Origin of the sequence: Streptomyces sp. NPDC020747 (genome assembly GCF_044334695.1) — a bacterium.
GTDB lineage: Bacteria > Actinomycetota > Actinomycetes > Streptomycetales > Streptomycetaceae > Streptomyces.
The window spans coordinates 228,884-285,391 of record NZ_JBIRTJ010000004.1 but is presented as its reverse complement, the minus strand read 5'-3'; the positions used below and the strand labels follow the sequence as shown (position 1 = coordinate 285,391).

Below are 56,508 nucleotides of genomic sequence, written 5' to 3'. Positions count from 1 at the left end.
GAGGCGTCGTCCGTGGCCTCGCCCCGCACGATCTCCAGGAGCGGCAGGATCGCGACCGGGTTGAAGAAGTGGAAGCCGACGACCCGCTCGGGGTTCTTCAGCTTCGACGCCATCTCCGTCACGGAGAGGGACGAGGTGTTGGTGGCGAGGATCGCGTGCGCCGGGGCGACCGCCTCGACCTCCGCGAACACCTGCTGCTTGACGCCGATCTCCTCGAACACGGCCTCGATGATGAAGTCGGCGTCCGCGAAGCCCTCGGCCTTGTCCAGCACACCGGTGACCAGGGCCTTCAGGCGGTTGGCCTTGTCCTGGTTGATACGGGACTTCAGCAGCAGCTTGTCGATCTCGGCGTGGACGTAGCCCACACCCTTGTCGACGCGCTCCTGGTCGATGTCGGTCAGCACGACCGGCACCTCAAGGCGGCGCAGGAAGAGCAGTGCGAGCTGGGAGGCCATCAGACCGGCGCCAACGACACCGACCTTGGTGACCGGGCGGGCCAGGTTCCTGTCCGGGGCACCCGCGGGACGCTTGCCGCGCTTCTGCACCAGGTTGAACGCGTAGATGCCGGCGCGCAGTTCGCCACCCATGATCAGGTCGGCGAGGGCCACGTCCTCGGCGTCGTAACCCTGCTGCAGGTCACCGTTCTTCGCCGCGGCGATGATGTCCAGCGCGCGGTACGCGGCCGGGGCCGCCCCGTGCACCTTGCTGTCCGCGATGAAACGGCCCTTGGCGACGGCCTGGTCCCAGGCCTCGCCGCGGTCGATCACCGGGCGGTCGATGACGATCTCGCCCTTGAGGACGGACGCCGTCCAGATCAGCGACTGCTCCAGGAAGTCCGCCCCCTCGAACAGGGCGTCGGCGATGCCCAGTTCGTGGACCTGGGCGCCCTTGAGCTGCTTGTTCTGGTTGAGCGAGTTCTCGATGATCACGCTCACCGCACGCTCGGCGCCGATGAGGTTCGGGAGCAGCGTGCAGCCGCCCCAGCCCGGGACCAGGCCCAGGAACACCTCGGGCAGCGAGAAGGCGGGCAGGGCCGCGGACACCGTGCGGTAGGTGCAGTGCAGACCGACCTCGACGCCACCGCCCATGGCCGCGCCGTTGTAGTACGCGAAGGTCGGGACCGCGAGGGCCGCGAGACGCTTGAAGACCTCGTGGCCGCCCTTGCCGATGGCCAGCGCGTCCTTGTGGTCCTTCAGGAGCTCGACGCCCTTGAGGTCCGCGCCGACCGCGAAGATGAACGGCTTGCCGGTGACACCGACGCCGATGATCTCGCCGGCCGCGGCCTCCTTCTCGACCTGGTCGATCGCGGCGTCGAGGTTCGCCAGCGAGGCCGGGCCGAAGGTGGTCGGCTTGGTGTGGTCGAGGCCGTTGTCGAGCGTGATGAGCGCGAAGCGCCCGGCGCCGAACGGGAGGTCGAGGTGGCGTACGTGCGCCGACGTCACGACCTCGTCGGGGAACAGCTCTGCCGCGCCCTTCAGGAGTTCAGTGGTGCTCACTTGTCGCCTCCGGCGTCCTTGTGGTGCGGGTTCTCCCAGATCACCGTGGCGCCCATGCCGAAGCCGACGCACATGGTGGTGAGGCCGTAACGGACCTCCGGCTGCTCCTCGAACTGGCGGGCCAGCTGTGTCATCAGCCGGACGCCGGAGGAGGCCAGCGGGTGGCCGTACGCGATGGCGCCGCCGTACTGGTTGACGCGCGCGTCGTCGTCGGCGATGCCGTAGTGGTCGAGGAACGCGAGGACCTGGATGGCGAAGGCCTCGTTGATCTCGAAGAGGTTGATGTCCTCGATGGAGAGACCGGCCTTCGCCAGGGCCTTCTCCGTGGCCGGGATCGGGCCGTAGCCCATCACCTCGGGCTCGACGCCCACGAAGGCGTACGAGACCAGGCGCATCTTGACCGGCAGGTCGTGCTCGCGCGCGAAGTCCTCGGACGCGATGATCGACGCGGTCGCGCCGTCGTTCAGACCGGCCGCGTTACCGGCGGTGACCCGCCCGTGCACACGGAACGGCGTCTTCAGACCGGCGAGGTTCTCCAGGGTGGTCCCCGGACGCATCGGCTCGTCGGCGGTGACCAGGCCCCAGCCCGTCTCGCCCGCCTCGGCGTTCGTACGGCGTACGGAGATCGGGACCAGGTCGGCCTGGATCTTGCCGTTCGCGTAGGCCTTGGCCGCCTTCTCCTGCGAGCGCACGGCGTACTCGTCGGTGCGCTGCTTGGTGATGTGCGGGTAGCGGTCGTGCAGGTTCTCGGCGGTCATGCCCATGAACAGGGCGGACTCGTCGACCAGCTTCTCGCTGACGAACCGCGGGTTCGGGTCCACGCCCTCGCCCATGGGGTGGCGGCCCATGTGCTCGACACCACCGGCGATGACGGCGTCGTACGCGCCGAACGCGATGGAGCCGGCGGTCGAGGTGACGGCCGTCAGCGCACCGGCGCACATGCGGTCGATCGAGTAACCCGGCACGGACTGCGGCAGCCCGGCCAGGATTCCGGCCGTGCGGCCCAGCGTCAGGCCCTGGTCGCCGATCTGCGTGGTCGCGGCGATGGCGACCTCGTCGATCTTCTTCGGGTCGAGACCGGGGTTGCGGCGCAGCAGCTCCCGGATCGCCTTCACGACGAGGTCGTCGGCACGGGTCTCGTGGTAGATGCCCTTCGGGCCCGCCTTGCCGAACGGGGTGCGGACGCCGTCGACGAAGACGACGTCCCTGACGGTACGAGGCACGATGGCTCTCCTCCAGATGCGGGATGGCACTGCTGCGCGACACACACGCCCTGAGCGCGCGCTCACCTCCCATGCTACTTACGGGTAACCCACCTGCCCAGTCCCACAGCGGGGAGCGGCGAAGGTCACACGGCTTTCAGCCCCACCACGCACCCGCACCCCCGCACGGACCGCCTCGCACGGACCGCCCCGTACGGACCTCTACCGCGGCGGCGCCGTAGACCCCCGGGGCGTCAGCACGGGTGTGGGCACCGGATGCGACCCCCCGCCTTCCGCCCCCGTGACGACGTCGAACAACGTTCGGGCGACCTCCGCGCCGAACCCGTGCACGTCATGGCTCATCGCGGACAGCGTCGGATGCGTCAGCCGGCACAGCTGGGAGTCGTCCCAGGCGAGCAGCGACACATCCCCGGGCACGCTGAGCCCCATCTCCGCGGCCACCGACAACCCGGCCACCGCCATGATGTCGTTGTCGTACACGATCGCCGTGGGCCGGTCGCCGACCGAGGAGGTCAGCAGCGACCGCGTGGCCCTCGCCCCCGCGTCCCCCGAGAAGTCCGTGGCCACCTGCTGGGCCCCGGCCAGCCCAAGGACCCGCGCCGCCTCGTCGAACGCCGCCGTACGGATCGCCGTGTGGCCGAGCGCGGCGGCGCCGCCGACCCGGGCGACCCGCCGATGCCCGAGCGCCGCGAGATACCGCACGGCCTCGGTGACGGCGGTGGCGTCGTCGGTCCACACGGAGGTGAGCCCGCCGGTGAGCGACGGGTGGCCGACGGCCACGACGGGCATGCCGAGCCGCTCGACGGCGGGCACCCGCGGATCGTCGGCCCTGAAGTCGACCAGGATCGACCCGCTGACCTGCTTGCCCCGCCACCAGGAGTCCTGGAGCCCGACCTCCTCCTCCACCGTGCGCACGAGCCGCAGCAGCAGGGAGCACGAGTGCTCGGTCAGCACGCTCTCCACGCCCGAGATGAACTCCATGTAGAACGGTTCGAGCCCGAGCAGCTTCGCCGGCCGGCAGATGGCGAGGCCGATCACGTCCACGCGGCGATTGGACAGCGACCGGGCGGCGAGGTTCGGAGCCCAGCCCAGTTCGCGCGCTGCCTCGAAGATCCGGTCCCGGGTCGCGTCGGCGAGCCCCGGCTTGTGGTTGAAAGCCAGCGAGACGGCCCCCTTGGACACCCCGGCGCGGGCCGCGACGTCCTTGATCGTGACGCGGGGCGGTGTCGTCATCGGGCGGGCTCCACGCAGTACAGGGCGGATCGTGCGGTCTCCGCTTCCGGATGGTCCAGAGTCTCCCAGCCGCGCACACCGATGGTCACCCGTTCCCCGGGGAGCAGGGTCACCAGACCCCGGTCGGCCGATGCTCGCGGGTCCAGCCGGTCGGCCTGCAGCAGCAGATCCCGTACGAGCGTATGGGCCGTGACGGTCACCCGGTCGCCGCCCGGAGAGACCGAGACGTCGAACCGGGGCCGGGGGTACGGGACTTCACGGTCGGGCACGGGGAAGTGCAGCGCCCGTAGCACGTCCCCGTCCCTGCCTCCGTCTCTGTCCCCATCCTCGTCCGCGTCCGCCACCAGGAACTCCTTGGGTCCAACGGGCTCCAGTTCCCTCGGCACACGCACATCGGCGACGGCCCGCGCCCCGGCGTCGAACCCCACACTCGCCTCGGCCACGACACCACCCTCCACCGACATCCGACGCAGCGTCAGGCGGCCCCTCCAGGGCCCGGCGGCCTGGTTGATCACCGCCAACACCAGCCCCTCACCCCGCGGTTGAAGCGTGAGCAGCCGGTCCGCGTACAGCCTCTTCAGCTCGTGGTGGAGCGGCTTCTCGCGGCCGTCGCCGTCGATCGCCGCCCAGGAGGTCACCGGCCAGCAGTCGTTGAGCTGCCAGACGATCGTGCCCGCGCACACCGGCCAGTGGGAGCGCCAGTGTTCGATCCCGGCGGCGACGGCCCGCGCCTGGTTGACCTGGGTGAGGTAGTGCCACCGGTCGAAGTCGCCCTCGGAGAAGCCCTGTTCGGGCATGGGGAAGTGACGGGCGAGCCCGCGCGCAAGCTTCCCGTTCCCGTCGTCGGCCTTCTGGTGGTGCAGCATGCCGGGGGAGTCCGGCGAGAGTTCCTCGTCGGGCAGAGCGCGCCGCAGCGTGGCGTACGCGGGCGGTGCCTGCCAGCCGAACTCGGCCACGAACCGCGGGACATGGAGCCGGTAGTCGGCGTAGTCCTCCCGGTTCCACACCTCCCACGAGTGATGGGTGCCGTGTGCCGGGTCGTTGGGGTGGTGGTCCCAGGAGCCGGACCAGGGGCTGCCCGGCGTGTACGGCCGGGTCGGGTCCAACTCGGCGACGACACGCGGCAGTAGACCCAGGTAGTAGCCCTCCCCCCACGAGTCGCCGGCCAGCCGCTGCTCCCAGCCCCAGTCCTTGAAGCCCCACAGGTTCTCGTTGTTGCCGTTCCACAGCACGAGCGAGGGGTGCGGCATCAGCCGTACGACGTTCTCGCGCGCCTCGGCCTCCACCTCGCCCCGCAGCGGCTGTTCCTCGGGGTAGGCGGCGCAGGCGAAGGGGAAGTCCTGCCAGACCAGCAGGCCCAACTCGTCGCAGGCGTCGTAGAAGTCCTCGCTCTCGTAGATACCGCCGCCCCAGACGCGTACGAGATCCACGCCCGCGTCGGCCGCCTGGGTCAGGCGGGTGCGGTACCGCTCGCGGGTGATCCGCGACGGGAAGACGTCGTCCGGGATCCAGTTGACGCCCCGGGCGAAGAGCCGCTCGCCGTTCACGACGAAGGTGAAGCCCGACCCGTGCTCGTCGGACCCGCGGTCCAACTCGACACTCCTGAAGCCGATCCGGCGCCGCCAGCTGTCCAGCAGCCCCTCGTGGCTGAGCCACAACTCGACCTCGTACAGAGGCTGTTCGCCGTAGCCGCGCGGCCACCACAGTTCGACGTCCGGCACTTCGAGGCGTACGACCCCGCTGGTGCCGTCGACCGTGGCCTCCGCCCGGACGCCGCCGATCCGCGCGCCCAGGGTGAGCCCCGCCTCGACCCTGGTCCGTTCGACCTCGACGTGCAACTCCACCCGGCCCACGCCCTGTTCGACCGTCACGACCGGACGCACCCGGGCGATCCGTGCCGTCGACCAGTGCTCCAGACGCACCCGCTTCCAGATGCCGGCCGTGACCAGCGTCGGCCCCCAGTCCCAGCCGAAGGAGCAGGCCATCTTGCGGAGGTACTGGAAGGGCTCGGGATAGGCGTTCGGCCGCTCGCCGAGCCGCCCGCGCACCGCCTCCGCCTCACCGTAGGCCGAGCGGAAGTTCACCGAGAGCCGGCCGCCGAGCCCCGTGATGTCGAAGCGGTGCGAGCGGTGCATGTTCCGTACGGAGCCCAGGAGCCGACCGTCGAGCCGGATCTCCGCCGCGGTGTCGAGACCGTCGAACACGAGGTCCGTCTGCTCGTGCCCGCCCGGTATCGGGGTGAGCGTCGTCTCGTACGTCCAGTCGCGCCGCCCCACCCACGCCACCTCGGTCTCGTTCCGCCCCAGGAACGGGTCCGGGATGATCCCCGCCGCCAGCAGATCCGTGTGCACACAGCCCGGCACCGCGGCGGGGAGCGCGGCCCCGTCGTGCCGCAGGATCCATCCCTCGTCGATCGGTGTGACGTCCAGCATGCGCACTCCTAAACCGGTATAGGCCATTGCTGACCAGGGCTGGTACACACTCTTGAATCGTTGGCCGAAATAAGGACTTTACCGGTTTAGTGACGACTGCCAGAGTGCGGAACCAGCCATCCCACTCGTGCTCATCCGTCCCTGAACGGAGCTGGTGCAAATGAACCGCCGCACGAAACTCACCGGAAGTCTCCTCGCCGCCGCACTGCTGGCCGCGGGCTGTACCGGAAGCGGAGGCACGTCGAAGGGCGCGGACGCCAAGGCACCCGTCGACCCGGACAAGGTGACCGGCACGATCACGGTCCTCACGCACCGGACCGACCTGGTGCAGGACGGCACGATGAAGAAGTACGCCGCCGAGTTCAACAAGACCTATCCGAAGGTCAAGGTCGAGTTCGACGCCCTCACGGACTACGAGGGCGAGGTCAAGATCCGGATGAACACCGAGAACTACGGCGATGTGCTGATGATCCCCGCCGTGATCAAGAAGAGCGACTACCCCAAGTTCTTCGCCTCCCTCGGCACCGGGACCGAGCGCGCGAAGAAGTACCTGTTCACCGACTTCACCACGGTCGACGGCAAGGTCTACGGGCAGAGCCCGATGGGAGCGCTCCCCGGCTTCCTCTACAACAAGAAGGTCTGGAAGCAGGCCGGGATCACCGAGTGGCCCACCACACCGGCCCGGTTCATCGACGGTCTCAAGGCCATCAAGGCCAAGACCGACGCGGTCCCGTACTACACGAACTTCAAGGACATGTGGCCGCTGACGAGCTGGACGTACGTCGACGGCGCGGTCAGCTGCGACCCGCAGGCGACGACCAGGCTCGCCGCGGGCGACCCGTGGGCCGAGGGCGAGGACCTGCGCGTCGGCGACACCATGCTGTACGACATCGTGCGCGGCGGACTGATCGAGAAGGACCCGACGACCACCAACTGGGAAGCGTCCAAGCCCAAGTTGGCCAAGGGCGACATCGCCACGATGTGGCTCGGCTCCTGGGCGATCACCCAGTTCCAGGCGGCGGCGGAGCAGGCCGGCGCGAACCCGGACGACATCGGCTTCATGCCCTTCCCCGCCCAGAAGGACGGGAAGTACTGCGCGACCATGTCGCCCGACTACAACCAGGCCGTCAACGTCAACTCGGACCACAAGGAGGCGGCCCGCGCCTGGATCGACTGGTTCACCGACAAGTCCGGCTACGCGGCCGACAACCTGACCCTCTCGCCGGTCAAGGGCGCCCCGCTGCCCGAGGTGCTGCAGCCGTACGAGGACGCGGGTGTGCAGCTCATCGAGCTCGACGACGCCAAGGGCGCGGCGGTCAAGGAGATCGACAACCAGTCCGAGGTCGGCATCTACAAGCCCGACTACCGCCAGGACCTCGTCGACCTCGCCCGCGGCGCCAGGAAGGGCAGCCTCGACGACTTCCTGGGCGACCTGGGCAGGCGCTGGGAAGAGGCGCGGAAGTCCTCGGGGTCCTGATGACGGACACGACCGAGACGAGTACGACGGGGAAGGCGGCGCGGCCGAAGGAGGCCGCGCCCGCCGCCCGCACGGCACACGCCCGGGCCCCGCGCCGTCTGCGCCTGAGGAGGGGCCTCACCCCGTGGCTCTTTCTCGCGGCCCCGCTGGTCCTGCTGATCACGTTCACGTACGCGCCGGTCGCCAACATGGTCGCGTACGGCTTCACCGACTGGGACGGCGTCAGCCCCGAGCTCAGCTACACGGGCGCCGAGAACTACGTCGAACTCTTCACGCGCCCCGAGCTGTTCGAGGTCTTCTTCGTCAGCGGCTACTACCTGGCCGCCTCCGTGATCCAGATAGTGGCCGCGCTCTACTTCGCGACGGTCCTCAGCTTCAACGTGCGCTTCCGGAACTTCTTCAAGGGCATCCTCTTCTTCCCGTACCTGATCAACGGGGTCGCGATCGGCTTCGTCTTCCTCTACTTCTTCCAGGACGGCGGCACGCTCGACTCGGTGCTGAGCCTCTTCGGCGTCCACTCCGACCGCGCCTGGCTGGGCACCCCGGTCTCCGCGAACGTCTCACTGGCCGGCGTCTCCGTCTGGCGCTACCTGGGCCTGAACTTCGTCCTGTTCCTCGGCGCCATCCAGTCCATCCCGGGGGAGCTGTACGAGGCCGCAGAGCTGGACGGGGCGAACCGCTGGCACCAGTTCCGGTACATCATCGCGCCCGGCATCAGGCCCGTACTCAGCCTGACCGTCATCCTCTCCATCTCCGGCTCGCTGTCGGCCTTCGAGGTGCCGTTCATCATGACCGGCGGTGCGACCGGCACCGAGACCTTCGTGATCCAGACGGTGAAGCTGGCCTTCCAGTTCAACAAGACGGGGCTCGCCTCGGCTGCCGCGGTCGTGCTCCTGCTGATCATCCTGGCGGTGACCTGGGTGCAGCGGCGCCTCGTCCCGGACGACAAGGTGGATCTCGTATGAGCCGCATGTCCCGCAGGGGGATCGCCCGGACCCTCACCTACCTGTCGCTGGTCGTCGCGAGCGTGGTCGTCCTGCTCCCGCTCCTCGTCGTCCTGCTGGCCTCCCTCAAGTCCGAGAAGGAGATGGCGAACGACAGCGGGGCGCTCCAACTCCCCGACGACCTGCTGAACTTCGACAACTACGTGACGGCGTTCCAGGACGGCCGGATGCTCTCCGCGTTCGGGAACACCGCGTTCATCCTGCTGTTCTCCGTCACCGGCACGGTGATCATCGGGTCGATGGCGGCGTACGCGATCGACCGCTACACCTTCCGCTTCAGAAAGCTGGTCGTCGCGCTGTTCCTCGTCGCCACGCTCGTACCCGGTGTGACCACCCAGGTGGCGACCTTCCAGATCGTCGACAGTTTCGGCATGTTCGACAGCCGCTGGGCACCGATCGTGCTCTACATGGGCACGGACATCGTCTCGATCTACATCTTCCTGCAGTTCGTCCGGTCGATCCCGGTCTCCCTGGACGAGTCCGCCCGGCTCGACGGCGCGAACGCCTTCACGATCTACCGGAAGATCATTTTTCCGTTGCTGAAGCCCGCGATCGCGACGGTCGTCATCGTCAAGGGGATCACCGTCTACAACGACTTCTACATCCCGTTCCTCTACATGCCGTCCGAGGATCTTGGCGTGATCTCAACGTCCCTGTTCCGCTTCAAGGGCCCCTTCGGAGCGCACTGGGAGACGATCGCGGCAGGAGCGATCCTCGTGATCCTGCCGACGTTGATCGTCTTCCTGTTCCTGCAGCGCTACATCTACAACGGCTTCACGAGGGGCGCGACCAAGTAGGGACGGCCCGCGGCCGCCATGAGCCCGAACGACTCACGGCGACCGGGCGACCCTCGTTCATTCCTGGGTCTTGGCCTTGGCGGCCAACGCCACCACCAGCACCGGCGTGACCTGCTCCACCTGCCAGGGCCGGGCCCCGTACCCGGCGAGCGCGGCCGCCACGGACTCGGCGTCCGCGGAAGCCGGCGGCTCCCAGCACACGCGCCGGACCGTGTCCGGCGTGATCAGGTTCTCCTGAGGCATGTTCAGCGTCTCCGCCAGCGCGGAGACAGCGGCGCGTGCCGCGGACAGCCGAGCCGCGGCCACCGGGTCCTTCTCCGCCCAGGCCCGCGGCGGCGGAGGGCCGGTCACCGGCTGCCCGGGCTGCGGCAGCTCGGCGTCCGGCAGTTCCTTCGCGTGGTCGACGGCGGCCTGCCACTGCTCCAGCTGACGCCGTCCCATCCGGTGCCCGAATCCGTTCAGCGCGGAGAGCGCGTGCACGTTGGCCGGAAGTGAGAGGGCGGCTTCCACGATGGCCGCGTCCCCGAGCACCTTGCCGGGTGAGATGTCCCGGCGCTGCGCGACCCGGTCCCGGGTCTCCCACAGCTCCCGTACGACCGCCATCTGCCGGCGGCGGCGCACCTTGTGCATCCCGGACGTACGGCGCCACGGGTCCTTGCGGGGCTCCGGCGGGGGCGCCGAGGCGATCGCGTCGAACTCCTGGCGGGCCCACTCCAGCTTGCCCTGCCGGTCGAGCTCCTTCTCCAGGGCGTCCCGCAGATCGACGAGCAGCTCCACGTCGAGCGCGGCATAGCGCAGCCACGGCTCGGGCAGCGGACGGGTCGACCAGTCGACCGCGGAGTGCCCCTTCTCCAGTACGAAGCCCAGGACGCCCTCGACCATCGCGCCGAGGCCGACCCGCGGGAACCCGGCGAGCCGTCCGGCCAGCTCGGTGTCGAACAGGAGGCTGGGGACCATGCCTATCTCGCGCAGACACGGCAGATCCTGGGTGGCCGCGTGCAGCACCCACTCCACACCGGAGAGCGCCTCACCGAGGCCCGACAGATCGGGGCAGGCGACGGGATCGATCAGTGCGGTGCCCGCGCCCTCGCGGCGCAGCTGCACCAGATACGCGCGCTGGCCGTAGCGATAGCCGGACGCCCGCTCGGCGTCCACGGCCACGGGGCCGCTGCCGGCCTCGAACGCGGCGATCACCTCGGCGAGCGAGGCCTCGTCCGCGATGACGGGCGGAATTCCGTCGCGGGGCTCCAGCAAGGGGATCGGCGCCGGTTCGACGTCGTCCGGAGGAGCGCCTCCGGTGGTTCGCAGTGAACTGTCTGCTGCGGTCTCTTGGGCGTCGGTCACCTGTCAAGGGTATCTGTGTATGGACGACGCCCGTCGACGGAACGTTCCGTCGACGGGCGTCTGAGGGTCGTAAACCAGTCAGGTCAGTGAATCCTGAATCATCAGTGGATCCGGAATCAGTGGATGATCCCCGTCCGCAGGGCCACCGCGACCATTCCGGCGCGGTCGCCCGTGCCGAGCTTGCGGGCGATACGGGCGAGGTGGCTCTTCACGGTCAGCGCGGACAGGCCCATCGAGACGCCGATGGCCTTGTTCGACTGGCCCTCCGCCACCAGCCGGAGCACCTCGACCTCACGGCCGGACAGCTCGCGGTAGCCGCCCGGGTGGCTCGGGGAGCCCGGGGGGCGGCGGTGCATACGGGCGGCGGCCGAGCCGATCGGGGCGGCGCCCGGCCGGTTGGGAAGCCCGAGGTTCGTACGGGTGCCGGTGACCACATAGCCCTTGACGCCGCCCGCGAGGGCGTTGCGTACGGCGCCGATGTCGTCGGCGGCGGACAGGGCCAGGCCGTTCGGCCAGCCGGCGGCCCGAGTTTCGGACAGGAGGGTGAGGCCGGAGCCGTCGGGGAGATGGACGTCTGCGACACAGATGTCGCGGGGGTTGCCGATGCGGGGACGAGCCTCCGCGACGGACGAGGCCTCGATCACGTCGCGAACACCGAGCGCCCACAGGTGGCGGGTGACGGTGGAGCGCACACGGGGATCGGCCACGACCACCATCGCGGTCGGCTTGTTCGGGCGGTAGGCGACCAGGCTTGCGGGCTGCTCGAGGAGAACGGACACCAGGCCTCCTGGGGTGGGGGACGGGGCACCGGCTGTGGGGATGAAGCCGGGACGAACCGTGCTTTCAAGGTCACAGAGGTCTTCGGCACCAAACCCGTCCGCCTTTAGAGAATGATCACGATTTGGTGAGTAACAATGCGTGCAATTCGGACGGACGATCGATCATCCGAAGATCGAAACGAGTTCGCTCCGCTTCGTTACGCGGCCGAAAGTGGTCGTATCGACAAAAGGTCAGAAGCGTTCGCGCACCGGCTCGGAGGCTCCGGAGACGGCCCGAGCCCGCAAAACCCCAAGAACCCGAGCCCCAAACCCCAAGAAAAAGTGCGGTGTTCGCGCGATGTGATCCGGACAGTGGTCCCACGCACGGGTGTCTCTCCCTGCGCGAAGGCTCTGTTCCCCTTAATCTTCCCCGCATGGCTGCGGCTCAGGGACGACTGTCGGACGGCACTGGCGGAATGGACGACCCGAAGGAGGGGGAGCGGGATGCGATGGAGGCGGCTCCGCTGCCTTTCCGGGCCGCTGTCGACGCGTTGAGGGCCGCGCGGCCGCGGCCGCAGATCGAGATCGACCCGACGAAACCGCCGCAGCGGCTCGCCCCCTTCACCTACGCGCTGGAGGCCACGGTCGTCGACGGCGACGAGGATCTGGCGGACGGCCGGCTCGTCCTGCTCCACGACCCGGCGGGACACGACGCCTGGCAGGGCTCGTTCCGCCTGGTGACCCTGGTCCGCGCGGAGCTGGAGGCCGAGATGGCCGCCGACCCGCTGCTCCCCGAGGTCTGCTGGTCCTGGCTGACCGGCGCGCTCCAGGCCCGCGGCCTCTCCTACGGCGAACCCAGCGGCACGGTCACCCGGGCCGGCTCCCACTACTTCGGCGGCCTCGCGGACCGGCCGGCCAACTCCCAGATCGAGATCCGCGCCTCCTGGACACCCCGCGAAGGCCTGGGCGGCGTGCCCGACACGGCCTCCCATCTGGCGTCCTGGTGCGACCTCCTGGCCCAGATCGCCGGCCTGCCCCCGGCCGCCCCGGGCGACGCCTCCGTCGTCAGCCTCCCGCAACGCCGGGGCCCCCAGTCCCGCTGACCCGGGACCGGGGGCCGCGCCGACCGTGGGAGACTTTTCGGCGTGAGCGCCATTGACCGCCCCAAGGGCCAGCAGCCGACAGCGACGTACGACTCCACCTTCCTCAAGGCGTGCCGACGCGAGCCCGTGCCGCACACGCCCGTGTGGTTCATGCGGCAGGCGGGGCGGTCACTGCCCGAGTACCTGAAGGTGCGCGAGGGCATCCCCATGCTGGAGTCCTGCACACGGCCCGAGCTGGTCACCGAGATCACGCTCCAGCCGGTGCGGCGGCACAACGTGGACGCGGCGATCTACTTCAGCGACATCGTCGTACCCCTGAAGGCCATCGGTGTCGACCTCGACATCAAGCCCGGGGTCGGTCCGGTCGTCGAGAAGCCGATCCGCTCCCGCGCCGACCTCGCCCAGCTGCGCGACCTGACGCCCGACGACGTCTCGTACGTCACCGAGGCCATCGGAATGCTCACGCGTGAACTCGGCCCGACGCCCCTCATCGGGTTCGCCGGTGCGCCCTTCACGCTCGCCAGCTACCTCGTGGAGGGCGGGCCGTCCCGCAACCACGAGCACACCAAGGCGCTCATGTACGGCGACCCGCAGCTCTGGGCCGACCTGCTCGACCGGCTCGCGGACATCACTGCGGCCTTCCTCCGGGTGCAGATCGAGGCGGGGGCCAGCGCCGTCCAGCTCTTCGACTCCTGGGTCGGCGCGCTCGCGCCCGCCGACTACCGGCGCTCCGTGATGCCCGCCTCGACGAAGGTGTTCAAGGCCGTCGAGGAGTACGGCGTCCCGCGCATCCACTTCGGTGTCGGCACCGGTGAACTGCTCGGGCTCATGGGCGAGGCCGGTGCGGACGTCGTCGGCGTCGACTGGCGGGTGCCGCTCGACGAGGCCGCCCGGCGCGTCGGCCCCGGCAAGGCGCTGCAGGGCAACCTCGACCCCTCGGTCCTCTTCGCCCCGACCGAGGCGGTCGAGGAGAAGACCCAGGAGGTCCTCGACGCCGCGGCCGGTCTGGAGGGGCACGTCTTCAACCTCGGTCACGGCGTCCTGCCGACGATGGACCCCGACGCCCTGACCCGCCTCGTCGAGTACGTCCACACGCGTACGGCCGGCTAGTCCACGCTCACCAGCGCGGGTGTGCTCTTCTGCCCCACAGGAGGCCTCGGGGCTCGGGTGGGGGCGGGGTGCCGGGGCGCAGGGGCCAGGCGAGGAGCATGCCCGCGAGGAAGCCGACGACGTGGGCCACGTACGCCACGGTGCCGGCGCCCGAGACGCCGGTGCCGGACGAGTACACCGCCTGGAGGACGAACCAGGAGCCCAGCACGATCCACGCGGGCAGGCGCAGCGGCAGGAAGATCAGGAACGGGACGAGGACCCAGACCCTGGCCTTCGGGTAGAGCACCAGATACGCGCCCAGGACGCCGGCGATCGCACCCGACGCGCCGATCAGCGGGTCGCCGGAGTCGGCGTTGACGACGGCGAAGCCGTACGCCGCCGCGTAGCCGCAGGTCACGTAGAACAGCACGTAGCGGACGTGGCCGAGGCGGTCCTCGATGTTGTTGCCGAAGATCATCAGGAACAGCATGTTGCCGAGCAGGTGCAGCCAGCTGCTGTGCAGGAACATCGCCGTGAGGACCGACACCGGGGGCGACTTGTCGTAGCCGGGCGGGCCGACGAGGCAGCCCGCGCCCTGCGGCCCCACGCCCACGGCACCGGTGGGGACGGTCGTCGGCGTCCGGCCGTGGATCAGCTCCCGGGGCACCGCCGCCCAGTGGTCCAGGAACGCCTGGAGGTGGCACAGCTGGGCCGGGCCGCTCTCGCCGGTGATCGAGCTCGCCACCCCCGGAGTGGCCAGGAAAACCACGAAGTTGGCGGCGATCAGCGCGTACGTCACATACGGCGTGCGACGGACCGGGTTCACGTCATGGACGGGGATGACCACGGGGAAATCCTGCCCGGGTTCGGGCGATTCTGAACGGGACCGCGGGCGTGTGCGTATGTCTCGGCAACCGCCGTGATCCAAGCAACACGTGAGGAACAGGTCAATGAACGACCGAGTCACTCAGTCCCTGATCGCCACGCCGGACGGAGAGGCGGAGCTTGCCCTCGTGGTCAGGCTGTCGTGGGAGGACGTGGCCGCGCTCGGCCAGGAGGCCGGTCGGCTGTCCGCCAGCATGCAGCGGCCCGTGACGTTGGACGAGGCGGTGAGCCACCGGCTGCGGAGCCGGCAGGCGGGGTCGCACGCGCGGCCTCAGCAGGCGCCGCCGATGCCGCCTTCGGCGGTGTCCGCGCCCGCGGTGTCCACGGTCTCGTCGTTGACGCGGTCGCCGGGTGAGCAGGCTCGGCAGGCCATAGAGAAGATCAACGGGAACGGGTCGGCTCAAGGGGCCTGAGCGGGGGTTGCCGGCCGCGGGTTCGCTGTGGCTCGTCGCGCCCACGCGGCGGAGCCGCAAAATGTCACAGCCCCGCGCCCCTTACCGGGCGCTCCCTGCCCGTACCGCCGTCACCGCCTTGCGGGCCGCTACCAGGATCGGGTCCCAGACCGGGGAGAACGGTGGGGCGTAGCCGAGGTCCAGGGCTGTCATCTGTTCGACCGTCATGTGGGCGGTGAGCGCCACCGCGGCGATGTCGACGCGTTTGGCGGCGCCTTCCCGGCCGACGATCTGGACGCCGAGGAGGCGGCCGGTGCGGCGTTCGGCCAGCATCTTGACCGTCATGGGGTCGGCGCCCGGGTAGTAGCCCGCGCGGCTGGTCGACTCGATGGTGACCGTCTCGAACCGTAGGCCCGCCCGGCGGGCGTCCTTCTCGCGCAGGCCGGTACGGGCGATCTCCAGATCGCAGACCTTGCTGACCGCCGTGCCGACGACGCCCGGGAACGTGGCGTAGCCGCCGCCGACGTTCGCGCCGATCACCTGGCCGTGCTTGTTGGCGTGGGTGCCGAGCGCGATGTGCCGTTCGCGGCCCGAGACCAGGTCGAGTACCTCGACGCAGTCGCCGCCCGCCCAGACGTTCTCGTGCCCGCGCACCCGCATCGCCAGATCGGTCAGCAGCCCCTTGTGGTCGCCGAGCGGCAGCCCCGCGGCCTCGGCGAGCGCGGTCTCGGGACGTACGCCGATGCCGAGGACCACCACGTCCGCCGGATACTCGGCGTCCTCCGTGGCCACCGCCCGGACCCGGCCGTCCTCACCGGTGAGGATCTTGGTGACCTCGGCGTCGTTCACCATCGTGATGCCCAGGCCCTCCATGGCCTCGTGCACCAGCCGGCCCATGTCCGGGTCGAGCGTCGACATGGGCTCCTGGCCACGGTTGACGACCGTCACCTCGTACCCGCGGTTGATCAGCGCCTCGGCCATCTCCACGCCGATGTAGCCCGCGCCGATCACCACCGCGCGGCGGCCCGCCGTACGGGCCAGCGTGTCGAGGAGAGCCTGCCCGTCGTCGAGGGTCTGCACGCCGTGCACCCCGGGCGCGTCGATGCCGGGCAGCGCCGGCCGCATCGGATGGGCGCCCGTCGCGAGCACGAGCTTGTCGTACGACGTCCACGCCTCGGCCCCGGACTCCAGGTCCCGGGAGCGTACGCGGCCGCCCGCGACGTCGAGTTCCGTGACCTCCGTACGCATCCGCAGGTCGATCCCGCGCGCCCGGTGCTCCTCCGGAGAGCGTGCGATCAGCTGGTCCCGGTCCGTGACGTCACCGCCCACCCAGTAGGGGATGCCGCACGCCGAGTAGGAGCTGAAGTGGCCCCGCTCGAACGCCACGATCTCCAGTTCGTCGGGGCCCCTCATACGGCGTGCCTGGGACGCGGCGGACATGCCCGCCGCGTCCCCACCGACGATCACCAGGCGCTCTTGGGAACGGCTCGCACGGTTCATGCTCATACGAACACGCTACGGGGGCGCCGCATTTCGGTCCTGCGCAGGATCGCGCCGAATCACCCGGGTCCGCTCAGTCCTTGTCGTCGCCCTCTGCCCGGACCGGCGGGGCTACCGGCAGCGAACCCGTGCCCGCACCCGCGCCGCTCGGCGCCGCCGCGACCGGGCTGGCCGGCATCCGGCCGCGCAGGAAACGCACCCACAGGAACAGCAGCAGCGCCGCGCCCACCAGGAAGGGCAGGACCGCGCCGAGAGCCAGCGCGATCCAGCGGAACATGGTGACGAACGCGTCCCAGCCGCCCCCGAGCGCGTCCGCGAACCCCGGGTCGTCGTCCTTCTCGGCGACCTTCTTCACCGGCGTCTCGGACAGCGACAGGGTGATCGTGGCCAGGCTCGTACGGTCCTTCAGGGACGCCTGCTGGGCCAGCAGCGACTCCAGGTCGGCCTGACGGGAGCTCAACTCGCCCTCAAGGGTCACCACATCGCTCAGCCTGGTCGCCTGGTCCATCAGCTCGCGGATCCGCACCACGCTGGCGCGCTGCGACTTGATACGGCTCTCCACGTCGACGACCTGCTCCGTGACGTCGTCCGCCTTCGCCTTGCGGTCGATGAGCTTGCCCGAGCCCTCCAGCTCCGTGAGCACCTCCTCGTACTTGTCCGCGGGCACCCGCAGGACGACACGGGAGCGCTCGCGGCCCTTGGAGTCGCGGTCCGTGGTCTCGTTGCCGACCATGCCGCCCGCGTTCTCGACCACCGTGCGGGCCTCGTCGAGCGACTTCGGCACGTCCTTGACCTGCACGGTCAGGGACGCGGTGTAGATGATGTGGGCGGTCAGTTTCGGTGGCGCGGCGGCCTGCTCGTTCTTGCCGCCGCCGCTCGTGTCGCTGTCGGCCGCGCCGGCGCCCGCCTCGTTCGCACCCGGGGCGGCGGCCTTGTCGGCGCTTGAGCCCGAGCTCTCGTCGCCGTCGGCCGCGCCCGTGCACCCGGTCAGTGCGAGGGCGGCGGCGAGCGCGAGCGCCGAGAGGATCTGGACAGGTCGTACGGACCGGTGCCTGGCGGATCGGTGCCCGGTCGTGCCACTGCCACGCGTCTGCATATCGGCTTACCCCCGAGGGTGTCGTGATGACTGACGCTCCTACGACGCAGAGCCCTTCTGAGACGTTGGCCGAATCCGGTCCCGAAGAGGTCACGGTCCGGACTCGTCATGGACACCCTCACCGGCAGGTTCACGGGCACCGGGGCCCGCGGGACTGTCGGTGGGGTCTGGGACAGTGGAGACATGCACGCAGACACACGTACGGGCACGGGTCAGGTCGTCGTCATCGGGGGCGGTATCGCCGGTCTGGCCGCCGCCCACCGGCTGCTGGACGGCGGGGCGCGCGTGACCGTCCTGGAGGCCTCGGACCGGCTCGGCGGCAAGCTGCTGCCCGGTGAGATCGCCGGCGTCCGGGTCGACCTCGGTGCAGAGTCGATGCTCGCCCGGCGGCCCGAGGCGGTGGCGCTCGCCCGCGAGGTGGGCCTCGCCGACCGGCTCCGGCCGCCCGCGACGGCGAGCGCTTCGATCTGGACGCGCGGGGCGCTGCGGCCCATGCCCAAGGGCCACGTCATGGGCGTCCCCGGCGACGCGGCCGCCCTCTCCGGAGTGCTCTCCGAGGAGGGCCTGCGCCGGATCGAGCGCGACCGCGACCTGCCGCGCACGGAGGTCGGCGACGACGTGGCGGTGGGGGAGTTCGTCGCCGCGCGCCTCGGCCGCGAGGTCGTCGACCGTCTCATCGAGCCCCTTCTGGGCGGTGTCTACGCGGGCGACGCGTACCGCATCTCGATGCGCTCGGCCGTCCCCCAGCTCTTCGAGGCGGCCCGCGGCCACGCGTCGCTGACGGAGGCCGTCCGCGAGATCCAGGCGAGGGCGGCGAAGAACCAGCAGACAGGGCCGGTCTTCACCGGCATCGAGGGCGGCGTCGGCGGACTCCCGCTCGCCGTCGCGGAGTCGGTCCGCGCGCGGGGCGGCGAGATCGTCACCGGGGCACCGGTGACCGAACTGCGGCGGGTCGAGGGCGGGGCGGCGGGGGCGGACGGCGGCGGGCGCTGGCGTGTCGTCGCCGGTGGCGACGTCCTCCATGCCGACGCCGTCGTGGTGGCGGTGCCCGCCGGTGCCGCGGCCGGGCTGCTCGGCGCCGAGGCCCCGGCCGCCGCGGCCGAGCTCGCGACCGTCGAGTACGCCTCCATGGCGCTGATCACCCTCGCCTACCGCCGCGACGAGATCGCCCTCCCCGAAGGGAGCGGTTTTCTGGTGCCGCCTGTTGACGGGCGCACCATCAAGGCCTCGACGTTCGCCTCCCAGAAGTGGGGGTGGATCGCCGAGGAGGACCCGGACGTGGTGGTCCTGCGCACGTCCGTCGGGCGCTACGGCGAGACGGAGATCCTCGGCCGGGACGACGCCGGCCTCGTCGACGTGTCACGGCACGACCTGCGCGAGGCCACCGGCCTGGACGCCGAGCCCGTCGAGACCCGGGTGACCCGCTGGACCGACGGACTGCCCCAGTACCCGGTCGGGCACCACGCGCGCGTGGCCCGCATCCGCGAGCACGTCGGCAAGCTGCCGGGCCTCGCCGTCTGCGGAGCGGCGTACGACGGCGTCGGCATCCCGGCCTGTATCGCGAGCGCCGACGCGGCCGTGGACAAGCTGACCGGCGACCGCGCGGGACTGACGGACGCCCTGATCACGAACCCGGTGCAGAGCCTGCACGGCGGAGCGGGAGAATAGCCCCATGAGTGACGACGCCCCCACCACCGGCCAGGCCAGGATTCCGAACGCCGGCAAGAAGGCCAAGGACCTCAACGAGGTCATCCGCTACACCCTCTGGTCCGTGTTCAAGCTTCGAGACGTCCTCCCCGATGACGCTCCGCGCGCCGGGTACGCGGACGAGGTCCAGGAGCTCTTCGACCAGCTCGACGCCAAGGACGTCACCGTCCGCGGCACGTACGACGTGTCGGGGCTGCGCGCCGACGCCGACCTCATGATCTGGTGGCACGCCGAGACGGCCGACCAGCTCCAGGAGGCGTACAACCTCTTCCGCCGTACGAAGCTGGGCCGCGCGCTGGAGCCGGTCTGGTCGAACATGGCGCTGCACCGGCCGGCGGAGTTCAACCGCTCGCACGTCCCGGCGTTCCTCGCCGACGAGACGCCGCGCAACTACATCAGCGTCTACCCCTTCGTGCGCTCCTACGACTGGTACCTGCTGCCGGACGAGGACCGTCGCCGGATGCTCGCCGACCACGGCAAGATGGCCCGGGGGTACCCGGACGTGCGCGCCAACACGGTCGCCTCCTTCTCACTCGGTGACTACGAGTGGCTGCTCGCCTTCGAGGCGGACGAGCTGTATCGCATCGTGGATCTCATGCGCCACCTGCGTGCGTCCGAGGCGCGGATGCACGTCCGGGAAGAGGTGCCGTTCTACACCGGGCGGCGGAAGTCCGTCGCCGAGCTGGTCGCCGGGCTCGCGTAGCCCTGTACGTACACAGCCCCGCGTCCCTGAAGGGCGCCCCTAAAGGCGCGTGACCGGGGTTGGCTCCTTGTGCGGCGCGCAGGCTGCGCCTCGCACCGGGAGCTCGCCCTCCAGCAAGTACGCGTCCAGGTAGGCGTTGACGCACGCGTTGGAGCCGCCGCCGATGCCGTGCGAGCCCGACGCCCGCTCGGTGATCAGAACGGAACCCGACAGGCGCCGGTGCAGCTCCAGGGCGCCGGAGTACGGGGTCGCCGCGTCCCGTTCGGCGGCCAGGATCAGGGTGGGCGGCAGCTCACCGGGTGACGTCCGTACGTCGAGCGGCCGTTGGCGGGGCAGGGGCCAGTAGGCGCAGGGCAGGTTCATCCAGACGTTGTCCCAGGTCTCGAACGGGGCCACGCGGGCGAGCCGGGTGTTGTCCCGGTCCCAGGTGTGCCAGGCCCGCGGCCAGGGCGCGTCGTTGCACTCGATGGCGGAGTAGACCGCCTTGCTGTTCTCCTGCTCCTTCACCGCGTCCGGGTTCGGCCCCGCCTGCCGGATCAGGGGCTGCGGGTCGCCCTTCAGATAGGCGGAGAGCGCCAGGGCGCGCTGCGGCCAGTAGTCGTCGTAGTACCCGGCCTGCAAGAACGTGCTCCGGAGCTGACCCGGACCGACCTTGCCGCCCGCGGGTTCGGCGGCGAGCCGCGCCCGGGCCCGCTCGTAACTGCGCAGTACTTCTTCCGGCGTGCGGCCCAGTCCGTACACCTTGTGGTGCTTGGCGATCCATGTGCGGAAGTCGGCCCAGCGGCCCTCGAAGGCGACCGACTGGTCGAGGTTGTTCCGGTACCAGACCTTCTCCGGGTCCGGGTTCACGGCCGAGTCGAAGACCATCCTGCGTACGTGCGAGGGGAACAGCGTCGCGTACAGCGACGCGAAGTACGTGCCGTACGAGGCCCCCATGAAGGTCAGCTTCCGTTCGCCGAGGGCGGCGCGCAGGACGTCCAGGTCGCGGGCGTTGTTGAGCGAGGAGAAGTGCCGGATCTCGCGCCCCGACCGCTCGACACAGCCCCGCGCGTACGCCTTGGCCCGCGCGACGCGCTCCTTCTTGTACGACTCCGAGGGGTACGTCGGCGACTGTGTGGGGCCCTTCAGGAGCCGCTTCGGGTCCTGGCAGGAGAGCGGGGCCGACCGGCCGACCCCGCGCGGGGCGTAGCCGACGAGGTCGTACGCCCCGGCGATGCGCTTCCACTCCGGGATCATGCCGATCAGCGGGAAGTACATGCCGGAGGCGCCGGGGCCGCCCGGGTTGAAGACCAGCGAGCCCTGCCGCGCGACCGGCCGCTTGCCGTACTTGCCGGTGGCCTTCACCCGGCTGACGGTCAGCTTGATCTTCCTGCCCTCGGGGTGCGCGTAGTCGAGCGGCACCTCCACCGTGCCGCACTGCAGGCTGCCGGGGGTGTCCTGCTCCGCCGAGCAGTTGCCGAACCGGATGCCCTCGGCGGCGGCGCGCTGGGCGGCGACCGCCGTGCCGTGCAGTTCGGACCGGCCGAGCGGGGTCTGGGCGCCGCCCGCGGGGGCGGCGACGACGGCGGTCAGAACCAGGGACCCGGCCGTTCCGTAGAGGGCGGCAGCTCGCATCGCGTTCCCTTCAGTGCACGGCAGCAACAGAAGGGATGTTTCGTTCGGTACTTGGCGAAGTAAAGCACCGGCCCGCCGGTGTCGGCCCAATGACCCCGATGCGCGCCCGGCGCGCGTCCCCGGCGCGCTCTAGGCGTGCGGTTCTCGGTGTGCGAAGGCCGCACGCAGGTCCGGTTCGCCGATCGCGCGGATGCCGCGCACGGCCACGGTGGTGAGGTACGTACGGTCGTCGCTGCCGCTGTCCGCGCGGCGGGCCAGGGCGCTGAGCAGGTGCTGGCCGGCCGGGGACGCCCAGCGCGTGTAGGGGTGGACCTCGATCCGGGCTATGGCCAGGCAGCTCAGGGTGAGGATGAGCGGGAGCGTGAACCAGATGGCCACCAGAGCCCGGTTCTCCTGCGCCTGAGAAGGCATCAACAGGGCGACCGCGCCCAGGCCCAGCACGGCCACCGCGGCGGCCCGCACCTGGCGGACGGCGCCCGCGACGGTGGTGCGGGCGCCGTCGGGCACGGCGAGGCCCGCCGCGACGAGGCGGTCGGCGAGGACGCGTACGGACTCCGCGGCGGCCGCGGTCGTACGGACCGGCGCGATCCGCGACTGCCCGTACGGGCCTATCGCGCCCAGCACCGAGCGTTCCATCTCGTCCCGGCCGCGCGGGTCCACGACGGTCGCCCAGCCCGTGTGGGCGAGCAGCAGGCGGCGCTGGCGGGCCATCGACACCAGCGTCAGCTCGGCGACCCGCGCCGGGCCGCCCGACAGGAACGCCGCCTCGTACAGCGTGAGGCCGCGGCCCTGGAACCGGTCCGTCTCGTCGACGACGGCGGCGGCGCGGACGGAGGCCAGGCACAGACGCGTACACGTGGTGCCGGCCGCGACCCAGGCGAGGAGCAGGAGGAGGACCCAGAACATGCGGGATTTCTATGCGAAGGAGGCCCGGGTGCGCCACGGCTTGTTCACAATTTGGACGGAGCGTCGTCACAGTGTGACGTTTCGCTTCGGTGCGTTCCGGTTGTCAGGGCTTCTTGTCCTCGGACTTGTCCCCGCCCTTGTCCCCGTCCTTCGAGGCCTCGGACTTCTTGGGCTCCTTGGGTTCCTTCGGCTCGTCGTCCTCCGGCGGGCGGCTCGTCGCGGGCGGCGGCAGGGTGTAGGTCCGCGCAGGGGAGGGGTCGGCCGGGGACGCGGAGACCGGGACGGGCGGGCTCGGGGAGTCCGTCGGACCGGGCGGGGCCGGGGAGTTGGTGAGCGGCGGCGGGCTCGCGGTGGCCGCGTCCCGGGCCAGGGCGTCGAAATCGACGAGACCGGTGGCCTCCAGGACCGTGATGTGGTCCAGGACCGTGGTGTTCGCGTCGTCGGCGAGACCGCGGACGAGCGAGTTGCGGGTGCTCGCGCGGACCTGCGCGACCAGGCCGAAGACCTTGCCGTGCGCCTTGCGCAGGATGTTCGCGAACTGCACGTCGTATTCCTCGCCCCGCGCCGCGCTCAGCGTGCCGAGCCACGCCCGCTGCTGCTCGTTGGGCTGGTTGGGCAGTTGGAGCCCGAGCCGCGAGGCCACCTCGCGCACACGCTCGTCCAGGAACGTGTGCCCCTCCACGAGGTGCTCGCCCGCCGTCTTGACCGCCTGGGTCGTGCCGCGTTCCTCGGCCTGCTGGCCGGCGGGCAGTTCCCACAGGCCCGCGAGCCGCACCTTGGTGACGAACTCCCGGTCCAGCGCGGACAGCGGACCGTACCTCGTCGACATGGTCTGGGCGTTCAGGGTGTCCACGCCGGTGCCCGACCGGTCCGAGTACGACCAGACCGGGAAGATCAGCGCCACGAGGGTCGCGGCCAGGCCCGTGACGATGAGCCCGGTGCCGCTGAACAGTCTGCGGCTGGTTCCGTGGCTGTTGATGGATCGCATGGTGCCTCCTGTTGCGGCACCGCACGTTAGTGCGCTTCGGGTTGGGCTGGAATATTACTGCGTGGCGTACGTCAACTGAGGTACGGGTTCGGACGGTTGCCGCACGAACCCGGACAGACGGCCGCAGGAGGGGCGTTTTCGCAGGTGGAGGCGGTGCGGCGGCGCACAGGCGACGGCGGGCGGGCTTCCGCGCACCACGCGCACACGCGGGGTGCGCCCGGCGCCGGTCGGATGCGAGCCCGCGCGCCCGGCCGTCGGGGCAGCGGCACTGAGCAGGCAAGGAGCCCGCTGTCCTGTACGGATCCGGTGCCCGTGTAGCCCGGTGAGCGATGTCACGTGGTGGCGCAGGCCCCTACGCCCGACGTCGACTTGTTCTCAACGCCCCGGCGAGACCGCGCGGGCAGGAGACCCGTCATCGTCTCGGCGGGACGCGCCTCATCGCCCCAGCAGTACCCGTCGTGTGGCGCGTGCCAGGCGGGCCGCGGGGTGCTGCGACAGCGGGGCGGGACCCGAGCGCTCCAGCCACCAGTCGCTCACCCGCCGCCGTACGTCCGGGTCCTCCAGCCGGCCGCCGAGCAGCAGCTGCTCGGCGAAGTCCAGCGCGTCCCGCCGGTAGCCGCCGGTCATCGGGTGGCCGTGCGCGTACGCGACGAACGCCTTGCGGTACGCCCCCGCGAGAATCTCCGGCAGCTCGGGCGCGACCTTGGCCACGACATCGGCCCGCTTGCCCGCCAGCGCCCGGGCCTGCACCGACAGCCGGGTCCCGTCGAAGCCCTCCGGTACGGGCGTTCCGGCCACCAGCGCGGACAACAGGGCCGCCTGCGCGAGGGCGAGCCGCTGGCGGGAGGGGTCGGTGGACGGTGACGCCTTCGGCGCCCCGTCGGAATCCGGTTCGGCGGTTCCGGAGGCGTCGGACATGGCACCGGCGGACACCTTCGACGCCTCCGGGGCCACCGAGACCGCCCCCTTCTCCACCGTCTCCCGTATCGCCGTCAGCTCTCGCTCCAGCTCGGCCGGTGCGGGGAAGTTCTCGTCGCGCTCCAGGAGCACGCCCGGCGGGCGGACCCGGGAGGACAGGTCGGCGAGGATCGCGAGGACGGCCGGCGGCACGGCGTGGGCGTGGCTGTCGTGCCAGACGCCGTCCCGCTCGAAACCGCCGGCGACATGGACGTACGCGATGGCCTCGACGGGCAGTTCGTCCAGCGCCTTGGCGGGGTCCTCGCCGCGGTTGACGTGGTTGGTGTGGAGGTTGGCCACGTCGATGAGGAGGCGTACGCCCGTGCGGTCGGCCAGGTCGTACAGGAACTGTCCCTCGGTCATCTCCTCGCCCGGCCAGGCGATCAGCGCCGCGATGTTCTCCACCGCGAGCGGCACGGGCAGCGCGTCCTGGGCGATGCGGATGTTCTCGCAGAGGACGTCGAGGGCGTCCCGGGTGCGGGGGACGGGCAGCAGGTGCCCGGCCTCCAGGCGGGGCGAGGCGGTGAGCGCCCCGCCCGCGCGGACGAACGCGATGTGCTCGGTGACCAGAGGGGAGCCGAGGGCCTCGGCGGCCGCCGCGAGGTCGGCGAGCTTTCCCTCGTCGGGGCGGTCGGCGCCGCCGAGCCCGAGCGACACCCCGTGCGGAACCACCGTGACGCCGCGCTCGCGGAGCCGTACCAGCGACTCCGGGAGATGCCCCGGGCACACGTTCTCCGCGACGGCCTCGACCCAGTCGATGCCGGGCATGCCCTCCACGGCCGCCGCGATCTCCGGCCGCCACCCGATTCCCGTACCCAAGTGCTTCATCGCGTCCCCCTCCTTCACCACGGCTTCACCAGGACCTGTGCGTCGTCTCCTTCGACGGACCTGTTGTTCCGGCGTGACGGGGTCATGGCCCCGGCAAGCGGGGCCGAACCCATCGGCGGGGACGTTCAGAGCAACATTTGAGCTTCGGGACGGGCTGAGGTCATCCCTCGCTAAGGCGAGGGAGTGGGCGAGGCCCCGCCGGGATTGTCCGGGTCCTCGGCTTCCGGTCGGTTCGTGTTGACCGTGCCCGGCTGACCCGGTGAGGGCCGCGAGGTGGTCTGGATGTCGCCTGACGCCTCCGCGGGCGGGGCCACGGACGGGGCCACGCCCGAGACCGGCGGCGGCGGACCGCTCGGGCTGGCCGTCGATCCGGCCACCGAGTCGTTGGCGATCGCGTCGAAGTCGATCGCGCCGGTCTTCTCCAGCACCGTGATGTGGTCGAGCACGGTCTGGTTGGTGTCCGAGGCGAGCTGACGCACCAGCGTGTTGCGCGTCTGGTTCCGGACCGTGCCGATCACCGGGAAGATCTTGCCGTGCGCGGACCGGAGGAGGTTCGCCCACACCTTCACATAGTCCTCGTCCGACGCCGCGGACATCTGGTTCAGCCAGCCCTGCTGCTGCTCGGTGGGCTGGTTCGGCAGCGAGAGACCGAGATCCCGCGCGACACTGCGTGCGCGCTTGTCGAGGTCGGTATGACCGACGATCAGGTGGTCGGCCGCCTCCCGCACCGGACCGCTCGGGAATCGCTCGGCAGCCTGCTGGCCCGCCGGCAACTCCCACAGACCTGCCAGCCGCACGCGGTTGATCAGGTCGCGGTCGTTGGCGGTCAGCGGGCCCCAGCGCGTCGGTACGGTTCCGGAGGCGAGGTTCGCCTCTCCCGTACCGGCGCGGTCGGCGTACGACCACACGGGGAACGCGAGCGCGCCGAGTGTGCCGACGAGTGCCACGATGACGAGGGCCGTGCCGTTGATTCGCCGCAAAGGTGCCTCCCGGGATATGCCAACTGGTCGTTGGGAATCTGTGCTTGGCCAGCGCAGGGAGATACGCGTGGGGCGGCCGGTGTGTTCAACAGTCGATGTTTGCTCCCTCACATTCGTTGTTCGGGCGTGTCGTGAGGGCCGGGCGGGTCCGTCCGGCCCTCACGATCCGCTGCCGGGCGGGCCGGCTCAGCCGAACGGGTCGAGCGTGATGTACGCCGTCTGCGGGTTGCCGTCGTTGACCAGCGACTCATGGTTGCCGACGTCGTCGCAGGCGAATCCGCACGCCTCGCCGTCGGCCGTCTGGGCGTGAATCTTCCGACCCTAGTGGTTGGTCACCGCGTCCTGGTAGAAGCCCGCGGAACTCGTGTCGGGCTGGTTGGGGTTGGTCAGGAACGTGGACCGGTTGTAGCCCGCGCACAGGGTGCGGGAGATCGGGCCGCGCACACCTTCGTGCGAGAACAGGTCACAGCGACGGCCGTGGGTCCGGGCGCCCACGAGGAGCGTGGCGCACACCGGCATCTCACGCCGGGTCCGGGTGTCCGCGGTGAGCGGGTCGGCGTCGGTCACCCCAGGTCCGCCCGGTCGCCGACCCGGATCACCCTCGACCCCTCCGCCACGGCGACGCCGACCGGGCTCGGACACCGCGACACCATCGCGTCCTTCACCGGGGGCATCCAGTCGGCACCGTGAGCCGCCGGGCTCTCCCGGTGGCATCGGCTCGTCCGGGGAGCGCGGGACGTGTGGGCCGGGTGTGGCTCGCGTGCCCGGCCATCGGTTGCGGTTTCTCGTGGAGGCCCGGGGTTACGCAGTGGTCGCGTCGGCCGGCTCCGGTTCGTTCGCCGGTGTGGCTGTGGGCTGCTGCGGCCCTCGGGCGAGGACATACGCGAAGAGGGCGGCCATGACGGCGACCCCGGCCCACATGGCGTTCTGCCAGCCGTCGACGAACGACTCCTGGGCGGCACGGACCAGCGACTCCGCCTGGTCGCCGGTCTGGGGCGCGGCGTCGAGGGCGTTGGCGACACCTTCGCGCGCGGTGTCGGCAGGGCCCTCTGGAACGCCGGCGAGCCGGGAGTCGATGGCGCTCCGGTAGCCGGCGGACAGGAGGGCTCCGAGCAGGGCGACGCCGAGCGCGGTGCCGAACTCGCGGGTGACGTCGTTGAGCGCGGACGCGACGCCCTGGCGCTCCCGGGGGAGGGCACCGGTGATGGCCTCGGTGGAGGGCGTCATCGAGAGGCCCATGCCGATGCCCATGGCGAGCATCCCGGGAAGGACGGACAGATAGCCGCCGTCGACGGAGACGACGGCGGCCATGAGCGCCAGACCCGCACCGGCCAGCAGGACGCCGGTGGCCATGGTCGCCCGGGGGCCGACACGCGCGGCCAGCTGTGCGGCGAGGCCGGAGGACATCATCATCATGACGGCCATGGGCATCATCGCCAGGGTGGACAGCAGCGCCGACCAGCCGAGGACGGCCTGGAAGAACGGGAAGAGGACCACGAAGATGCCCGCCTGGACACCGAAGACCACCAGGAGCGTGATCGAGCCCCCGGCGAGGCCGCGCTCGCGGAACAGGCGTACGTCCAGCAGCGCGGCATCCCGGCTGCGCAGTTCCCAGGCTACGAAGCCGATGGCGGCGATGACGCCGACGACCAGGCCGATCAGGGTCGCGGGGGCGGTCCAGCCCCGCTCGGGGCCTTCCTGGAGGACGAAGATGAGCCCGACCACCGCGACGACGGACGTCAGCGCGCCGACGGTGTCGAAGGCGTGCCCGGACCTCTCGCGGGAGTTGGGGACGGACCGCAGCGTCATGGCGAGGGCGACCGTCACGAGTGCGATGGGCAGGACGAACAGCCACCGCCAGCTCACCGCGTCGACCAGGGCGGCCGAGAGGAACATGCCCAGGACGCCGCCACCGCCGGCCACACCGGTCCACACGCCGATCGCCCGTCCCCGTTCCTCCTTGGGGAAGGTCGAGGTGATGACGGCGAGCGTGATCGGCATGATCATCGCCGCGCCCACTCCGCCGAGCAGCCGGGCGGCGAGCATGACCTCGGTCGACGGGGCGAGGCTGGCCACCGCGTTGGCGACGCCGAAGACGGTCAGGCCGGCGAGCAGCATGGGCTTGCGGCCGAAGCGGTCGCCGATCGCGCCGAGCGGCAACAGGAGCGCGGCCAGGCTCAGCGTGTAGAGGTTGATGATCCACAGGACCGTGCTCTGCGAGGCGTCGAAGGCGACGGCGAGGTCGGGCTGGGCCACGTTGAGCCCGGACACCGAGGCGATGACGGCCATCAGCGCGATACAGACGGCGATCAGGATCGTCCGACGCTGACGAGCGTCGGGCACGCCCTCGCCCGGGGCGCCCTCGTTCGGGGTGTCGGCGCCGCTCGGGTCGGGGCTCGCTTCGGGAGCCTGGTTCGTACTCATGGATTCCTCGGGATTCTCAAGAGGGCATGCGGATATCGGTTCAGCGGGGCACGCGGATACCGGCGCCGGAGCGGAAGCCGAAGCGCCAGGGGCGATGGGTGGACAGGGGTGGGTCCCGTCCTTCGCTCACGCGGTCGGTGAGCGGCGGGCCGCGGGCCGGACAAGAACGACGCTAAGCGCTTCTTGCTCTGTGGGCATACGATGTTGCCTATGACGCAAGACAATGGCGAGCTGGACAGCCTGGTACGCAAACGCATCCGTGCCCTCCGCGTGGCCCAGGGCTGGTCCCTGGAGGAGCTGGCCACCCGTGCCCAGGTCAGTCAGTCCACGCTCAGCCGCATCGAGACCGGCAGCCGCCGCCTGGCCCTCGACCAGCTCGTCACCCTGGCCCGCGCCCTGGACACCTCCCTCGACCAGCTGGTCGAGACCGCCACGGACGACGTCATCTCCAACCCGATGATCGACGCGGCCCACGGGCTGATGCGCTGGCCCATCAAGGCGGAGCCCGGCATGACCGTCGTACGCCAGCGCATGACCGATCCGCCGCCCGACAACCCCTCGCGGATGCGCGCCCACCCGGGCCGCGAATGGCTCGTCGTCCTCTCCGGCACCGCGATCCTGCTGCTGGGCAACCGGCGCCTGCGGATCGAGACCAACCAGGCGGCGGAGTTCACCACGATGCTTCCGCACGCCATCGGCGCCGATGGCGGGCCGTGCGAGATCCTCGGCATCTTCGACCGCGACGCCCGCCGCGGCCACCAGCGCGGCGAGGACGCGGGGAAGACGAGCCGCTCGTCTGCGTCGCCGTCGCCGTCGTCGCCGACGTCTCCGTCACCGTGACCGTTTGCGTGTCCCGCAGTTCAGCCGGTCATCGTCTTGCGCATTCCGGAAGCGACCAGGCCACCCGCGAACGGCCCGCCTAGCTTGGGCGCATGAACCATCCCTCCCCGCACACAGCGAGCCATGGTCACGAGCGCCACGCAGGCGACCACTCGGAGATCCTCGACCTGGACGCGGAAGTACTCGCCGAACACATCGCGTCCATCACCGCCTGGCTGCCCGTCGGGGCCGGCCCCCGCCGCATCGTGGATCTGGGCTGCGGTACCGGAGCCGGCAGCCTCGCCCTGCTCGATCGCTTTCCCGGGGCGGAGGTGACGGCGGTCGACGTCTCGGCCGCCCACCTGCACCGCCTCCAGGAGAAGGCAGCCGGAGCGGCCGACCGCCTGCGCATCGTGCGGGCCGACCTCGACGCGGCGGTGTGGCCCGACCTCGGCGCACCGGACCTGGTCTGGGCGTCGGCCTCCATGCACCACATGTCCGACCCCGGCCGCGCCCTGCGCCAGGTCCACGAGCTGCTGGCACCGGGCGGGCTGTTCGCCGTCGTCGAGCTGGCCGGCTTCCCCCGGTTCCTGCCGGCGGACGCCCCGGAAGAGGCTCCCGGCCTTGAGGATCGCTGCCATGCCGCACTCGACCACCACCACGCCGAGCAGGTACCCCATCGCGGCGCCGACTGGGGAACCAAGCTGACGGAGACCGGCTTCACGGTCGAGGGCGAACGCACCGTCGCGGTCGACGTCGGCCCGACGCACACCGACGCGGTGGGCCGCTACGCGCTCAGCAGCCTGCGCCGCATCCGCGGCAACGCGGCATCCGCCCTGACGTCCGAGGACCTGACCGCTCTCGACCAACTCCTCGACATCGACAGCCCGTACAGCATCCTGCGCCGCACCGACCTCGGCGTGCGCACCGAGCGCACGGTGTGGGCGGCACGCCGCACCTGACCCTCACGGTCCCGGAGCCGGCCAAGGGCAGGGACGCGAACGTGCTATTCGGCCGACCGGCGCACGTGGTCCGGCAGGAGGGCGCCGACGCGGTCGTATCCCTCGACCGCGACGGTTGTCCCCGGCGCGATCTCCGTGAAGCCCGCGTCGCGCACCAGCGGCAGTCCGCTCGTGGTGAGTTCGGTCCACCGGGCGGGGGCGGCGGTGCGGACCGTGAGGGGGAAGCCCGCCTCACGCCAGGCCGTGCGGTCCTCGTCCGACAGCTCCCACCAGGCCAGTTGGGCGCCGTGGCCCGCCTGGGCCATCGACTTGCCGGCCGACATCTCCAGGTCCGGGTTCATCCAGAGCACGGGCCCCGCCGGGTCGGCGTCTCCGGGCGGCTCCGGGTCGTCCAGGTCCGTGGCGGAGACCTGGAGGCGTGCCAGGTCCTTGGGCCAGCCGTCGAGCGGGACCGGCGGGAAGACCCGGACCTCGGCCGACTTCCCGGTGACGGTGAGACCGGGCAGCGCCTCGGCCCGCCGCCACTCGGCGCCGCGCGCCCGCCGGACGACCTTGCGGATCCGGGCGTCCTGCCAGTCCCGCATCGCCTGCGCCCACTCCCCGTCCCCCAGCGACCGCTCGTCGCTGAGCATCACCAGGACGGCACGGGCCGCGGTCTCCAGCGCGTCCGTACGCCCCGGCGGTTCGTTCCGCTCGATACGGACGACCAGGGGCAGCACGTACTGCGGGGCCTCGTCGCGGGCGGTCCGCTCGTGCCGGAAGGGGCTGTCCTGCGGGGTGCCGTCCGGGGAGTCCTGTGGGGTGTCCCCGGCGCCGGCACCGGAGGCGGTCGTCTGGTCGCTGCTCACGCCCTCCAGTCTGCCAGGCGGAAGATCGGTTCCCCGGAGCGGTTCCTTGGAGCGATGCCCAGGAGCGGTTCCTCGGGACAGGTCTTCTGACTGGTCCCTCTGGCCGGTCCGCCGACTGGTTCCTCTGCGCTCACGCGAACGGCCGCGCGAGGATGAGACGCATGAATCGCGAGTTGCTGCTGGAGGGCGTCGGCCGCCGGTACGGTCTCGGCGGCGCCCCATGGGTACTGCGCGGCGTCGACCTCACGCCGACCCCGGGCACCCTGACGAGGATCGAGGGCGCCAACGGCAACGGCAAGTCGACCCTGTTGCGCCTGCTGGCCGGAATCCACCTCGGCAGCGTCCACCGCCTGTCCCGTGGGGAGGCCGCCCGGGCCGCCGTCGAGTGGCTGGAACGGCTGGGCGCCGCCGAGTACGCCCGTACGCCGATGTCGGAACTCTCCAAGGGCAGCAGCCAGAAGGCCGCCGTCGCCCAGGCCCTGCTCACCGAACCGGAACTCCTCGTCCTCGACGAGGCCTGCACCGGACTCGACACGGCCGCCCGTACGGTCATGGGGAGTTCGGCGCCGAGGGAGGAGGCGTACGTGGTTGTCGAGGTACAGGGGCCGCCGGGCGCCGAGCCGCCCGCGGAGGCGACGCGGTCGGCCGTCTCCGTCGAGGAGCCCGGCTCCGGAAGGTGTTCCGCCTCACCGTCCCCGCGACGCGTTCGGACACCTTGCTCAGGGCTCTGCTGACGGCCCGCCCGCCATGGCATGTGGTGAGCGTGGGGGAGGAGTCCGCCGCGACCGGCGTGCCGCCAAGAGCCCCTGCCGCTACGGCTGTTGATGCCGACGCGGATGCCGACGCCGAGGTCCGCTCATGACCGCGCTCCTCCGCTATCAGGCCGCGCTCCTGTTCCGCTCTCAGCGCCGGCTGCCGCCGGTCATCCTGTACGCGGCCGTTCTGGCGATCGGCGTCCAGACGGGCCGGCCGGTGCTGGACTCGCTCGGTTACGCCGCCGCGGTGCTCCCCGTCGCGGCCTGGCTTGTACGCGGCTGTGCTACCAACGAGCCGCCCGCCGCCCGGAGTTGTGTGGGTGCGGCGGCCGGGCCCGCACGGGCGCATCTCGCCTGTCTGCTCGTCGCGTTCGGGGCGGCGGCGCTGCTCGGGGTGGTGGCGACGGTCGTCGTGACCGTGGTCAGCGACCCGGCGAGCACCGACCACCGGACACCCGTACCCGTCGTACCGGCGGGCGGCGCCGGGCTGCTCGCCGCGCTCGCCTGCGCCCTGCTCGGCACGGCCGTCGGAGCGCTCACGACCAGGCCGCTGCTGCGCTCGACCGAACGGGCGGTCCCGGCGATGCTGCTCGCGGCGGTGCTGGCGCTGGTGGTGACCGGGTCACCGGCCCGCGTGGCGGTCACCGACCTGGTGACGGGGTCGCAGGCGGGGGTCGTACCGGCGCCGGTGCTGCCGCTGTTCGTCGCCGGTGTGATGGCGGCTGCGGCCGTCGCGGTGGCCTGCGCGCTCACCACCCGCCGGGGTCGATCAACCGGAGCAGGCTGTGCGCTGTGCCTCCTGCCACTCGCAGACGGGGCACAGCGTGATGCCCTTGTGGGACTCCGGGTACTCGGTGGGCTTCTGGCAGAGCACGCACTCGGCGAAGTCCTCCGGGGGAAGACCGGTGGGTGCCGGATCGCTCGTCGTGGGCCGGTCGTGCCCCGCGGCGGAGCCGCACGATGTCACAGCCCCGCGCCCCTTGAGGGACGCGGGGTGCTCGGTGCCCGAATGGTCGCTCATGCCTTCAGGGTAGGCACGCGCCCCCTCACGCCGCGTCGAGGCGTGCCTGCTCCTCCGTGGACAGCTTCAGCTCCGCGGCCGCGACCGAGTCGCGGATGGTCTCCGGGCGGGAGGAACCCGGGATCGGGATCACCACCGGTGCCTTCGCGAGCATCCACGCCAGGCAGACCTGCTGGGGGCTCACGCCGTGGGCCCGGGCCACGTCCGCGAACGCGGCGTACCGCGAACCCAGCGCGCCGGCGTTCGAGATGCCGCCCAGCGGGCTCCACGGCAGGAACGCGATGCCGAGTTCCGCGCAGAGCTCCAACTCGGGCTCGCTGGAACGGAATGCGGGTGAAAACTGGTTCTGCACGCTCACCAGCCGGCCGCCGAGGATCTCGTTGGCCAGCCGGATCCGGTCGGGATCGGCGTTGGAGATTCCCGCGAAGCGGATCTTGCCCGCGTCGAGCAGATCGCGGATCGCCCCGACAGACTCCTCGTAGGGCACGCGCGGGTCGGGCCGGTGGAACTGGTAGAGCCCGATGGCCTCGACGCCGAGCCGCTCCAGCGAGGCGTCGCAGGCCTTCTTCAGGTACTCCGGCGAGCCGTTCAGCGTCCACGAGCCGTCGCCCGGACGCAGATGACCGCCCTTCGTCGCGATCAGCACGTCCGAGGTGTCACCGCCGTACCCGGCCACCGCGCGGGCGATCAGGGACTCGTTGTGACCGACCTCGTCGGCGTCCCGGTGATAGGCGTCCGCGGTGTCGATCAGCGTCACGCCGGCCTCCAGCGCGGCGTGCACGGTCGCGACCGAACGCTCTTCGTCGGGGCGCCCCTCGATGGACATCGGCATACCGCCCAGACCGATCGCTCCGACCTGGACGTCACCGACGGTGCGTGTCTGCATGAAGGCTCCTCCTGGGGATTCATTCGGTACACCCCAGCCTCCACCGTGACCTTTCAGCCGTCCAACAAGAGAATCCGATCGCTTTGAGCGGTGCCGGTGATGAATCCGGTGCCGGACCCGCCGGGGCGGGACCCGTCATCCGTGTCCCACCCCTCCCGTCGGCCGAGATGTCGGCTCGGCGGGCGTGGAGTTACCTTCGCCAGGGGCCCGTCACCGCGAACGTCGTGCCGGGGGTGTAGCAGTTCACGTACATCGTTCTGCCGTCGGGCGAGAAGGTGACGCCCGCGAACTCGCCCCACTCGGGCTCCTCGGGCGTGCCGATGTTCTGCCGGTTGCGGGCCATCGCGTACACCTCGCCGCGCCGGGTCACGCCGTACACGTGCTGTACGCCCCCGCCGTCCTCGCAGACCATCAGGCCGCCGCTGGGGGCGAGGCAGATGTTGTCGGGGGACTCGCCGGGCAGTTGTACGTCGGTGTCGGGGCCGAAGACGATCACCAGGGTGAGCCGGCGGGCGTCGGGGTCGTACCGCCAGATCTGGCCGAAGTGGTCGGCGGCCGAACCCTCGCTGCTGTGCGCGAAGGACGAGACGAAGTAGACGGACCTGCCGCCCCAGTAGCAGCCCTCCAACTTCTGGGCGTGGGTGATGCCCTTGGGGCCGAAGTCCTGGAAGCGGATGGCGGTTTGGGCGGCCAGCGGGTCCGGGACGTCCACCCACTCGACGCGGTCGAAGCTCGCGCCCGTCTCCTGGATCGACGAGAGGTCCGGTACGCCCGGCACACGCATCGCCTGGAGCCGGCCGCCCGCGCGCAGCGAACCACGGCCGCCCTCGGGCTTGTTGGGCAGGAAGCGGTAGAAGAGGCCGAAGGGCCTCTCGAAGGCGTCCTCGGTCTCGTAGACGATGCCCCGCTTCGGGTCGACGGCGATCGCCTCGTGCTGGAAGCGGCCCATCGCGGTGAGGGGAACCGCGCCCGTGCGGTGCGGATGCGCCGGGTCGACCTCGAAGATGAAGCCGTGGTCCTTGGTGTAGCCGTTCGTGCCGGCCTTGTCCTCGGTCTCCTCGCAGGTGAGCCAGGTGCCCCAAGGGGTGGGCCCACCCGCGCAGTTGACCGCCGTACCGGCGATCGCGACCCGCTCGTCGAGCACGTTTCCGCGCGAGTCGACCGTCAGCGACGTACAGCCGCCCTTGCCCATCGGGTCGTAGGTGAGGCCCTCGATCGTCGGGACCGGGATACGGCCGGTGACGCGGTTCTCGTGGTTGCGGACCAGGTGGACGACCCGGCCGTGTCTGTCGCCGGAGCCGGACCGCCCGGCGAACGCGGCCATGCCGTCGTGGTTGCTCGGCACCCGGCCCTCGCCGGAGCGCAGTTGGTCGCCCTCGCGGGAGAGCACCCGGTAGCGGAAGCCTTCGGGCAGATCCAGCAGGCCGTCCGGGTCGGGGACCAGGGGGCCGTATCCGGTGTGGCCCAGCGCGGTGGCCGTGCCGGTGAAGAGCTCCGACATGGCTCCCGTGAACGCGATGCCCACTCCCAGGGCACCGGAGCGGGCGAGCACCTCGCGTCGTGTTGCGGACATGGGGCAACCTTCCTGTTGGCGGACAGGAGAATGTGACCCGCCTGTGTGTATCACGCAGCAACGGACACGTGAACCACGCGCGTAGCGTGGCGTTCTCACGCAGCGTCAGATGACCCGGATGGCGGGGGAGTTGGGCCCTGGAGTTCGTTCCGCTGCTGTGCCCGCTCCAGGAACCGCAGCAGCTCGACGGGGAAGGGCAGCACGAGCGTCGAGTTCTTCTCGGCGGCGACCGCCACCACGGTCTGCAGCAGCCGGAGTTGGAGCGCGGCGGGCTGCTCGGACATCACCCCGGCGGCCTCCGCCAGCTTCCTCGACGCCTGGAGTTCCGCGTCGGCGTTGATGATCCGCGCCCGGCGCTCACGGTCGGCCTCGGCCTGCCGGGCCATGGACCGCTTCATCGTCTCGGGCAGGGACACGTCCTTGATCTCGACGCGGTCGATGGACACGCCCCAGTCCACGGCCGGGCTGTCGATCATCAGCTCCAGGCCCTGGTTGAGCTTCTCGCGGTTCGACAGCAGGTCGTCGAGGTCGCTCTTGCCGATGATCGAGCGCAGTGACGTCTGTGCCATCTGCGAGACCGCGAAGCGGTAGTCCTCGACCCTGATGATCGCGTTCGACGCGTCGACCACCTTGAAGTAGACGACCGCGTCCACGCGCACCGTCACGTTGTCCCGGGTGATGCCCTCCTGCGCCGGTACGGGCATCGTCACGATCTGCATGTTCACCTTGTGCAGCCGGTCGACCCCGGGGACCACCATCGTGAACCCCGGAGTGCGCGGCTGCCCGCGCAGACGCCCGAGTCGGAGGACCACTCCGCGTTCGTACTGCTTGACGATCCGTGCCGCCGCCGCGACGTACACGACCCCGACGGACGCGACCGTCGCCGCCGCGACCAGGAGTTCCTCGACCATGACGACCCCTGCCCTCCGCACCTTGCGCCGATCGAGTCGCCGCTTATGTGGCTAATCCAACGATACGCCCGTGTTATGGCAACGGAACGGCCCGGGGCTCGACCGAGCCCCAGGCCGTTCCTGCCTGCTCATGGGAGGTTACGGCGTGGTGACCTTCACCGGTTCCGTGCCCGTCGCGCTGTGCCGCTCGGCCCAGTTCTCCAGGGCCGTCCGGCACGCGTGGTCCAGGTGGTGCAGCCCCGACAGGTCCAGCTCGACCGGCCGGTCCTGGGGCAGCGCCTCCAGGTTGTCGAGGATCTTCGGCAGCCGCAGGAAGGTGGCGTTGCCCGACAGGTACGCCTGCACGGGGCCCGCTCCCTTGTCGATGACGTCCAGCTTGAGGTGCGAGGCCTCCCAGGCCGTCTTGGCGACCGCGAGGGCGAGCCCGATGAGGACACCCTCGAACATGCTGATCGCGACGATCGACACGGCCGTGACCACCAGGATCAGCGCCTCGCCCCGGTGCTCGCGCCACAGCGACACGATCCCGCGCAGCGGAATCAGCTTCCAGCCCGCGTGGACCAGGATGCCGGCGAGGGCCGGCAGCGGAATGTAGGCGAGCACGGCCGGCAGCAGCGCCGCGAACAGCAGCAGCCACACACCGTGCATGACCCGGGACGCCTTCGTCCGCGCGCCCGCCTGCACGTTCGCCGCGCTGCGCACGATCACCGCGGTCATCGGCAGCGCGCCGAGCAGCCCGCAGACCGTGTTGCCCGCGCCCTGCGCCATCAGTTCCTTGTCGTACTCCGTACGCGGTCCGTCGTGCAGCCGGTCCACGGCGGCGGCGCTGAACAGCGACTCCGCCGAGGCGATCAGCACGAACGCCACCACCGTGCCGAGCACGCCCAGACTCGCCAGTTCCCCGACGGTCTCGAAGCCCGGCAGCTGGATCGAGTCGAGCAGGCCCTTCACCTCGACGGTGGCCACGGGCAGGCTGAACGCCAGTGTCACGAGTGTGGCCAGCGCGACCGCGGCGAGCGCCCCCGGAACCGTACGCACCTTCTTCGGCAGGCGCTTCCACAGCACCAGCACGGCGATGGTGCCGGCCCCGAGTCCGAACGAGGCCAGTGCCTCGGTGGACCCGGCGGAGTCGGCGATCAGTCCCGGAAGTCCGGCCAGCTTGCCCAGGCCCGAGGCGGGTGCCTCGGCGCCCGCCACCGAGTAGAGCTGCCCCGCGATCAGGACGAGCCCGATCCCGGCCAGCATGCCCTCGACGACGGCCACCGAGATGGCCCGGAAGTAGCGCCCCAACTTCAGGGCGCCCATGGCCACTTGGATCAGACCCGTGGCCAGCACGATGACTCCGAGCACGGGCAGTCCGTACTCCTGCACCGCCTCGAAGACCAGCACGGTCAGGCCCGCGGCAGGCCCCGAGACCTGGAGGCTGCTGCCGGGCAGCAGACCGGTGACGAGGCCGCCCACGATGCCGGTGACCAGGCCGAGTTCGGCGGGTACGCCCGACGCCACCGCCACGCCCACGCACAACGGCAGGGCGACGAGGAAGACGACGAGCGAGGCGGCGAAGTCCTGCCGCAGCTGGGGGAACTTCATTCGGTTGCCTGTACTCATTCGATTGCTTGTGGAGGCCTCCATCGCGTCGCTCACAGCCCCTTGAAGGTGTCGGTGTGCGCGTCGTGCTCCAGGACGGAGCCGGTGTGCACCTCGTAGAACCAGCCGCGCAGCCGGAGTTGACCACTTGTCAGGCGCCGCGCCACGCACGGGTAGGAGCGCAGCCGCAGAAGCTGGGTGAGTATGTGGCTCTGCACGGCCTCGGTGACGGTCGGGTCCTCGACGGCGCCTTCGGGCCGGGGAGTGGAGTGCGCGAGCCAGTCGCGTACGGCGGGTACGGCGGTCAGGTCGTCGCCGCGGACCAGCGCGCCGACGGCACCGCAGTGGGAGTGGCCGCAGACGACGATGTCCGCGACGCCGAGCACCTCGACGGCGTACTCGATGGTGGCCGCCTCGCTGGTGGGCTGCGAGGAGGTGTGTGGGGGGACGATGTTGCCCGCCGTGCGCAGTTCGAAGAGTTCACCGGGCCGGGCTCCGGTGATCAGGGCCGGGACGACCCGGGAGTCGGAGCAGGTGATGAACAGGACCTGCGGGGACTGGCCTTCGGCGAGACGGGCGAACTCCTCCGGGCGGTCCTCGGACTGCTTGCGGAAGGAGCGTGCGTGATCGATGAGCGGCTGCATGTGTCAGTTCCTCCTGGCGCGCAACAGGGCGCGTCGGTGTACAAAACGGAGCGCATGCGGGTACGGCGACATGACCCCACGTCGACGCGCTCGGCGGACGTGGCGTGGTGAGGGTAGGTCAGGTCGGAGTCGCTTCGTTCCCGGTGGGGGTCGGGTTGTCAGCAGCGGAACACTTGAAGTGCCGCCGTGGAGTGGGCTGTCGACGATCTCGTCGTACGGTGGTGCGCCGCCGGAGCGGCGATGTGCGACGGGTCGTCCTGGTAGGTCGCGGAGTCCTTGCAGAGCAGTGGACGCGCGGGTGACTGGGGGACGTGGTCCGCGACGCGGATCCGGTCACGGGTCCGCAGGGGACCCGTCGGGCTGCCCGGGTGCCGGGCCTCACCACAGGTGATGAACTCGGCCTTGCTCTTGGGGCCCATGACAGGTTTCGCATGCGCGGAAGCGAACGCCGAACCAGGCGCGGAGAGTTGCAGGGCGAGCAGGACGGCGGCGAGAACGGCAAACAGGGTCCGGGCCGTCGTACCTCGTAACATGCGCCCCCTCTCGGCCGGCTTCGGGTCAAGTGCTCTCACGTCAACAGGAACGTTAACGGGTGAAGTTGTTTGCAGGGTTAACTTAACGTTTCACCCTGAAGAGAGCCTGAAGTGGGCTGAAGAGCATCGCAAGCAGGCCGGAAACCGGCTGATGGGCGGCGGTCGGTCAGTTCTTCACGAGGGTTTTCGCGTCCCGTGCGAGTGCCGTGAGCCGGGAGATCGCGCGGAAGTACTTCTTGCGGTAGCCGCCGTTCAGCATCTCCTCGCTGAACAGCCGGTCGAAGGGCATCCCCGAGGCGAGTACCGGCACCTCGCGGTCGTACAGACGGTCGGCGAGGACGACGAGCCGCAGCGCGGTCGACTGGTCCGGGACCGGCTGGACGTCCGTGAGGCAGACCGCCGTGATCCCGTCGGTCAGCGCGCCGTACCGGCTGGGGTGGACCCGGGCCAGGTGGTCGAGCAGATGCGGGAAGTCGTCGAGCGAGGCCCCCGGCGTCGCGTACGCGGCCTTCGTGACCTGCTCTTCGGAGTACGGGGCCGGGGCCTCGGGCAGCCCGCGGTGGCGGTAGTCCTCGCCGTCGATGCGCAGCGACCGGAAGTGCGCGGAGAGGCCCTGGATCTCGCGCAGGAAGTCGACCGAGGCGAACCGGCCCTCGCCGAGCTTGCCGGGCAGCGTGTTGGAGGTCGCGGCGAGCGCCACCCCCGCCTCGACCAGCCGGCCGAGCAGGCTGGACACGAGGACGGTGTCGCCGGGGTCGTCGAGCTCGAACTCGTCGATGCAGAGCAGCCGGTGGCCGCTCAGCGTCCGCACGGTCTGCTGGAAGCCGAGGGCGCCGACCAGGTTCGTCAGCTCCACGAACGTGCCGAAGGCCTTCAGGGATGGCTCGGCGGGGGTCGCGTGCCAGAGGGAGGCGAGCAGGTGCGTCTTGCCGACGCCGTAGCCGCCGTCGAGGTAGACCCCGCGGGGGCCGGCCGGTGCCTTCGCCGCCTTCTTCCCGAAGCCGAGGAAACCCCGCTTGCCGGAGCCGGCGGCCTGCGCCCCGCCGAGACCCGCCGCGAAGGCGTCCAGCACGTGGACGGCCTCCGTCTGGCTGGGCTGGTTCGGGTCCGGAATGTACGTATCGAAGCGGACCGAGTCGAACCGCGGCGGCGGCACCATCTCGGCGACCAGCCGGTCCGCGGGAACACGCGGCTCACGGGCACACAGGGACGACGGGGCCGCGTCGGCTATTGAACCGAGACCGGAGGCAGAGGGGGAGGTCGACACGGTTCCCCACTGTAGGGCCTGTCGTCAAAGGTGGCGTCGTCCGCCCGGAGGGCGGGCCTCGCGGCGCCTGGTGCGTGCGATCGCAAGGCGCCGGAGTGTCCTCGTAGCGGAGCTACGAGGACACTCCGGCAACGCGGCGAGCGTGCGTGCCAGGCGCCGCGAGGCAGACGCCACCTTTGACGACAGGCCCTGAGGGCCGTGCCAGACTGCACGGCATGCGACGCCTGTTCCCTGTGACCGACGAGACAGCAGCCCGGGACTCGGGCGGGGCCCCCGGTGCGGAGGGGGTGGACCACGAGTGGTCGCTGGAGCAGCTGGCGGTGGCGTACGCCTATCCGTCCGGCTCGGGACCCGCCGGGCCGGAGCCGTGGCTGCGGGCCAACATGGTGTCCACACTCGACGGTGCCGCCCAGCACGACGGGCGGTCGCAGCCCATCTCCAGCGCCGCCGACATGCGGATCTTCGGTACGTTGCGGGCGCTCGCGGACGCTGTGGTGGTCGGTGCGGAAACGGTACGCCAGGAGGGTTACCGCCCGGCCCGCGCGCGAGAGGATTTCGCCGCTCTCCGGGAGGCGGCGGGGCAGGGCCCGGCCCCGGCGATCGCGGTGGTGAGCGCGAGCCTGGACCTGGACTTCTCGCTGCCGCTCTTCACCTCGCCGCTGGTCCCCACGCTCGTGCTCACGGGCGCCGCGGCGGCCCCCGACCGGATCGCCGCCGCCGAGAAGGCCGGCGCGCAGGTCGTGATCGCCGGGGACGGCACGGGCGTGGAGCCGGCCCGGGCCGTACGCGCGCTCGCCGAGCGGGGGCTGTGCCGGCTCCTGACCGAGGGCGGGCCGCGGCTGCTCGGCCAGCTGGTCGCCGCCGGGGTGCTCGACGAACTCTGTCTGACGGTGTCCCCGATGCTCACCGCGGGCGACGCCCAACGCATCGCAGGCGGCCCTCCGGTGGCCGTGCCGAGGCGGTTCGAGCTGACGTCTCTGCTGGAGGAGGCCGGGTTCCTGTTCAGCCGTTACCGTCGGACCTGACCAAATAGACGGAATCACCCGTTCCGTTTGACTTTCCCTGGGCACACCAAATCTCGCAGTACCCGTGCGGTTACGGGGCAGGATGGTTTCCGCAGGGGCCTACGGACGGCCCACGGATGAGAAGGGCGCCTGTCGTGTTCACAAGCGTACTGATGATCGAGAAGGCCCTGACGTCCGCGGACGTGGAGTTCGTCACCAGCTTGCACGGTGACGAGGACGTCGCCTTCCATGTGCTGCTCCAGCCCCGCGGCGACCAGGCCGACCGGCTGCTGCGGGCCATCGACGACGTGGCACTCGGCGAGCTGGACGAGGCGGCGCGTGAGAGCGAGACGCCCGAGGGCGAGGAGGCCGTCGGCCAGGGGCAGAAGGCCCTGGCGGTGTCGCTGGTGGCGTTGCGGGCGGCGGGGAGCGGGGCGGAGGGGCGGTTGATCGAGGATCATCCGCTGGACGCGCTGAAGGGGCTCGTGGACGAGATCGACGCGGATGAGGTCATCGTGCTGACCGATCCTCATTACGTGGAGGAGTTCTTCCACCGGGACTGGGCCTCGCGGGCTCGGCACAAGGTGGGGGTGCCGGTGCTGAAGCTGTTCTCGCACAGCAAGACGTGACGGTTCGCTGCCGCTGCCGCTGCCGCTGTGGCTCGGCCGTGGGCGCCGTGGTGGATCTCGGGTTCGCCGGGTGCGGCGGGCATGCGGCTGGTCGCGCCCACGCGGCGGAGCCGCACAATGTCACAGCCCCGCGCCCCTGAGAGGGCGCGGGGTGCCGCAGCCAATAGGCTGGGCGCGCTCACCGTCCCACCCGAGTCCTGGGAGTAACACGTATGGCACCCGGTCTTCCCACCGCCATGGACCGACCGCACTTCATCGGCATCGGCGGTGCCGGGATGTCGGGGATCGCGAAGATCCTCGCGCAGCGCGGCGCCCAGGTCGCGGGCAGTGACGCGAAGGAGTCCGCGACCGCCGAGGCCCTGCGCGCGCTGGGGGCGACGGTGCACATCGGCCACGCGGCCGGGCACCTCGCCGACGACGCGACCTGCGTGGTCGTGTCGTCCGCGATCCGCGCCGACAACCCGGAGCTGGCCCGCGCCGCCGAGCTGGGCATCCCGGTCGTCCACCGCTCGGACGCCCTCGCCCGCCTGATGGACGGCCTGCGGCCGATCGCGGTCGCGGGCACCCACGGCAAGACGACCACGACGTCGATGCTGGCCGTCTCCCTGTCGACCCTGGGCCTGAACCCCTCGTACGCGATCGGCGGCGACCTCGACGCCCCCGGCTCCAACGCCCTGCACGGCGAGGGCGAGATCTTCGTCGCCGAGGCCGACGAGTCGGACCGCAGCTTCCACAAGTACGCGCCCGAGGTGGCGATCGTGCTGAACGTGGAGCTGGACCACCACGCCAACTACGCGTCCATGGACGAGATCTACGAGTCCTTCGAGACGTTCGCGGACAAGATCGTGCCCGGTGGCACCCTGGTGATCACCGCGGACCACGAGGGTGCGCGGGAGCTGACCCGGCGGCTGTCGGACGACGTCCGCGTGGTGACGTACGGCGAGTCCGAGGACGCGGACGTTCGGGTGCTGTCCGTGGTCGCCCAGGGGCTGAAGAGCGAGGTGACCGTCGAGCTGGACGGTTCGCCGCTCACCTTCACGGTCTCGGTCCCGGGCCGCCACTACGCGCACAACGCGGTGGCGGCGCTGGCGGCGGGCGCGGCCCTCGGCATCCCGGCGGCGGAGCTGGCCCCGGCCATCGCCTCGTACACGGGTGTGAAGCGGCGGCTCCAGCTGAAGGGCGAGGAGGCGGGCGTGCAGGTCATCGACTCGTACGCGCACCACCCGACGGAGATGACCGCGGACCTGGAGGCGATGCGGGCGGCCGCCGGCGACGCCCGGATCCTGGTCGTCTTCCAGCCGCACCTGTTCTCCCGCACCCAGGAGCTGGGCAAGGAGATGGGCGAGTCGCTGGCCCTGGCTGACGCCTCGGTCGTGCTGGACATCTACCCGGCCCGCGAGGACCCGATCCCCGGCGTCACGAGCGAGCTGATCATCGAGGCGGCCCGGGCCGCGGGCGCGGACGTGACGCCGGCGAAGGACAAGGCGGACGTGCCCGCGGTGGTGGCGGGAATGGCGAAGCCCGGTGATCTCGTTCTCACCATGGGCGCGGGTGACGTGACGGACCTCGGACCCGAGATCCTGACCCGCCTGTCGAAGTAGCCGTACCTGTAGTGAGGGGTTGAGCTTCATGTCGTACGACATCGAGAAGCCGGACGAGCAGTGGCGCGCGGAGCTGAACCCGGCCGAGTACGCGGTGCTGCGCAAGGCCGGCACCGAGCCGGCGTTCACCGGCGAGTACACCGACACCAAGACGAAGGGCGTGTACTCCTGTCGCGCCTGCGGCGCCGAACTCTTCACCTCCACCGAGAAGTTCGAGTCGCACTGCGGCTGGCCCTCCTTCTACGACCCGAAGGAGTCCGACGCGGTCGAGCTGATCGCGGACCGGTCGCACGGGATGGCGCGGACGGAGGTCCGGTGCGCCCGCTGCGGCTCGCACCTCGGGCACGTGTTCGACGGTGAGGGGTATCCGACCCCGACCGACCAGCGGTACTGCATCAACAGCGTCTCGCTGAGGCTGACGCCCGACGAGGGCTGATCCGGGGAACGAGTAGGCTCCGAAACATGCGGATCTCCGTCTCCTCCGACATGGACGAACCCGTCGCCCGTGCCCTGCTCGAAGAGTTGCGCGGGCGCGGTCACGAGGTGCTGGCGTACGGGGCGTTGAGCCCCGGGGACGATCCGCGGTGGGCGGTGTGCTCGGAGACGGCGGCTCGTCAGGTCGCCGCCGGGACGGCCGACCAGGCGGTCGTGTGCTGCTGGACCGGCACCGGTGCGTCGATCGCCGCGAACAAGGTGCCCGGCGTACGGGCCGCGCTGTGCACGGACGCGTACACGGCCGAGGGTGCACGGCGGTGGAACGACGCCAACGTGCTGGCGCTCAGCCTGCGGCTGACGTCCGAGCCGTTGCTCAAGGAGATCCTCGACGCCTGGTTCGCCGCGGAGGCGAGCGAGGACGCCGAGGACCTCGGGAACGTGGCCCACGTCGGAGGGCTCGATCTCGGAGGAAACGAGCCCTAGTTCCTGGTTCCTGGTTCCGCTCACAGCACCTTGCGGTGTACCAGGATCGACAGGACCAGCGCGCCGGGCAGCAGCGGGACCCAGACCGTCAGGACGCGGTAGCCGATGACGGTCGCCGTGGCGATGCCGATCGGTGCGCCGAACGCGACCAAGGTGAACACCAGGGCCGCGTCGACCGGCCCGATGCCGCCGGGCGCGGGCACGGCTCCGACCGCCGTACTGGCGAGGAGCAGCGCGAGGATCACCTGAGCCCAGGACAGCGGCAGCCCGAGCGAGAACCCGACCGCGGCGATCACGCTCCCCTGGAGCAGCGGGGTCGCGGTCGAACCGCCCCAGAGGGCGAGGATCCGGGCCGGCCGGGTGTGCAGCACCCGGACGTCGGTCAGGGCGGTGCGTACGCAGTCGAGGGCCGGGCGGCGCAGCGGACGCACGGTGGTCACGAGCAGGGCCGCCGAGCCGAACCCGAGGGTCGCGGCACCGGCGACCAGGAGCATGGTCCGTTCGTCCGGGACGAGTTCACCGAGGTGCAGCAACTCCGGGAAGGCCACCATGAAGACCAGCAGCACCAGCGTCTTCGCGATCGGCTTGACCAGCGAGTACAGGGCCAGCGAGGCGGTGGCCCTGGCCAGGGGGATGCCGCGGCCCTGAAGAAAGCGCAGGGTGACGGCGTGGGCGCCGATGCTCGCCGGGAGTACGTGGTTCGCGGTGCCCGCGGCGACCTGGGAGGCCAGCAGCAGTCCCGGCGGCAGCCGGTCAGGTATGGCGCCCTGCCGCACACACGCGGCGGCCACCCAGCCCAGGCAGGTGAACAGGGCCGCGGCCAGCAGCCACCAGGGGTCGGCGGAGGCCAGCCGGGCGGCGCCGTCACGGACGGCCCGCCGGTCGGCCACCGCCCACACCCCGATGAGGACGACCGGGAGCAGGCTCAGCGTCCAGCGGGTCGGGCGCGCGGCGACGGAGAAGCGGGAGGGCGAAGGTGAAGGGGACGGGGCGGGCGTGGGGAGCGCCCGGGGGACGGTGGTGTCGAGCGGCAGCGGGGACACGGCGCACGTCGTCCTTCCGCGTCACGCCCGCGCGGGGAGCGGGGCGGACGGATACAAGGCGAGGCAGGAGGGGACGACCGAAACGTGCCCGCCCGGTGTGACGCGACGGTGTCCGGGAGCGGAAGGCACGCGGGCGGGCGGGCGACGCGAGTCACCCGGTACGGAGTACGGGCCGTGCGGAGTGTGTGCGGGGGCGGGCGGTGCCGCCCGCTGCGGAGAGTTCGGACCGGACCACCACGGCGGCGCCGGACCATTCCTGACGGGTCATCAGGAAGGTTGTGGCGGCGCCGAGTTCAGATGCCCGGCTGAGCGCCGCTCGGCCCGTTCCAGCGCTTCTGATGGCCCGTCAGGAATGGTCCGGCCGGTCCCGCCGGCGGCGCTCACACCCGACCGCTCGGCCGTCCGCTTCCGTTGCTCTGGGCCGAGTTGGCTATCAACTGGTCTATCAGTGCTATCAGTACGTCCCGGCACGACTCCCGGTCCCGGGCGTCGCAGAGCAGTACGTGGGTGTGTTCGGGCAGGGCCAGGGCGTCCCGGATCTCGTCGGCCGCGTACGGATGCTCGCCGTGGAAGCCGTTGACGCCGACGACGAACGGGATGTCGCGCCTCTCGAAGAAGTCGATGGCGGCGAAGCTGGACTCCGGGCGGCGGACGTCGACGAGGACGACCGCGCCGAGGGCGCCGATGGCCAGGTCGTTCCACATGAACCAGAACCGCTGCTGCCCCGGCGTGCCGAAGAGATACAGCACGAGTTCCTGGCTGAGCGTGATCCGGCCGAAGTCCAGCGCCACCGTCGTGGCGTGCTTCTCCGGGATGCCGTTGAGGTCGTCGACACCCAGGCCGGCCGAGGTCAGCGGTTCCTCCGTGCGCAGCGGCACGATCTCGCTGACCGCGCCGACCATCGTGGTCTTGCCGACGCCGAATCCCCCGGCGATCAGGATCTTGACCGTGTCGGGTGCTGAGGTCCCCTGGATGACGGGGTCAGAGCCGGCCAAGGCCGTCCCTCACTTTCTGCAGCAGGTCCATGTCCGAGGTTCGGGAGATCTGGCGTGGGGCGTGGGCGACGATCCGGCCCGCCTCCAGCAGGTCGCAGAGCATGATGCAGACCACGCTGACCGGCAGATCGAGCTGGGCGGCGAGCTCCGCGACCACGACCGGCTTCGTACACAGCCGCAGGATCCGGGTGTACTCGGGCTGCTGCCGCGCGGCCCTGTCGGGCGGCGGGTCCACCGTGGTGACCGACGTGATGAGGGTGAAGTCGGTGCGGCTGGGCCTGGTGCGGCCACCGGTCAGCGTGAACGGCCGCACCAGACGGCCGCCCGCGTCGCCTCCGTTCACCTCACTCGCCGTTGTCGGTGACGGCGACACCCGCCCGCGGTGCCGCGCTGAGGTGCTCGCCGATCTTCTTCACCAGCATGTTCATCTGGTACGCGACCACGCCGACATCCGCACCCTGGCTGGTGAGCACGGCCAGATGGGCGCCTGGCCCGGCCGTGCTGAGTATCAGATAACTGTTGGCCATCTCGATGAGCGCCTGCCTCACGGGGCCGCCGCGGAAGTCCATGCTGACGCCCTTGCTGAGGCTCATCAGGCCGGACGCGGTCGCCGCCAGCCGCTCGGCGTCGTCGCGCAGGAAGCCCGTGGACCTGCTGACGACCAGTCCGTCCTCGGAGAGCACGACGGCTTGGTTCACCTCGGCGACCCGGTCCACCAGTCCGGTGAGCAGCTGGTCGAGCTGGCTGTGCGTGGCGGGGATGGGGCGTGTCATTTCTCTGTCCTTCATGAGCGGTCTGCGGGCGGAGTCGAGGTGACGGATGCGCCTTCGGGTGCGGTTTCTTCCCCTTGGTCGTACGCCGTATCCGTGTCGTTGTCACGCGCCTGGAGCGTTCCGCGCTGGAAACCGGAGAGGGAGGAGGCCGCCCGCTCCGCGGTGAAGTCCGCGAAGGCGTCGTCGGCCTCGGAGGACGCGACGGGCGGCGCGTCCTCCCGCAGCTCGGCGGCCAGGCTGGTCTGCGGCACCCGGCGCGGCAGCGGAGCGATGCCGCCGGGCCTCGCCGCGGCCGGGCCGGAGCGGGCCGCACCGGCGGCGACCGGTGTCCCGGCCGCCTGAGGTGTCCGCGCCCGGGCGACGGGCTGCGCCTCCCGCGAGCGCTCGTGGGTCTGCCGGTCCGTGCCCGGGATCCGGTCCGCCGAACTCCTCGCGGCGGCACCGACCGGCTGCACGACCGGCTCACCGGCCCCTTTCCCGCCCTGCTGCCGGACGGCCGGCACGGCCCCTTCGGCGTTCTCGACGTCCGTGGAGGGCGATTCGAGGGGCTCGCGCACCACGATCTCGTGCGGGATCAGCACGATCGCGGTGGTGCCCCCGTACGGCGAGGACCGCAGTGTGACGGTGATGCCGTGCCGGGTGGCGAGCCGGGCGATCACGAACATGCCGAGCCGCAGGTCGTCGGCGAGCGCCACCACGTCGAACTGCGGGGGCACCGCCAACTGGGAGTTGAACGACGCGTAGTCCTCGTCGGACATGCCGAGACCGCGGTCCTCGATCTCGACGGCCAGCCCCTTGGCGACCATTCCGGCCCGCACTCCGACCGGGCTGGGCGCGGGGGAGTACGCGGTCGCGTTGTCGATGAGCTCGGCCAGCAGGTGGATGACGTCCGCCACCGCCGGCGGGGTGAGGAACACCTCCTCGTCGGTGTTCACCTCCACCCGCTGGTACTCGGCGACCTCACCGACGGCGCTGCGCAGGATGTCGATCAGCGCGACCGGTTCGGTCCAGCTGCGCCGCGGCTGCTCGCCGCTGATGATGACGAGGTTCTCCTCGTAGCGGCGCAACTGGCTCGCGGTGGAGTCCAGTTCGTACAGGCCCTTGAGGATGTCCGGGTCCTGGTGGCTGCGCTCCAGCGCGTCCAGCTTGGTGAGCTGGAGGTTGACCAGGTTCTGGCTCTGCCGGGCGATGCCCAGGATGACCTTCTGGAAGCCGCGCCTGGTGTCGGCGAGTTCGACCGCGGTGTGGACCGCGGTGCGCTGGGCGGCGTTGAACGCCTGGGCCACCTGCCCGAGTTCGTCCCGGCCGTAGTCGAGCGGGGGCGTGGCCGACTCCACGTCGACCTTCTCGCCGCGGTTGAGCCGTGCCACCACGTCGGGCAGCCGCTCCTCGGCGAGGCTGAGGGTGGCGATACGCAGTCCGCGCAGCCGACGGGAGAGGGAGCGGGTGATGCGCCAGGACATGAGGACGCACACCAGCAGGGCGACGAAGCCGCCGGTGCTCAGCGCGGCCGCCTTGATCAGCAGGTCATCCGCCCTGTCGTCACTGCGTTCGAGCAGTGCCGTCGTCTCCTGGCGGATCAGGGCGGTGTACTGGTCCCTGAGTTCGTCGAACGCGGGGTCCCACCGCTTCTGCGCGTCCGGCAGGGTGATCTTCCGGCTGTCGGTGAGGCCCTTCGCGCGGGCCGCGACCACCTGGTCCTCGACGCTCTCCAGGGTCTTCCACTCCGGACCCTGAAGGATCCGCTCGGTCTGCGTCTTCACCGAGCCGCGCAGCGAGGGCACCAATTGGTCCTCGACGAGCCAGCGCCGTGTGTTGACCAGCTGGACGAGGTGGTTCCACGCGTTCTCGTCGAGCTTCCCGGACGGCCAGGCCAGATGCAGCTGGGCGTCCTCCTGGGACACCAGCTCGGCCGAGTGCTCCAGGGCCACGAGCGGGCCGGCCTGCGAGGTCAGTTCCCCGTCGTCGACCTGCGAGAGCTCCTGGAAGGCGTGGATCTGGTCGTCGATGATCGACGTGTACTGGTCCAGCGCCTGGTCGGGGGTGATGTCGGTGGGTTTGTCCACCTGGCCCCGGTAGTACTCCAGGCTGCCCACCGAGGCGATGACCGAGTACATCCGCTCGCTGATCCGCTCGGGGGCCCGCTGGACCGCGTCGGACTGGCCGACGAGAATCGCGACCGCCTTGTCGGTACGCGCCCGCTGCTCGTCCAGGGCGGTACGGGAACTGCCGGGCGAGGCCAGCAGCACGGCCGACAGGCTGCGTTCCCGCTGCAACGCGAGCGTCGCGTCGGTGCCCATGGCCCCGGTCGACTTGCTGAGTTCCGTCTGGTCCTTCAGCCGCAGACCCTCCGAGAACATCTGGATCGTCGTCACGCCCCACATGGCGGCGAGAGTGACGCTGGGTACCAGAGCCAGCAGGATCAGTGAGAGACGTATGGAGCCGAGACGGCGGCGGGAGCCTGTCCGTGGAGACATCGTCGTCCTAGGGCGATCAGCGGTGAGCGGAAGGGGTCTTGGGGGAAGTCGGGTGGTCAACAGGGGTGGGAGACGGGACAAGGGCGGCGGGTGACCGCGTGACCGGAACAGCACAGGGGGTGCGCAGGATGCTATCCGTACAAGTGACCGTACGCACCGTGAGTACCCCAAACCTTGGCGACGCTGTTACCTGACGGCGCCGGACAAGCCGGTCCGGCACATACCTGGCGGCGTGGGACCAGCCCGTCCGGCACGGCGGTTCGACCCGTCCGGCACCGCGCCTCGACCGGTCGGGCACCGAGGTCCGGCCGGTCTGCCAGGGGGCGTCTCACCGTGTTCCGTTGGCCGCGAACTGCGAGACCGCGGCGACGTTCTGCTTGGTGACGAAGGCCGGTCCGGTGAGTACGGGCTCCTCTCCGCCGCCGCTGACGTTGCCGTTGGTCTTGTACAGCCAGAGCGAGTCCACGGCGAGGTAGCCCTGCAGATAGGGCTGTTGGTCCACGGCGAACTGCACGTCGCCGCTCTGCACGGCCTTCACCAGGTCCTTGTTGAGGTCGAAGGTGGCGACCTCGGCCCTGCTGCCCGCCTTCTTCACCGACTTCACCGCCGCGAGCGCGAACCCCGCGCCGTTCATGACGACTTCGTCGATGGTCCGGTCCTGTCGCAGGGCGGCGGCGACCGAGTCGGTCACCGCGTCCATGTCGGTGCCGTCCACGTAGTGCATCTCGGTCCGGCCGCCGAACGTCTTCTTCACCCCGGCGCAGCGGGCCTCCACGGCAACGTTGCCACGCTCGTGGATGACGCACAGGGCGTGCTTGGCGCGCAGGGAGTCCAGCTTGTCGCCGACCGCCTGGCCCGCGACGCTCTCGTCCTGGCCGAAGTACTGCAGCAGGCCCCCGGACTTCCAGGCGTCGATACCGGAGTTGAGGCCGACCACCGCGATGCCCGCCGCCCTGGCCGCGGCGACCGCGCCCTTCATGGCCTCCGGCTTGGCCAGGGTCAGGGCTATGCCGTCGACCCGGTCGGCGATCGCGTCCCGCACCAGGTCGGCCTGGCCCTTGGCGTCGGGGTTGGCCTCGTACGTCAGCGCGATGTCGTCCTTGACGGCGGCGGCCTCGGCGCCCTTCCGCACCCGCTCCCAGAAGGCGTCGTCGGGGGCGCCGTGGGTGATCAGGGCGACCTTGATCCCGCCGGCGCTCGCCTTCCCCGCCGTGTCGGCGTCCGAGCCCGCGTCGGATCCTCCGGAGCCCGAGCAGCCGGAGGCGAGCAGGCAGACGGCCGCGACGGCGGCGGCCAGAGCCGTGCCCCGCGCGGATCCGGCGGGGACGGGACCTGAGGGAGTCGTGTTCATGGGGGGTATGGCACCTCGCTGTGCGGCCGGGCAAGCGGATGGGAGCATGAATAGGTGTGACCGTCGGGGGATCATGTGTGTCGACTGTCTGGCCTTTGCTGGCCGGAGCCAATCGTGTGTGACGCCTGGTAGTCAAGTGAGCGCCCAGATGGCCGGAGTTGTCTTTTTTGATCTTGAAGTGGAGTGAGAAGCGGTCAACCACTTCTGAAAGTCGCCGAGTCGGTGCCTTCGGGGAGGGGGCGGAACGGAACGAAGGGTTCCCTGGATTCCGTGCGGGCGCGGGAGGCCGCCCCGACCGCGACTGCCGCGTTGCCGAGCCCGGCCCGTACGACCCTGACCGGGTGGCCGCTGACGGGGGGTTCGGCGGTGAGCGCGGCCCGGATCGACGGCTCCAGGAGCGTCCAGGCGCCGCTGACCCCGCCACCGATCACGAACGTCGTGACGTCCAGCATGCCCGCGGTGATCAGGATCGCGCGGGCGACCGCGCTGCCGGCGGCCTCGTACACGGCGAGCGCGTCCGGGTCGCCGCGCTGCGCCGCGTCGGCGACGGCGCGGGCGCTGCGGTCGAGCCCGGTCCGTTCGCCGTACCGGGCGGTGATGGACCGGCCGGAGGCCAGGGTCTCCAGATGGCCGCGGCCGCCGCAGGTGCACGGGAGGTCCCCGAAGCCCGGGATGTGCCCCGCCTCGCCCGCCGCGCCGTGCGGCCCCTCGTACAGCGCACCGTCCAGCCACAGCGCGCCGCCGACGCCGGTGCCGAGCGTCATGCCGAGGACGTGCCGCTCGCCCACGACGGCGCCCCGGGCCAACTCGCCGCGCAGGAACGCGTTCACGTCGTTGTCGAGGAAGACCGGAACGCCGAGCGCGGCCTCCATGGTCGCCGTCACCTCGAACCCGGCCCAGGCGTGGAAGGAGTCGCTGGCCACGAGGATGCGACCGGCGCGGACGTCGACCAGACCCGCCGCGCCCACCCCGACCGCGCGCAGCCGGGCCGGTACGCGCGCCAGGAGCAGGCCCAGGGCGTCGAGCGCGGCGCCGACCATCGCCGTGCCGCCCTCCGCGGCCGGGGTGGGCACTTCCTGGCTGTCCACGACGGCGAGTTCGGGCGTGCAGAGCACGACCTGTGTGGTCGTGCCGCCGATGTCGACACCGGCGAACACCTCGGGGGCCGAGGCGGTCGCGGAGACGGGGGCGGGCGGACGCGGCTGGGGTGCGGTCACGCCCCGCCCTCCGTTCCGGCGGCGGCGAGCGCGGCCTGTCGTTCGGTACGGCGCACACGTTGGAGCACCGGGTCGGGTACGGGCACGGCGGCGATGAGCCGGCGGGTGTAGTCCGTCTCCGGGTGGGTGAGGGTGGTCGCGGTGGCGCCCTCCTCCTCGACCCGGCCCGCCCGCATGACGACGACCCGCCGCGCGAACTGCTGGACGACCGCGAGGTCGTGGGAGACGAAGAGGCAGGCGAAGCCGAGCTCGTCCTGCAGTTCGGCGATCACGTCCAGGACGGTCTGCTGCACGCTGACGTCGAGCGCGCTCGTCGGCTCGTCGGCGACCAGCAGCCGGGGGTCGAGGACCAGCGCCCGGGCGAGACTCACCCGCTGCCGCTGCCCGCCGGACAGCTCGCGCGGCCCGCGGCCCGCCAACTCCCGGGGCAGCCGCACGCGTTCCAGCACCTCCGCGACCCGCTCCCGACGCTCGGCCGCCGCCATCCCCCGGCGGTGCACCCGCAACGGCTCGGCGACACACTCAGCCACACTCATCCGCGCGTCCAGCGAGGCCACCGGGTCCTGCAACACCACGCCGACGCCGGCGAGCAGGGCCCGGCGCGCGCGTCCCCTCGCCCGCCGGAGATCGGCACCGAACAGCGACACCGAGCCGGAGGAGGGCGCCACGAGCCCGAGCGCGACCCGGGCAGCCGTCGACTTCCCGGACCCCGACTCCCCGACGAGCCCGAGGGTTTCCCCGGGCCGTACGGTCAGCGACACGTCGTGCAGCGCCTGCACGGCCCGCGACCCACGCCCGAACCGCACGGAGACGCCACGCAGTTCGACGACCGGGGCGTCGGCGAGGGTTTCGGCGGGGGCTCCGGCGGGGGTGTCGGGGTCGGCGTCGGTTCCTGGGGTGCGGTGGACGGACGCGCCGCCCCCGGCCACGGTCAACCGCGGCACAGCCGCCAGCAGCCGCTTCGTGTACTCGTGCGTCGGCCGCAGCAGGACCTCCTCCACCGGGCCGGTCTCCACGATCTCCCCGTCCAGCATCACCGCGACGCGGTCCGCGAAGTCCGCGACGACGCCCATGTTGTGGGTGACGAGGAGGACGCCGGTGCCGGAGTCGGTCGCGAGTGCCCGGAGGAGGTCGAGGATCTCGGCCTGGACGGTGACGTCGAGCGCGGTGGTCGGCTCGTCGGCGATCAGGAGGCTCGGGGAGTTCGCGATCGCCATGGCGATGACCACCCGCTGCCGCTGTCCGCCGGAGAGCTGGAAGGGGTACGCGGACGCCCGCTTCTCCGGCTCCGGGACACCGACCCGCCGCAGCAGTTCGACCGCCTCTCCGGCGGCTTCGCGCGCGGAGACCGGCCGGTGGTTGCGTACGACCTCCGCGATCTGTGCGCCGATCCGGGTCAGCGGATCGAGGGCGGTCGCGGGCTCCTGGAACACCATCGACACCGTGCGCCCCCGCAAACCCACGAGGTCGCTCTCGACGGCGCCGACGACGTCCGTGCCGTCGACCGAGGCCCGGCCCGACGCCCGCGCGTTCCCCGGCAGCAGCCCCATCGCGGCGAGCGCGACCGTCGACTTCCCGGACCCGGACTCGCCGACCAGCGCCAGCGTCTCCCCGGGCCGCACGTACAGCGACACCCCGCGCACCGCGGGCACGTCGCCCGTCTCCGTGGAGAAGGTCACCCCGAGGTCCTCGACCTCCAGGATGCTGCCCGTACTGCCCACACCGCTCGTCCCCGTCGTGGCCCTCATGCCCGTCCCTTCACGTCGAACGCGTCCCGTAGTCCGTCCCCGACCGCGTTGAACGCGCACACGACGAGGATGATCGCGAGGCCCGGCGGCACGATCAGCCACCAGCGCCCGGAGTACGCGGCCGTCAGCCCGGCCGACAGCATTCCGCCCCAGTCGGTCGAGGGCGGCTGGACACCGAGTCCGAGATACGAGACGTACGCGACGAGCAGGATGGCGTCGGCGACCTGGAACGTGGCCGCGACCACGATCGTCGAGACAGAGTTCGGCAGGATGTGCCGGAAGATCGCCCGGCCGTGCGTCCCGCCGATCGCGCGGAGCGTCAGCACGTAGTCGCGGCTCTTCAGCGTGAGCGTCTCCGCCCGTACGAGCCGGGACGGGACGAGCCAGGAGACGAACCCCAGGATGAGGATCAGCCCGAGCGGGTCCGGGGTCGTGATCGCCGAGACGACGAGCAGGATGAAGAGCGCCGGGATGGCGATCCCCGCGTCCACGACCCGCATCATGACCGCGTCGACCCAGCCACCCGCGTACCCGGCGACCGCGCCCCACAGCGTCCCGATGACCGTAGCGAGGAGACCGGCCGCGAGCCCGACGAGCAGCGACACCTTCCCGCCGAACATCAGCCGCCCCAACTCGTCGTGCCCGACCGCGTCGGTGCCGAGCCAGTGCGACCCGCTCGGCGCGAGGTTCACCTGGGTGAGGTCGGTGTGGGTCTGGTCGGTCGAGTACACCAACGGGCCCACGAAGCAGAAGAGCAGGAAGAGGACTACGACCAACAGCCCTGCCACCGCGAGCCTGTTGCGTGCGAACCGCCGCACGGAGAGGCGGTATCCAGTCGCCAACTCCAGTGTGGGCGCCTTGGTCTGGAGTACGGCACTCATGTCCGGCCCGCCTTCACACGAGGGTCGATGATCCGCTGGACGACATCGGCCAGCAGGGTGCCGACGACGGTCGCGACGGAGATGACGAGCACACAGCCGAGCAGCACCGGATAGTCCGAGGACTGCGCCGCGCTCCAGAACAGCAGCCCCATTCCCGGGTAGTTGAAGAGCTGCTCGACGACGAGCGCACCGCCGAAGAGCACGGGCACGTAGTAGCCGAGCATCGCGACGACGGGTGTCAGGGAGTTGCGGAAGACGTGCCGCCACAGGATCGCGCGCGGCCGCGAACCGCCGGCCCGCGCGGTCCGTACGTAGTCCTCCTGGAGGTTCTCCAGCGTCGCCGCCCGCATGTACCGGCTGAACACGGCGACCATCGACGCGGCCCCCGCGACCACCGGCAGCACCAGGGCGTTGGGCTGTGCGAACACGTCCGCGAGCGTCTCGCCCTGGGGTGCCTGTGAGGGGAACCAGTTCAGCCACTGGGTGAACACGAGCACGAGCACAAGTCCCAGGAAGTACACGGGAGTCGCGTACGCCACGAAGCTCAGCGTGGTGATGACGTAGTCCGTCGGCCTGTTGCGCCGCACGGCCTGCCACATGCCGAGCGGGATCGCCAGCAGCAGCCCGACGAGAGCGGACAGCACGGTCAGGACGAGCGTCTTGGGCAGCCGCTGCTCGATGAGCTGGAAGACCCCCTCGTTGAGCGTGTACGAGGTGCCGAGGTCGCCCTGGACCAGCGTGCGGAGGTAGTAGAGGTACTGGACGGGGATCGAACGGTCCAGGCCCTGCTCGTGGTTGAAGGAGGCGATCTGCTGGGCCGTCGCCTGCGGGCCGAGGATCCCGCGTGCGGGACCCCCGGGCAGCGCGTGCAGCAGGCAGAAGACCACGACCGTGACGATGAGGATCACCACGAGGGCCTGGAGGACCCGTCGGGTCAAGTAGAGGAAGGTGTCCATGAGTTGGTCCTCAGGTCCTCAGCCGGTCCTCACCTGGTCCACTTCCACTGCGCCGGGTGGAAGTTGGCGAGCGAGTCCTGCGAGAAGCCGCCGAGGCCGTTCTTGACGACGGAGATCTGGTAGTCCGGCGCCGGGAGCCAGATGACCGGCAGATCCTTCGCGAGGGCCGCGCT

Annotated in this window: 50 protein-coding genes and 3 pseudogenes (2 of these 53 only partly in view); 17 read left to right on the top strand and 36 right to left on the bottom strand. The window is 71.1% G+C overall.

Annotated features, from left to right (window positions below; all coding sequences use genetic code 11):
* The 4 genes from ACH4YP_RS14050 to ACH4YP_RS14035 all read right to left on the bottom strand — a co-directional run.
* Positions 1-1,496, bottom strand: the 5' portion of a protein-coding gene (locus ACH4YP_RS14050; RefSeq protein WP_361069736.1) for a 3-hydroxyacyl-CoA dehydrogenase NAD-binding domain-containing protein. Its footprint begins 631 nt before the window's first position; the window shows 1,496 of its 2,127 coding nt (coding positions 1-1,496); the start codon lies at positions 1,494-1,496; the stop codon falls past the left edge of the window.
* A complete protein-coding gene (locus ACH4YP_RS14045; RefSeq protein WP_398490706.1) occupies positions 1,493-2,719 on the bottom strand; it encodes a thiolase family protein in 1,227 nt (408 codons plus the stop codon). Before ACH4YP_RS14045 ends, ACH4YP_RS14050 begins: the two co-directional genes overlap by 4 nt.
* A 201-nt stretch (positions 2,720-2,920) precedes the next feature.
* Positions 2,921-3,952 (bottom strand): LacI family DNA-binding transcriptional regulator, encoded by a 1,032-nt coding sequence (locus ACH4YP_RS14040; protein WP_398490705.1) that lies wholly within the window; start codon positions 3,950-3,952, stop codon positions 2,921-2,923.
* Positions 3,949-6,384: a glycoside hydrolase family 2 protein gene (locus ACH4YP_RS14035; protein ID WP_398490704.1), complete on the bottom strand. Its 2,436-nt coding sequence runs from the start codon at positions 6,382-6,384 to the stop codon at positions 3,949-3,951. The genes ACH4YP_RS14040 and ACH4YP_RS14035 overlap by 4 nt, the downstream gene beginning before the upstream one ends.
* A 160-nt stretch (positions 6,385-6,544) precedes the next feature.
* On the opposite strand from ACH4YP_RS14035, the gene ACH4YP_RS14030 reads away from it, so the two are divergent.
* From ACH4YP_RS14030 to ACH4YP_RS14020, 3 genes are read left to right on the top strand one after another with little or no spacing between them, the layout of a single operon-like run.
* Positions 6,545-7,861 carry an ABC transporter substrate-binding protein gene (locus ACH4YP_RS14030; RefSeq protein WP_398490703.1) on the top strand — a complete coding sequence of 439 codons (1,317 nt, stop codon included), beginning with the start codon at positions 6,545-6,547 and terminating at the stop codon, positions 7,859-7,861.
* On the top strand, positions 7,861-8,826 hold the full coding sequence (locus ACH4YP_RS14025; protein WP_398490702.1) for a carbohydrate ABC transporter permease: 966 nt from the start codon (positions 7,861-7,863) through the stop codon (positions 8,824-8,826). The genes ACH4YP_RS14030 and ACH4YP_RS14025 overlap by 1 nt, the downstream gene beginning before the upstream one ends.
* Positions 8,827-8,831: 5 nt before the next feature.
* Positions 8,832-9,662, top strand: a complete 831-nt coding sequence (locus ACH4YP_RS14020; RefSeq protein WP_361069772.1) for a carbohydrate ABC transporter permease — start codon at positions 8,832-8,834, stop codon at positions 9,660-9,662.
* Between the two features lie 57 nt (positions 9,663-9,719).
* On the opposite strand, the gene ACH4YP_RS14015 is transcribed toward ACH4YP_RS14020, so the two are convergent.
* Together ACH4YP_RS14015 and ACH4YP_RS14010 are read right to left on the bottom strand one after the other, a co-directional pair.
* Complete coding sequence (locus tag ACH4YP_RS14015; protein WP_398490701.1) at positions 9,720-11,006, bottom strand: HRDC domain-containing protein; 1,287 nt, start codon at positions 11,004-11,006, stop codon at positions 9,720-9,722.
* A gap of 116 nt (positions 11,007-11,122) precedes the next feature.
* Positions 11,123-11,785: a LuxR C-terminal-related transcriptional regulator gene (locus ACH4YP_RS14010; RefSeq protein ID WP_398490700.1), complete on the bottom strand. Its 663-nt coding sequence runs from the start codon at positions 11,783-11,785 to the stop codon at positions 11,123-11,125.
* A 455-nt stretch (positions 11,786-12,240) separates the two neighbouring features.
* Here ACH4YP_RS14010 and ACH4YP_RS14005 point away from each other — a divergent pair, with 455 nt between their 5' ends.
* Positions 12,241-12,867, top strand: a complete 627-nt coding sequence (locus ACH4YP_RS14005) for a DUF3000 domain-containing protein (RefSeq protein ID WP_361069775.1) — start codon at positions 12,241-12,243, stop codon at positions 12,865-12,867.
* 42 nt (positions 12,868-12,909) lie between these two features.
* Positions 12,910-13,977 (top strand): uroporphyrinogen decarboxylase, encoded by a 1,068-nt coding sequence (hemE, locus tag ACH4YP_RS14000; protein WP_361069757.1) that lies wholly within the window; start codon positions 12,910-12,912, stop codon positions 13,975-13,977.
* 7 nt (positions 13,978-13,984) lie between these two features.
* Here the strand turns inward: hemE and ACH4YP_RS13995 are convergent, their stop codons facing one another.
* The gene (locus ACH4YP_RS13995; RefSeq protein WP_398490699.1) at positions 13,985-14,803 is read right to left on the bottom strand and encodes a rhomboid family intramembrane serine protease; all 819 of its coding nucleotides are present in this window, start codon (positions 14,801-14,803) and stop codon (positions 13,985-13,987) included.
* A 103-nt stretch (positions 14,804-14,906) separates the two neighbouring features.
* Here ACH4YP_RS13995 and ACH4YP_RS13990 point away from each other — a divergent pair, with 103 nt between their 5' ends.
* Positions 14,907-15,254: a hypothetical protein gene (locus ACH4YP_RS13990; RefSeq protein ID WP_361069762.1), complete on the top strand. Its 348-nt coding sequence runs from the start codon at positions 14,907-14,909 to the stop codon at positions 15,252-15,254.
* Positions 15,255-15,335: 81 nt separating this feature from the next.
* On the opposite strand, the gene ACH4YP_RS13985 is transcribed toward ACH4YP_RS13990, so the two are convergent.
* The gene (locus ACH4YP_RS13985; RefSeq protein ID WP_361069764.1) at positions 15,336-16,739 is read right to left on the bottom strand and encodes an FAD-dependent oxidoreductase; all 1,404 of its coding nucleotides are present in this window, start codon (positions 16,737-16,739) and stop codon (positions 15,336-15,338) included.
* Positions 16,740-16,806: 67 nt separating this feature from the next.
* Positions 16,807-17,829, bottom strand: coding sequence for a DUF4349 domain-containing protein (locus tag ACH4YP_RS13980; protein WP_398490698.1), 1,023 nt, complete (start codon positions 17,827-17,829; stop codon positions 16,807-16,809).
* Positions 17,830-18,012: 183 nt separating this feature from the next.
* On the opposite strand from ACH4YP_RS13980, the gene hemG reads away from it, so the two are divergent.
* Together hemG and hemQ are read left to right on the top strand one after the other, a co-directional pair.
* A complete protein-coding gene (hemG, locus tag ACH4YP_RS13975; RefSeq protein WP_398490697.1) occupies positions 18,013-19,497 on the top strand; it encodes a protoporphyrinogen oxidase in 1,485 nt (494 codons plus the stop codon).
* Between the two features lie 4 nt (positions 19,498-19,501).
* Positions 19,502-20,239: a hydrogen peroxide-dependent heme synthase gene (gene hemQ, locus ACH4YP_RS13970; RefSeq protein WP_361073275.1), complete on the top strand. Its 738-nt coding sequence runs from the start codon at positions 19,502-19,504 to the stop codon at positions 20,237-20,239.
* 39 nt (positions 20,240-20,278) lie between these two features.
* Here hemQ and ACH4YP_RS13965 read toward each other — a convergent pair whose 3' ends face one another.
* From ACH4YP_RS13965 to ACH4YP_RS13935, 7 genes and pseudogenes are all read right to left on the bottom strand, one after another.
* Positions 20,279-21,853 carry an alpha/beta hydrolase gene (locus ACH4YP_RS13965; protein WP_398490696.1) on the bottom strand — a complete coding sequence of 525 codons (1,575 nt, stop codon included), beginning with the start codon at positions 21,851-21,853 and terminating at the stop codon, positions 20,279-20,281.
* Between the two features lie 129 nt (positions 21,854-21,982).
* Entirely contained in the window at positions 21,983-22,759 is a 777-nt protein-coding gene (locus ACH4YP_RS13960) for a TIGR04222 domain-containing membrane protein (RefSeq protein ID WP_398490695.1), read from the bottom strand.
* Positions 22,760-22,862: 103 nt separating this feature from the next.
* Positions 22,863-23,747, bottom strand: coding sequence for a DUF4142 domain-containing protein (locus ACH4YP_RS13955; protein ID WP_398490694.1), 885 nt, complete (start codon positions 23,745-23,747; stop codon positions 22,863-22,865).
* A 435-nt stretch (positions 23,748-24,182) separates the two neighbouring features.
* Positions 24,183-25,532 carry a DUF692 domain-containing protein gene (locus ACH4YP_RS13950; protein ID WP_361058833.1) on the bottom strand — a complete coding sequence of 450 codons (1,350 nt, stop codon included), beginning with the start codon at positions 25,530-25,532 and terminating at the stop codon, positions 24,183-24,185.
* 170 nt (positions 25,533-25,702) lie between these two features.
* Positions 25,703-26,512, bottom strand: a complete 810-nt coding sequence (locus tag ACH4YP_RS13945) for a DUF4142 domain-containing protein (RefSeq protein ID WP_361058835.1) — start codon at positions 26,510-26,512, stop codon at positions 25,703-25,705.
* Between the two features lie 186 nt (positions 26,513-26,698).
* Positions 26,699-27,031 (bottom strand): annotated as a pseudogene (locus tag ACH4YP_RS13940) (beta-1,3-glucanase family protein).
* Between the two features lie 282 nt (positions 27,032-27,313).
* A complete protein-coding gene (locus tag ACH4YP_RS13935; protein ID WP_398490693.1) occupies positions 27,314-28,936 on the bottom strand; it encodes a DHA2 family efflux MFS transporter permease subunit in 1,623 nt (540 codons plus the stop codon).
* Positions 28,937-29,146: 210 nt separating this feature from the next.
* On the opposite strand from ACH4YP_RS13935, the gene ACH4YP_RS13930 reads away from it, so the two are divergent.
* Together ACH4YP_RS13930 and ACH4YP_RS13925 are read left to right on the top strand one after the other, a co-directional pair.
* Positions 29,147-29,776 (top strand): helix-turn-helix domain-containing protein, encoded by a 630-nt coding sequence (locus ACH4YP_RS13930; RefSeq protein ID WP_398490692.1) that lies wholly within the window; start codon positions 29,147-29,149, stop codon positions 29,774-29,776.
* Positions 29,777-29,868: 92 nt separating this feature from the next.
* Entirely contained in the window at positions 29,869-30,717 is an 849-nt protein-coding gene (locus tag ACH4YP_RS13925; protein WP_361058841.1) for a class I SAM-dependent methyltransferase, read from the top strand.
* A 44-nt stretch (positions 30,718-30,761) separates the two neighbouring features.
* Here the strand turns inward: ACH4YP_RS13925 and ACH4YP_RS13920 are convergent, their stop codons facing one another.
* Positions 30,762-31,565, bottom strand: a complete 804-nt coding sequence (locus ACH4YP_RS13920; RefSeq protein ID WP_398490691.1) for a peptidyl-tRNA hydrolase — start codon at positions 31,563-31,565, stop codon at positions 30,762-30,764.
* A 161-nt stretch (positions 31,566-31,726) separates the two neighbouring features.
* Between ACH4YP_RS13920 and ACH4YP_RS13915 the strand changes: the two are divergent.
* Positions 31,727-32,427 (top strand): annotated as a pseudogene (locus ACH4YP_RS13915) (ATP-binding cassette domain-containing protein).
* Positions 32,424-33,083: pseudogene (locus ACH4YP_RS13910) on the top strand (ABC transporter); the annotation flags it as partial. The pseudogenes ACH4YP_RS13915 and ACH4YP_RS13910, both read left to right, overlap by 4 nt.
* Positions 33,084-33,089: 6 nt before the next feature.
* On the opposite strand, the gene ACH4YP_RS13905 reads toward ACH4YP_RS13910, so the two are convergent.
* The 8 genes from ACH4YP_RS13905 to zapE all read right to left on the bottom strand — a co-directional run bounded on the left by ACH4YP_RS13905 (position 33,090) and on the right by zapE (position 40,742).
* Positions 33,090-33,287, bottom strand: coding sequence for a hypothetical protein (locus ACH4YP_RS13905; protein WP_398490828.1), 198 nt, complete (start codon positions 33,285-33,287; stop codon positions 33,090-33,092).
* Positions 33,288-33,366: 79 nt separating this feature from the next.
* On the bottom strand, positions 33,367-34,227 hold the full coding sequence (locus ACH4YP_RS13900) for an aldo/keto reductase (protein ID WP_398490690.1): 861 nt from the start codon (positions 34,225-34,227) through the stop codon (positions 33,367-33,369).
* A gap of 190 nt (positions 34,228-34,417) precedes the next feature.
* On the bottom strand, positions 34,418-35,800 hold the full coding sequence (locus tag ACH4YP_RS13895) for a PhoX family protein (RefSeq protein WP_398490689.1): 1,383 nt from the start codon (positions 35,798-35,800) through the stop codon (positions 34,418-34,420).
* 95 nt (positions 35,801-35,895) lie between these two features.
* Positions 35,896-36,711 carry a slipin family protein gene (locus ACH4YP_RS13890; protein ID WP_398490688.1) on the bottom strand — a complete coding sequence of 272 codons (816 nt, stop codon included), beginning with the start codon at positions 36,709-36,711 and terminating at the stop codon, positions 35,896-35,898.
* Positions 36,712-36,849: 138 nt separating this feature from the next.
* On the bottom strand, positions 36,850-38,301 hold the full coding sequence (locus ACH4YP_RS13885) for a SulP family inorganic anion transporter (protein WP_398490687.1): 1,452 nt from the start codon (positions 38,299-38,301) through the stop codon (positions 36,850-36,852).
* A 50-nt stretch (positions 38,302-38,351) separates the two neighbouring features.
* Positions 38,352-38,942, bottom strand: a complete 591-nt coding sequence (locus tag ACH4YP_RS13880; RefSeq protein WP_361058853.1) for a carbonic anhydrase — start codon at positions 38,940-38,942, stop codon at positions 38,352-38,354.
* Between the two features lie 158 nt (positions 38,943-39,100).
* Positions 39,101-39,475, bottom strand: coding sequence for a hypothetical protein (locus ACH4YP_RS13875; RefSeq protein WP_361058855.1), 375 nt, complete (start codon positions 39,473-39,475; stop codon positions 39,101-39,103).
* Positions 39,476-39,641: 166 nt separating this feature from the next.
* A complete protein-coding gene (gene zapE, locus ACH4YP_RS13870; RefSeq protein ID WP_361058857.1) occupies positions 39,642-40,742 on the bottom strand; it encodes a cell division protein ZapE in 1,101 nt (366 codons plus the stop codon).
* A 215-nt stretch (positions 40,743-40,957) separates the two neighbouring features.
* Here zapE and ACH4YP_RS13865 point away from each other — a divergent pair, with 215 nt between their 5' ends.
* From ACH4YP_RS13865 to ACH4YP_RS13845, 5 genes are all read left to right on the top strand, one after another.
* A complete protein-coding gene (locus tag ACH4YP_RS13865; protein WP_398490686.1) occupies positions 40,958-41,767 on the top strand; it encodes a pyrimidine reductase family protein in 810 nt (269 codons plus the stop codon).
* A gap of 134 nt (positions 41,768-41,901) precedes the next feature.
* Positions 41,902-42,375 (top strand): indole-3-glycerol phosphate synthase, encoded by a 474-nt coding sequence (locus ACH4YP_RS13860; RefSeq protein ID WP_361058861.1) that lies wholly within the window; start codon positions 41,902-41,904, stop codon positions 42,373-42,375.
* 212 nt (positions 42,376-42,587) lie between these two features.
* Entirely contained in the window at positions 42,588-43,976 is a 1,389-nt protein-coding gene (murC, locus tag ACH4YP_RS13855) for a UDP-N-acetylmuramate--L-alanine ligase (protein ID WP_398490685.1), read from the top strand.
* Positions 43,977-44,004: 28 nt separating this feature from the next.
* Positions 44,005-44,412 (top strand): peptide-methionine (R)-S-oxide reductase MsrB, encoded by a 408-nt coding sequence (gene msrB / locus ACH4YP_RS13850; protein WP_361058865.1) that lies wholly within the window; start codon positions 44,005-44,007, stop codon positions 44,410-44,412.
* Positions 44,413-44,438: 26 nt separating this feature from the next.
* Positions 44,439-44,894, top strand: a complete 456-nt coding sequence (locus tag ACH4YP_RS13845) for an RpiB/LacA/LacB family sugar-phosphate isomerase (RefSeq protein WP_398490684.1) — start codon at positions 44,439-44,441, stop codon at positions 44,892-44,894.
* Between the two features lie 20 nt (positions 44,895-44,914).
* Here ACH4YP_RS13845 and ACH4YP_RS13840 read toward each other — a convergent pair whose 3' ends face one another.
* From ACH4YP_RS13840 to ACH4YP_RS13790, 11 genes are all read right to left on the bottom strand, one after another.
* Positions 44,915-45,937, bottom strand: coding sequence for a YbhN family protein (locus ACH4YP_RS13840; RefSeq protein WP_398490683.1), 1,023 nt, complete (start codon positions 45,935-45,937; stop codon positions 44,915-44,917).
* 380 nt (positions 45,938-46,317) lie between these two features.
* Positions 46,318-46,932, bottom strand: coding sequence for an ATP/GTP-binding protein (locus ACH4YP_RS13835; protein ID WP_361058871.1), 615 nt, complete (start codon positions 46,930-46,932; stop codon positions 46,318-46,320).
* Positions 46,919-47,275, bottom strand: coding sequence for a DUF742 domain-containing protein (locus ACH4YP_RS13830; protein ID WP_361058873.1), 357 nt, complete (start codon positions 47,273-47,275; stop codon positions 46,919-46,921). Before ACH4YP_RS13830 ends, ACH4YP_RS13835 begins: the two co-directional genes overlap by 14 nt.
* 1 nt (position 47,276) lies before the next feature.
* The gene (locus ACH4YP_RS13825) at positions 47,277-47,705 is read right to left on the bottom strand and encodes a roadblock/LC7 domain-containing protein (protein WP_361058875.1); all 429 of its coding nucleotides are present in this window, start codon (positions 47,703-47,705) and stop codon (positions 47,277-47,279) included.
* 11 nt (positions 47,706-47,716) lie between these two features.
* Positions 47,717-50,182, bottom strand: a complete 2,466-nt coding sequence (locus ACH4YP_RS13820; RefSeq protein WP_398490682.1) for a nitrate- and nitrite sensing domain-containing protein — start codon at positions 50,180-50,182, stop codon at positions 47,717-47,719.
* 328 nt (positions 50,183-50,510) lie between these two features.
* A complete protein-coding gene (locus tag ACH4YP_RS13815; RefSeq protein WP_398490681.1) occupies positions 50,511-51,533 on the bottom strand; it encodes a substrate-binding domain-containing protein in 1,023 nt (340 codons plus the stop codon).
* Between the two features lie 194 nt (positions 51,534-51,727).
* The gene (locus ACH4YP_RS13810) at positions 51,728-52,690 is read right to left on the bottom strand and encodes an ROK family protein (protein WP_398490827.1); all 963 of its coding nucleotides are present in this window, start codon (positions 52,688-52,690) and stop codon (positions 51,728-51,730) included.
* A gap of 56 nt (positions 52,691-52,746) precedes the next feature.
* The gene (locus ACH4YP_RS13805; protein WP_398490680.1) at positions 52,747-54,498 is read right to left on the bottom strand and encodes a dipeptide ABC transporter ATP-binding protein; all 1,752 of its coding nucleotides are present in this window, start codon (positions 54,496-54,498) and stop codon (positions 52,747-52,749) included.
* Positions 54,495-55,379, bottom strand: coding sequence for an ABC transporter permease (locus ACH4YP_RS13800; RefSeq protein ID WP_398490679.1), 885 nt, complete (start codon positions 55,377-55,379; stop codon positions 54,495-54,497). The genes ACH4YP_RS13805 and ACH4YP_RS13800 overlap by 4 nt, the downstream gene beginning before the upstream one ends.
* Positions 55,376-56,335, bottom strand: a complete 960-nt coding sequence (locus ACH4YP_RS13795; RefSeq protein ID WP_398490678.1) for an ABC transporter permease — start codon at positions 56,333-56,335, stop codon at positions 55,376-55,378. Before ACH4YP_RS13795 ends, ACH4YP_RS13800 begins: the two co-directional genes overlap by 4 nt.
* 29 nt (positions 56,336-56,364) lie before the next feature.
* Positions 56,365-56,508 carry the 3' end of a peptide ABC transporter substrate-binding protein gene (locus ACH4YP_RS13790; RefSeq protein WP_361058888.1) on the bottom strand. 1,650 nt of this gene lie beyond the right edge of the window, so 144 of the gene's 1,794 nt are visible here — the last part of the coding sequence; the start codon falls outside the window, past its right edge; it ends in the stop codon at positions 56,365-56,367.

What these genes read in the sequence shown, in the direction of transcription:
- ACH4YP_RS13925 (WP_361058841.1), top strand. Translation starts at nt 29,869, where the DNA reads ATGAACCATCCCTCCCCGCACACAGCGAGCCATGGTCACGAGCGCCAC.
- hemQ (WP_361073275.1), top strand. Translation starts at nt 19,502, where the DNA reads ATGAGTGACGACGCCCCCACCACCGGCCAGGCCAGGATTCCGAACGCC.
- ACH4YP_RS13935 (WP_398490693.1), bottom strand. Translation starts at nt 28,936, where the DNA reads ATGAGTACGAACCAGGCTCCCGAAGCGAGCCCCGACCCGAGCGGCGCC.
- ACH4YP_RS14005 (WP_361069775.1), top strand. Translation starts at nt 12,241, where the DNA reads ATGGACGACCCGAAGGAGGGGGAGCGGGATGCGATGGAGGCGGCTCCG.
- ACH4YP_RS14035 (WP_398490704.1), bottom strand. Translation starts at nt 6,384, where the DNA reads ATGCTGGACGTCACACCGATCGACGAGGGATGGATCCTGCGGCACGAC.
- ACH4YP_RS13815 (WP_398490681.1), bottom strand. Translation starts at nt 51,533, where the DNA reads ATGAACACGACTCCCTCAGGTCCCGTCCCCGCCGGATCCGCGCGGGGC.
- ACH4YP_RS13900 (WP_398490690.1), bottom strand. Translation starts at nt 34,227, where the DNA reads ATGCAGACACGCACCGTCGGTGACGTCCAGGTCGGAGCGATCGGTCTG.
- ACH4YP_RS13955 (WP_398490694.1), bottom strand. Translation starts at nt 23,747, where the DNA reads ATGCGATCCATCAACAGCCACGGAACCAGCCGCAGACTGTTCAGCGGC.
- ACH4YP_RS13820 (WP_398490682.1), bottom strand. Translation starts at nt 50,182, where the DNA reads ATGTCTCCACGGACAGGCTCCCGCCGCCGTCTCGGCTCCATACGTCTC.
- ACH4YP_RS14020 (WP_361069772.1), top strand. Translation starts at nt 8,832, where the DNA reads ATGTCCCGCAGGGGGATCGCCCGGACCCTCACCTACCTGTCGCTGGTC.
- ACH4YP_RS13880 (WP_361058853.1), bottom strand. Translation starts at nt 38,942, where the DNA reads ATGCAGCCGCTCATCGATCACGCACGCTCCTTCCGCAAGCAGTCCGAG.
- ACH4YP_RS13795 (WP_398490678.1), bottom strand. Translation starts at nt 56,335, where the DNA reads ATGGACACCTTCCTCTACTTGACCCGACGGGTCCTCCAGGCCCTCGTG.
- ACH4YP_RS13845 (WP_398490684.1), top strand. Translation starts at nt 44,439, where the DNA reads ATGCGGATCTCCGTCTCCTCCGACATGGACGAACCCGTCGCCCGTGCC.
- ACH4YP_RS14025 (WP_398490702.1), top strand. Translation starts at nt 7,861, where the DNA reads ATGACGGACACGACCGAGACGAGTACGACGGGGAAGGCGGCGCGGCCG.
- ACH4YP_RS13950 (WP_361058833.1), bottom strand. Translation starts at nt 25,532, where the DNA reads ATGAAGCACTTGGGTACGGGAATCGGGTGGCGGCCGGAGATCGCGGCG.
- hemG (WP_398490697.1), top strand. Translation starts at nt 18,013, where the DNA reads ATGCACGCAGACACACGTACGGGCACGGGTCAGGTCGTCGTCATCGGG.
- ACH4YP_RS13800 (WP_398490679.1), bottom strand. Translation starts at nt 55,379, where the DNA reads ATGAGTGCCGTACTCCAGACCAAGGCGCCCACACTGGAGTTGGCGACT.
- ACH4YP_RS13985 (WP_361069764.1), bottom strand. Translation starts at nt 16,739, where the DNA reads ATGAGCATGAACCGTGCGAGCCGTTCCCAAGAGCGCCTGGTGATCGTC.
- ACH4YP_RS14040 (WP_398490705.1), bottom strand. Translation starts at nt 3,952, where the DNA reads ATGACGACACCGCCCCGCGTCACGATCAAGGACGTCGCGGCCCGCGCC.
- ACH4YP_RS13825 (WP_361058875.1), bottom strand. Translation starts at nt 47,705, where the DNA reads ATGACACGCCCCATCCCCGCCACGCACAGCCAGCTCGACCAGCTGCTC.
- ACH4YP_RS13930 (WP_398490692.1), top strand. Translation starts at nt 29,147, where the DNA reads ATGACGCAAGACAATGGCGAGCTGGACAGCCTGGTACGCAAACGCATC.
- ACH4YP_RS13960 (WP_398490695.1), bottom strand. Translation starts at nt 22,759, where the DNA reads ATGTTCTGGGTCCTCCTCCTGCTCCTCGCCTGGGTCGCGGCCGGCACC.
- ACH4YP_RS13990 (WP_361069762.1), top strand. Translation starts at nt 14,907, where the DNA reads ATGAACGACCGAGTCACTCAGTCCCTGATCGCCACGCCGGACGGAGAG.
- ACH4YP_RS13890 (WP_398490688.1), bottom strand. Translation starts at nt 36,711, where the DNA reads ATGGTCGAGGAACTCCTGGTCGCGGCGGCGACGGTCGCGTCCGTCGGG.
- ACH4YP_RS13895 (WP_398490689.1), bottom strand. Translation starts at nt 35,800, where the DNA reads ATGTCCGCAACACGACGCGAGGTGCTCGCCCGCTCCGGTGCCCTGGGA.
- ACH4YP_RS13965 (WP_398490696.1), bottom strand. Translation starts at nt 21,853, where the DNA reads ATGCGAGCTGCCGCCCTCTACGGAACGGCCGGGTCCCTGGTTCTGACC.
- ACH4YP_RS14030 (WP_398490703.1), top strand. Translation starts at nt 6,545, where the DNA reads ATGAACCGCCGCACGAAACTCACCGGAAGTCTCCTCGCCGCCGCACTG.
- ACH4YP_RS13875 (WP_361058855.1), bottom strand. Translation starts at nt 39,475, where the DNA reads ATGTTACGAGGTACGACGGCCCGGACCCTGTTTGCCGTTCTCGCCGCC.
- murC (WP_398490685.1), top strand. Translation starts at nt 42,588, where the DNA reads ATGGCACCCGGTCTTCCCACCGCCATGGACCGACCGCACTTCATCGGC.
- msrB (WP_361058865.1), top strand. Translation starts at nt 44,005, where the DNA reads ATGTCGTACGACATCGAGAAGCCGGACGAGCAGTGGCGCGCGGAGCTG.
- ACH4YP_RS13865 (WP_398490686.1), top strand. Translation starts at nt 40,958, where the DNA reads ATGCGACGCCTGTTCCCTGTGACCGACGAGACAGCAGCCCGGGACTCG.
- ACH4YP_RS13980 (WP_398490698.1), bottom strand. Translation starts at nt 17,829, where the DNA reads ATGCAGACGCGTGGCAGTGGCACGACCGGGCACCGATCCGCCAGGCAC.
- ACH4YP_RS13885 (WP_398490687.1), bottom strand. Translation starts at nt 38,301, where the DNA reads ATGAAGTTCCCCCAGCTGCGGCAGGACTTCGCCGCCTCGCTCGTCGTC.
- ACH4YP_RS13805 (WP_398490680.1), bottom strand. Translation starts at nt 54,498, where the DNA reads ATGAGGGCCACGACGGGGACGAGCGGTGTGGGCAGTACGGGCAGCATC.